The 57,671-nt window shown below is 43.0% G+C and carries 58 protein-coding genes (1 of these 58 only partly in view); 29 read left to right on the forward strand and 29 right to left on the reverse strand.

Features of this window, described 5'->3' with window-relative positions:
• The 3 genes in view from PROVALCAL_RS09660 to PROVALCAL_RS09670 are tightly spaced (at most 14 nt apart) and all read left to right on the forward strand, a layout consistent with a single transcriptional unit that may run on beyond the window.
• On the forward strand, positions 1-724 hold the 3' portion of the coding sequence (locus PROVALCAL_RS09660; protein WP_006659045.1) for an electron transfer flavoprotein subunit beta/FixA family protein. The gene continues 32 nt to the left of window position 1, outside the view; only the last 724 of its 756 coding nucleotides appear in the window; its start codon lies off the left edge, out of view; it ends in the stop codon at positions 722-724.
• 14 nt (positions 725-738) lie between these two features.
• Positions 739-1,689, forward strand: a complete 951-nt coding sequence (locus tag PROVALCAL_RS09665; RefSeq protein ID WP_006659046.1) for an electron transfer flavoprotein subunit alpha/FixB family protein — start codon at positions 739-741, stop codon at positions 1,687-1,689.
• Between the two features lie 11 nt (positions 1,690-1,700).
• Positions 1,701-3,383 carry an electron transfer flavoprotein-ubiquinone oxidoreductase gene (locus PROVALCAL_RS09670; RefSeq protein ID WP_039861841.1) on the forward strand — a complete coding sequence of 561 codons (1,683 nt, stop codon included), beginning with the start codon at positions 1,701-1,703 and terminating at the stop codon, positions 3,381-3,383.
• A gap of 123 nt (positions 3,384-3,506) precedes the next feature.
• On the opposite strand, the gene PROVALCAL_RS09675 is transcribed toward PROVALCAL_RS09670, so the two are convergent.
• Complete coding sequence (locus tag PROVALCAL_RS09675) at positions 3,507-4,220, reverse strand: UTRA domain-containing protein (protein ID WP_006659048.1); 714 nt, start codon at positions 4,218-4,220, stop codon at positions 3,507-3,509.
• Between the two features lie 285 nt (positions 4,221-4,505).
• Between PROVALCAL_RS09675 and PROVALCAL_RS09680 the strand changes: the two genes are divergently transcribed.
• Both PROVALCAL_RS09680 and PROVALCAL_RS09685 read left to right on the forward strand, forming a co-directional pair.
• On the forward strand, positions 4,506-5,756 hold the full coding sequence (locus PROVALCAL_RS09680) for a hypothetical protein (protein ID WP_006659049.1): 1,251 nt from the start codon (positions 4,506-4,508) through the stop codon (positions 5,754-5,756).
• Entirely contained in the window at positions 5,756-6,886 is a 1,131-nt protein-coding gene (locus PROVALCAL_RS09685; RefSeq protein WP_006659050.1) for a hypothetical protein, read from the forward strand. Before PROVALCAL_RS09680 ends, PROVALCAL_RS09685 begins: the two co-directional genes overlap by 1 nt.
• 49 nt (positions 6,887-6,935) lie before the next feature.
• Here the strand turns inward: PROVALCAL_RS09685 and PROVALCAL_RS09690 are convergent, their stop codons facing one another.
• Entirely contained in the window at positions 6,936-8,228 is a 1,293-nt protein-coding gene (locus tag PROVALCAL_RS09690; protein WP_006659052.1) for an MFS transporter, read from the reverse strand.
• Between the two features lie 257 nt (positions 8,229-8,485).
• On the opposite strand from PROVALCAL_RS09690, the gene PROVALCAL_RS09695 reads away from it, so the two are divergent.
• From PROVALCAL_RS09695 to PROVALCAL_RS09705, 4 genes are all read left to right on the forward strand, one after another.
• Positions 8,486-8,842: a YcgJ family protein gene (locus PROVALCAL_RS09695; protein WP_006659053.1), complete on the forward strand. Its 357-nt coding sequence runs from the start codon at positions 8,486-8,488 to the stop codon at positions 8,840-8,842.
• A 537-nt stretch (positions 8,843-9,379) separates the two neighbouring features.
• Positions 9,380-10,783, forward strand: a complete 1,404-nt coding sequence (locus PROVALCAL_RS09700; RefSeq protein ID WP_006659054.1) for a tryptophanase — start codon at positions 9,380-9,382, stop codon at positions 10,781-10,783.
• 133 nt (positions 10,784-10,916) lie between these two features.
• Positions 10,917-11,087, forward strand: a complete 171-nt coding sequence (locus PROVALCAL_RS20215) for an aromatic amino acid transport family protein (RefSeq protein ID WP_311135483.1) — start codon at positions 10,917-10,919, stop codon at positions 11,085-11,087.
• A complete protein-coding gene (locus PROVALCAL_RS09705; RefSeq protein ID WP_006659056.1) occupies positions 11,011-12,099 on the forward strand; it encodes an aromatic amino acid transporter in 1,089 nt (362 codons plus the stop codon). The genes PROVALCAL_RS20215 and PROVALCAL_RS09705 overlap by 77 nt, the downstream gene beginning before the upstream one ends.
• Positions 12,100-12,177: 78 nt before the next feature.
• On the opposite strand, the gene PROVALCAL_RS09710 is transcribed toward PROVALCAL_RS09705, so the two are convergent.
• Complete coding sequence (locus tag PROVALCAL_RS09710) at positions 12,178-12,615, reverse strand: DUF411 domain-containing protein (protein WP_006662889.1); 438 nt, start codon at positions 12,613-12,615, stop codon at positions 12,178-12,180.
• Between the two features lie 447 nt (positions 12,616-13,062).
• Here PROVALCAL_RS09710 and PROVALCAL_RS09715 point away from each other — a divergent pair, with 447 nt between their 5' ends.
• Positions 13,063-14,649, forward strand: coding sequence for a methyl-accepting chemotaxis protein (locus PROVALCAL_RS09715; protein WP_006659058.1), 1,587 nt, complete (start codon positions 13,063-13,065; stop codon positions 14,647-14,649).
• Positions 14,650-14,718: 69 nt separating this feature from the next.
• Here PROVALCAL_RS09715 and PROVALCAL_RS09720 read toward each other — a convergent pair whose 3' ends face one another.
• From PROVALCAL_RS09720 to acuI, 12 genes are all read right to left on the reverse strand, one after another.
• A complete protein-coding gene (locus PROVALCAL_RS09720; RefSeq protein ID WP_006659059.1) occupies positions 14,719-15,927 on the reverse strand; it encodes an ATP-grasp domain-containing protein in 1,209 nt (402 codons plus the stop codon).
• The gene (locus tag PROVALCAL_RS09725) at positions 15,899-17,038 is read right to left on the reverse strand and encodes an MFS transporter (protein WP_311135484.1); all 1,140 of its coding nucleotides are present in this window, start codon (positions 17,036-17,038) and stop codon (positions 15,899-15,901) included. The genes PROVALCAL_RS09720 and PROVALCAL_RS09725 overlap by 29 nt, the downstream gene beginning before the upstream one ends.
• A gap of 38 nt (positions 17,039-17,076) precedes the next feature.
• Positions 17,077-18,087, reverse strand: a complete 1,011-nt coding sequence (locus tag PROVALCAL_RS09730) for a threonine aldolase family protein (RefSeq protein WP_006659062.1) — start codon at positions 18,085-18,087, stop codon at positions 17,077-17,079.
• A gap of 302 nt (positions 18,088-18,389) precedes the next feature.
• Positions 18,390-18,686 (reverse strand): DNA-binding transcriptional regulator Fis, encoded by a 297-nt coding sequence (gene fis, locus PROVALCAL_RS09735; protein WP_004258438.1) that lies wholly within the window; start codon positions 18,684-18,686, stop codon positions 18,390-18,392.
• A 14-nt stretch (positions 18,687-18,700) separates the two neighbouring features.
• The gene (dusB, locus tag PROVALCAL_RS09740; RefSeq protein ID WP_006659064.1) at positions 18,701-19,678 is read right to left on the reverse strand and encodes a tRNA dihydrouridine synthase DusB; all 978 of its coding nucleotides are present in this window, start codon (positions 19,676-19,678) and stop codon (positions 18,701-18,703) included.
• Positions 19,679-20,007: 329 nt separating this feature from the next.
• Positions 20,008-20,892 (reverse strand): 50S ribosomal protein L11 methyltransferase, encoded by an 885-nt coding sequence (gene prmA, locus PROVALCAL_RS09745; protein WP_006662894.1) that lies wholly within the window; start codon positions 20,890-20,892, stop codon positions 20,008-20,010.
• 217 nt (positions 20,893-21,109) lie between these two features.
• The gene (gene panF, locus PROVALCAL_RS09750; protein WP_006659066.1) at positions 21,110-22,570 is read right to left on the reverse strand and encodes a sodium/pantothenate symporter; all 1,461 of its coding nucleotides are present in this window, start codon (positions 22,568-22,570) and stop codon (positions 21,110-21,112) included.
• Positions 22,560-22,802 (reverse strand): YhdT family protein, encoded by a 243-nt coding sequence (locus PROVALCAL_RS09755; protein ID WP_006662895.1) that lies wholly within the window; start codon positions 22,800-22,802, stop codon positions 22,560-22,562. Before PROVALCAL_RS09755 ends, panF begins: the two co-directional genes overlap by 11 nt.
• A gap of 177 nt (positions 22,803-22,979) precedes the next feature.
• On the reverse strand, positions 22,980-24,326 hold the full coding sequence (gene accC, locus PROVALCAL_RS09760) for an acetyl-CoA carboxylase biotin carboxylase subunit (protein WP_006659069.1): 1,347 nt from the start codon (positions 24,324-24,326) through the stop codon (positions 22,980-22,982).
• A gap of 12 nt (positions 24,327-24,338) precedes the next feature.
• A complete protein-coding gene (gene accB, locus PROVALCAL_RS09765; protein WP_006659070.1) occupies positions 24,339-24,809 on the reverse strand; it encodes an acetyl-CoA carboxylase biotin carboxyl carrier protein in 471 nt (156 codons plus the stop codon).
• Between the two features lie 18 nt (positions 24,810-24,827).
• Positions 24,828-25,292, reverse strand: a complete 465-nt coding sequence (gene aroQ / locus PROVALCAL_RS09770) for a type II 3-dehydroquinate dehydratase (RefSeq protein ID WP_006659071.1) — start codon at positions 25,290-25,292, stop codon at positions 24,828-24,830.
• Between the two features lie 234 nt (positions 25,293-25,526).
• Positions 25,527-26,507, reverse strand: coding sequence for an acrylyl-CoA reductase (NADPH) (gene acuI, locus PROVALCAL_RS09775; RefSeq protein ID WP_006659072.1), 981 nt, complete (start codon positions 26,505-26,507; stop codon positions 25,527-25,529).
• Positions 26,508-27,121: 614 nt separating this feature from the next.
• Between acuI and PROVALCAL_RS09780 the strand changes: the two genes are divergently transcribed.
• The 11 genes from PROVALCAL_RS09780 to PROVALCAL_RS09830 all read left to right on the forward strand — a co-directional run bounded on the left by PROVALCAL_RS09780 (position 27,122) and on the right by PROVALCAL_RS09830 (position 39,520).
• Complete coding sequence (locus tag PROVALCAL_RS09780; protein WP_006662897.1) at positions 27,122-28,165, forward strand: rod shape-determining protein; 1,044 nt, start codon at positions 27,122-27,124, stop codon at positions 28,163-28,165.
• A gap of 85 nt (positions 28,166-28,250) precedes the next feature.
• Entirely contained in the window at positions 28,251-29,228 is a 978-nt protein-coding gene (mreC, locus tag PROVALCAL_RS09785) for a rod shape-determining protein MreC (protein WP_006659074.1), read from the forward strand.
• Between the two features lie 45 nt (positions 29,229-29,273).
• A complete protein-coding gene (mreD, locus tag PROVALCAL_RS09790; protein WP_006659075.1) occupies positions 29,274-29,762 on the forward strand; it encodes a rod shape-determining protein MreD in 489 nt (162 codons plus the stop codon).
• A gap of 36 nt (positions 29,763-29,798) precedes the next feature.
• On the forward strand, positions 29,799-30,386 hold the full coding sequence (locus tag PROVALCAL_RS09795; RefSeq protein WP_006659076.1) for a Maf family protein: 588 nt from the start codon (positions 29,799-29,801) through the stop codon (positions 30,384-30,386).
• Complete coding sequence (gene rng, locus PROVALCAL_RS09800; protein WP_006659077.1) at positions 30,383-31,852, forward strand: ribonuclease G; 1,470 nt, start codon at positions 30,383-30,385, stop codon at positions 31,850-31,852. The genes PROVALCAL_RS09795 and rng overlap by 4 nt, the downstream gene beginning before the upstream one ends.
• Positions 31,853-31,875: 23 nt before the next feature.
• The gene (gene yhdP / locus PROVALCAL_RS09805) at positions 31,876-35,670 is read left to right on the forward strand and encodes an AsmA2 domain-containing protein YhdP (protein WP_071586591.1); all 3,795 of its coding nucleotides are present in this window, start codon (positions 31,876-31,878) and stop codon (positions 35,668-35,670) included.
• Positions 35,670-36,518 (forward strand): deaminated glutathione amidase, encoded by an 849-nt coding sequence (nit1, locus tag PROVALCAL_RS09810; RefSeq protein WP_006659079.1) that lies wholly within the window; start codon positions 35,670-35,672, stop codon positions 36,516-36,518. Before yhdP ends, nit1 begins: the two co-directional genes overlap by 1 nt.
• Positions 36,519-36,529: 11 nt before the next feature.
• The gene (tldD, locus tag PROVALCAL_RS09815) at positions 36,530-37,975 is read left to right on the forward strand and encodes a metalloprotease TldD (RefSeq protein ID WP_006659080.1); all 1,446 of its coding nucleotides are present in this window, start codon (positions 36,530-36,532) and stop codon (positions 37,973-37,975) included.
• 91 nt (positions 37,976-38,066) lie between these two features.
• On the forward strand, positions 38,067-38,573 hold the full coding sequence (locus PROVALCAL_RS09820; RefSeq protein WP_006659081.1) for a ribonuclease domain-containing protein: 507 nt from the start codon (positions 38,067-38,069) through the stop codon (positions 38,571-38,573).
• A 12-nt stretch (positions 38,574-38,585) separates the two neighbouring features.
• Positions 38,586-38,894: a barstar family protein gene (locus tag PROVALCAL_RS09825; RefSeq protein WP_006659082.1), complete on the forward strand. Its 309-nt coding sequence runs from the start codon at positions 38,586-38,588 to the stop codon at positions 38,892-38,894.
• Positions 38,895-38,956: 62 nt separating this feature from the next.
• A complete protein-coding gene (locus PROVALCAL_RS09830) occupies positions 38,957-39,520 on the forward strand; it encodes an RBBP9/YdeN family alpha/beta hydrolase (protein ID WP_006659083.1) in 564 nt (187 codons plus the stop codon).
• Between the two features lie 277 nt (positions 39,521-39,797).
• Here the strand turns inward: PROVALCAL_RS09830 and yjgA are convergent, their stop codons facing one another.
• Positions 39,798-40,343: a ribosome biogenesis factor YjgA gene (gene yjgA, locus PROVALCAL_RS09835; protein WP_006659084.1), complete on the reverse strand. Its 546-nt coding sequence runs from the start codon at positions 40,341-40,343 to the stop codon at positions 39,798-39,800.
• 184 nt (positions 40,344-40,527) lie between these two features.
• Between yjgA and pmbA the strand changes: the two genes are divergently transcribed.
• Positions 40,528-41,868, forward strand: a complete 1,341-nt coding sequence (gene pmbA, locus PROVALCAL_RS09840; protein ID WP_006659085.1) for a metalloprotease PmbA — start codon at positions 40,528-40,530, stop codon at positions 41,866-41,868.
• A gap of 117 nt (positions 41,869-41,985) precedes the next feature.
• Here the strand turns inward: pmbA and rnk are convergent, their stop codons facing one another.
• From rnk to kdsD, 11 genes are all read right to left on the reverse strand, one after another.
• On the reverse strand, positions 41,986-42,396 hold the full coding sequence (rnk, locus tag PROVALCAL_RS09845; RefSeq protein ID WP_006659086.1) for a nucleoside diphosphate kinase regulator: 411 nt from the start codon (positions 42,394-42,396) through the stop codon (positions 41,986-41,988).
• Between the two features lie 191 nt (positions 42,397-42,587).
• Positions 42,588-42,860 (reverse strand): PTS phosphocarrier protein NPr, encoded by a 273-nt coding sequence (npr, locus tag PROVALCAL_RS09850; RefSeq protein ID WP_006659087.1) that lies wholly within the window; start codon positions 42,858-42,860, stop codon positions 42,588-42,590.
• The gene (gene rapZ, locus PROVALCAL_RS09855) at positions 42,860-43,711 is read right to left on the reverse strand and encodes an RNase adapter RapZ (RefSeq protein ID WP_006659088.1); all 852 of its coding nucleotides are present in this window, start codon (positions 43,709-43,711) and stop codon (positions 42,860-42,862) included. The genes npr and rapZ overlap by 1 nt, the downstream gene beginning before the upstream one ends.
• Positions 43,712-43,922: 211 nt before the next feature.
• Positions 43,923-44,390 carry a PTS IIA-like nitrogen regulatory protein PtsN gene (gene ptsN, locus PROVALCAL_RS09860; RefSeq protein WP_006659089.1) on the reverse strand — a complete coding sequence of 156 codons (468 nt, stop codon included), beginning with the start codon at positions 44,388-44,390 and terminating at the stop codon, positions 43,923-43,925.
• Positions 44,391-44,478: 88 nt separating this feature from the next.
• Positions 44,479-44,766 (reverse strand): ribosome hibernation promoting factor, encoded by a 288-nt coding sequence (gene hpf / locus PROVALCAL_RS09865; RefSeq protein ID WP_006659090.1) that lies wholly within the window; start codon positions 44,764-44,766, stop codon positions 44,479-44,481.
• Positions 44,767-44,789: 23 nt separating this feature from the next.
• Entirely contained in the window at positions 44,790-46,235 is a 1,446-nt protein-coding gene (gene rpoN / locus PROVALCAL_RS09870) for an RNA polymerase factor sigma-54 (RefSeq protein ID WP_006659093.1), read from the reverse strand.
• A gap of 63 nt (positions 46,236-46,298) precedes the next feature.
• Positions 46,299-47,024, reverse strand: a complete 726-nt coding sequence (gene lptB / locus PROVALCAL_RS09875) for an LPS export ABC transporter ATP-binding protein (RefSeq protein WP_006659094.1) — start codon at positions 47,022-47,024, stop codon at positions 46,299-46,301.
• A 5-nt stretch (positions 47,025-47,029) separates the two neighbouring features.
• Positions 47,030-47,587: a lipopolysaccharide ABC transporter substrate-binding protein LptA gene (lptA, locus tag PROVALCAL_RS09880; protein ID WP_006659095.1), complete on the reverse strand. Its 558-nt coding sequence runs from the start codon at positions 47,585-47,587 to the stop codon at positions 47,030-47,032.
• Positions 47,571-48,164, reverse strand: a complete 594-nt coding sequence (lptC, locus tag PROVALCAL_RS09885) for an LPS export ABC transporter periplasmic protein LptC (RefSeq protein ID WP_006659096.1) — start codon at positions 48,162-48,164, stop codon at positions 47,571-47,573. The genes lptA and lptC overlap by 17 nt, the downstream gene beginning before the upstream one ends.
• 16 nt (positions 48,165-48,180) lie before the next feature.
• Positions 48,181-48,741: a 3-deoxy-manno-octulosonate-8-phosphatase KdsC gene (gene kdsC, locus PROVALCAL_RS09890; protein WP_006662906.1), complete on the reverse strand. Its 561-nt coding sequence runs from the start codon at positions 48,739-48,741 to the stop codon at positions 48,181-48,183.
• A gap of 28 nt (positions 48,742-48,769) precedes the next feature.
• On the reverse strand, positions 48,770-49,738 hold the full coding sequence (gene kdsD, locus PROVALCAL_RS09895; RefSeq protein ID WP_006662907.1) for an arabinose-5-phosphate isomerase KdsD: 969 nt from the start codon (positions 49,736-49,738) through the stop codon (positions 48,770-48,772).
• 383 nt (positions 49,739-50,121) lie between these two features.
• Between kdsD and mlaF the strand changes: the two genes are divergently transcribed.
• From mlaF to murA, 7 genes are all read left to right on the forward strand, one after another.
• On the forward strand, positions 50,122-50,925 hold the full coding sequence (gene mlaF / locus PROVALCAL_RS09900; RefSeq protein WP_006659099.1) for a phospholipid ABC transporter ATP-binding protein MlaF: 804 nt from the start codon (positions 50,122-50,124) through the stop codon (positions 50,923-50,925).
• 6 nt (positions 50,926-50,931) lie between these two features.
• Complete coding sequence (gene mlaE / locus PROVALCAL_RS09905; protein ID WP_006662908.1) at positions 50,932-51,714, forward strand: lipid asymmetry maintenance ABC transporter permease subunit MlaE; 783 nt, start codon at positions 50,932-50,934, stop codon at positions 51,712-51,714.
• 3 nt (positions 51,715-51,717) lie between these two features.
• Entirely contained in the window at positions 51,718-52,281 is a 564-nt protein-coding gene (mlaD, locus tag PROVALCAL_RS09910) for an outer membrane lipid asymmetry maintenance protein MlaD (protein ID WP_006659101.1), read from the forward strand.
• Between the two features lie 35 nt (positions 52,282-52,316).
• Entirely contained in the window at positions 52,317-52,946 is a 630-nt protein-coding gene (mlaC, locus tag PROVALCAL_RS09915; protein WP_006659102.1) for a phospholipid-binding protein MlaC, read from the forward strand.
• A gap of 1 nt (position 52,947) precedes the next feature.
• Positions 52,948-53,238: a lipid asymmetry maintenance protein MlaB gene (gene mlaB, locus PROVALCAL_RS09920; protein WP_006659103.1), complete on the forward strand. Its 291-nt coding sequence runs from the start codon at positions 52,948-52,950 to the stop codon at positions 53,236-53,238.
• A 137-nt stretch (positions 53,239-53,375) separates the two neighbouring features.
• Complete coding sequence (gene ibaG / locus PROVALCAL_RS09925) at positions 53,376-53,630, forward strand: BolA family iron metabolism protein IbaG (protein WP_006659104.1); 255 nt, start codon at positions 53,376-53,378, stop codon at positions 53,628-53,630.
• A gap of 54 nt (positions 53,631-53,684) precedes the next feature.
• On the forward strand, positions 53,685-54,947 hold the full coding sequence (gene murA, locus PROVALCAL_RS09930; RefSeq protein WP_006659105.1) for a UDP-N-acetylglucosamine 1-carboxyvinyltransferase: 1,263 nt from the start codon (positions 53,685-53,687) through the stop codon (positions 54,945-54,947).
• 83 nt (positions 54,948-55,030) lie between these two features.
• On the opposite strand, the gene degS is transcribed toward murA, so the two are convergent.
• Together degS and PROVALCAL_RS09940 are read right to left on the reverse strand one after the other, a co-directional pair.
• The gene (gene degS, locus PROVALCAL_RS09935; protein ID WP_006659106.1) at positions 55,031-56,095 is read right to left on the reverse strand and encodes an outer membrane-stress sensor serine endopeptidase DegS; all 1,065 of its coding nucleotides are present in this window, start codon (positions 56,093-56,095) and stop codon (positions 55,031-55,033) included.
• Between the two features lie 131 nt (positions 56,096-56,226).
• Complete coding sequence (locus tag PROVALCAL_RS09940; protein WP_006662912.1) at positions 56,227-57,621, reverse strand: Do family serine endopeptidase; 1,395 nt, start codon at positions 57,619-57,621, stop codon at positions 56,227-56,229.
• Positions 57,622-57,671: the final 50 nt, after the last annotated feature.

Genomic DNA, 57,671 nt, shown 5'->3' on the forward strand with positions numbered 1-57,671 from the left:
TGACCATAACGTCAAGGTGCGTGTTAAAGCGGATGGCTCAGGAGTTGAGCTGGCGAATGTAAAAATGGCAATGAACCCATTTGATGAAATCGCGGTAGAAGAAGCAGTACGCTTAAAAGAAGCGGGTAAAGCTACTGAAGTTGTCGCGGTATCTATTGGCGAAGCCAGTGCACAGGACACCTTACGTAGTGCAATGGCGATTGGTGCTGACCGCGCTATTTTGATTCAACGGCCCGCAGATCTGGTATTAGAGCCATTGGATATCGCCCGTCTTTTACAGCAGGTTGTTAACCAAGAACAGCCGGATTTAATTTTGCTGGGTAAACAAGCTATCGATGACGATTGCAACCAAACCGGTCAAATGCTTTCAGCCTTATTAGGCTACGCCCAAGCTACGTTTGCTTCACAGGTAGTGGTTGAAGGTGCAAGGCTGCAAGTCACCCGTGAAATTGATGGTGGTTTGGAAACGTTATCCATGGGGTTACCCGCGATTGTGACAACGGATTTACGCTTAAATGAACCTCGCTATGCCACATTACCTAACATCATGAAAGCAAAGAAAAAACAATTAGATATTATTGATGTGGCGACATTGAACTTCAGCCCATTAGGGCAAGTGAAAACCTTAAGTATTACTGAACCAAAAAAACGTTCTGGGCAGTGCACTATGTTGAATGATGCCATTGCATTAGTCACTGAACTGCAAGCTAAAGAAGTGATTTAATAGGGAGCCTGAATATGAGCCAATTATCCGTTTTAGTCGTTGTTGAGCACGATAACCAAACCATTAAATCCTCAACATATAACAGCATAACGGCTGCGCGCGAAATCATTGCACAAGGAGGGGGTTTGCATGTCCTCGTGGCTGGAAGCCAAATAGCTTCTATTGCTCAATCTGCGGCGACGCTGAGTGGCGTAGAAAAAGTTATCACAGTGGATGCCGAGCCATTGAAGCATGCCCTTGCGGAACCAATGACTAACGCAGTCGCTGCGGTCGCACAAGGGTATAGCCACATCATTTTCCCTGCGACCACATTTGGTAAAAATATTGCACCACGAGTGGCTGCAACGTTAGGTGTTTCTCAGATTTCAGATATTACTCAGGTTGTGGATGCTCAAACGTTTGTTCGCCCGATTTATGCCGGAAACGCATTGGCAACGGTACAAAACAATGGTCATCAAGTTGTGATCACCGTAAGAAGTTCTGCTTTTTCTGGTGCCGTCGATACCCAATCCCCCGCAGTGATAGAACCCGTAGTGGTCACAGAATTAAATCAACTCTCAGAACTGACTAGCCAGTCATTAACGCAGATGAGCCGCGCAGAATTGAGCTCTGCCAAAGTGGTGATCTCTGGGGGGCGTGGTTTAAGTTCGGGGGAAAATTTTGCCTTATTGGAAACCATCGCCGATAAATTAGGTGCTGCGGTAGGTGCATCGCGTGCCGCAGTGGATGCGGGGTATGTACCGAATGATTACCAAGTGGGGCAAACGGGCAAAATTGTTGCGCCTGATCTCTACATTGCGGTTGGGATCTCCGGTGCCATTCAACATATTGCGGGCATGAAAGAGAGCAAAGTGATCGTCGCGATTAACAGCGATCCAGAAGCCCCCATTTTCCAAGTGGCAGACTACGGTATCGTCGGTGATCTGTTTGAGATCTTACCTGCATTTGATAAAGCGCTGGCATAAGGAAGGACACCATGACTACCGACAATAGTGCCAATATCACGGCGTCTTCGACGCGAGAATCAATGGAATTTGATGTCCTGATTGTCGGTGGAGGACCCGCAGGATTATCGGCGGCAATTCGTCTTAAGCAACTCGCAAGCGAAACAGGTAAAGACCTTAGTGTCTGCTTAATCGATAAAGGCTCAGAGGTCGGCGCGCATATTTTATCGGGCGCGGTCATCGACCCGCGAGGTCTTAACGAGCTATTACCTGACTGGCAACAAACGGTTTCTGCATCACTTACGCCCGTTGGTGAGGACCGCTTCTTATGGCTCAAGGAGCATAAAGCTAGCAAGCTGCCATTAGCTTTGTTACCTGCCTGCCTGAAAAATCATGGCAACGTGATTGGTAGCCTTGGGCAAGTCAGTGCTGCACTTGCGGCAGAGGCTGAGCAGCTTGGCGTCGATATTTTTCCTGGATTTGCTGCCACAGATGTCCTTTTTGATGATGCAGGACAGGTTATGGGCGTGACCACAGGGGATATGGGGTTAGACAAGCAGGGTAACCCCACTGCTATGTATCAAGCGGGAATGAACCTACTGGCAAAAATGACCTTCTTTGCAGAAGGGTGTCGAGGGCAGCTAGGTAAGCAGTTAATTGCTCATTTCGACTTAGCGGTAAATCGTGGTAAGCAGACTTATGGATTAGGTTTAAAAGAAATTTGGCAGATCCCTCAAGAGCAGCATCAAGCGGGATTAGTGGTGCACTCAGTAGGGTGGCCTCTCGATAATCAAACCTACGGAGGTGGATTTGCGTATCACTACGGGGAAAATTTGGTTGCGGTGGGGCTGGTGGTCGGGCTGAATTATGAAAATCCGTATTTGTCCCCGTTTGAGGAGTTCCAGCGTTTAAAGACCCATCCTGCATTTAGTGAGTTTCTACAAGGTGGTGAGCGAATCAGTTATGGTGCACGTACCATGGTTGCTGGGGGCTTACCTGCTCTGCCTGAATTAAGTTTCCCCGGTGGTGCATTGATAGGGGATGATGCGGGATTCTTGAATGCGGCACGGATTAAAGGCAGTCACTGCGCAGTGAAAAGTGGCATGCTAGCCGCTGAAGCACTATTTGAAGCATTTGCCGACGATCAGGTCGATTACACGCAATTTACCCGCCAGTTTCAACAAAAGTTCGAACAAAGCTGGTTATATGATGAGTTATACCAAACGCGTAATTTCAAGCCTTACATGAAAAAAGGGCTGGTGCTCGGATCATTGCTATTTGGGGCTGAGCAATGGTTATTAAAAGGGCGTACCCCATGGTCGTTAAAGCTTAAAATGGATGACCATCAAGGGCTTAAACCTGCAAGCCAATTTGAGCCAATATCTTATCCGAAGCCGGATGGTAAATTAACGTTTGATAAGCCGTCATCGGTATTTTTATCGAATACTCACCATGCGGAAGAGCAACCTTGCCATCTACGCTTGAAAGATATTGAAATACCTATTCGTGTCAATTTATCCATTTACGCTTCACCGGAAACTCGGTATTGCCCTGCGGGGGTCTATGAAGTTGTGAATATACAGCAGCAGGAAAAACTGCAAATAAATGCGCAAAATTGCCTGCATTGCAAAGCCTGTGACATTAAAGACCCTCTGCAAAATATTACGTGGACAGCACCGCAAGGGGGAGAAGGACCGATTTATCAAGGTATGTAGTTTTGTTGTGATGTTGATGTGTTGATACCACTGTAATTTCTGTGATGTGGAAATTATCGAGGTATATTATTGTGTTATCAGTCGTTTTGGGGCAGAAGAGCCCCATTTTTTATGGCAAAAAAGTTAGTTTTCAATGCGAGAATGTAATTTCAATTTATAGCGAGAACCTGCGCTGATCATATTGACGTAACTGATCAATATGTTGCCTGTCCATGTCCGGCGGCTGAGTTGTAAACAAGGGGCATTTTCTTTGATGGATAGGGCTTGAGCAAGCGTTTTACTTGCTAGGATAGCCTCAATCGTGTGCTCCATTTCACTGACAGGAAAGTGGCGTTGCAAATAGCCGCTAGGGGTTTCAGTATGACCAAACTGCTGCTGAACAAATTCAGGAACAAGTTCATGATTAACAAAGCGTTCTTCCAACATCAGTGGAATATCATTTTCAAAATGCAGCATTTTACAGTAACCAATGTTACTGCCTTCCGTGACACCGAGTTGCAAGGCTATGTCTGCTGTCGCAGGAATGACCTTTAATTGTAATTGGTGACCTGCATATTTATTTCCACTAACCGAAATCTCATCAAAAATATCAAACGCTTTGGTTACAGGAAGTTCATGTTTTTGGGTAGCGACAAACGTACCTTTCCCTGCAATACGATTCAAGATACCTTTCTGACTCAGCTCAGAAATCGCTTTATTCACCGTCATACGGCTAACATTAAATTGGGCGCATAGCTCAAGCTCTGTGGGGATTTGAGTTTCGGGTTTAAAAATCCCTAAATCAATACTCCGCAAAATGTAAGATTGAATTTGCTTGTAGGCCGGTTTTGATGTCATCACATTTATTCAAATTTGTCGTTAACGGTAGGTATAAAATAATCTATTTTTTTGGACTCATGGCATTCAAAATAACGCATAGGCGCCAGTCTAACAGTAATTATTTCCTTTACTAGAGTTGGGTCTCATTTTAAGAGTAAAACAGGTATTTACCCACTTTTTGCTGTTTTGGCTTTTAACCTGTAATTATCCGAATTGTTTTATTATAAGACAACTTTGACTAGGGCAATATACCTTTATTTATTATCATAATATTAAATTAACTATAACAAATAGGCATCATTTATGGGTGTTCAATATTTTCAGGTTAAGCTAATCCAGTGCGACTATAAACATGTTTCACCAATGGGCATGGTAAGGCTAATTACATCGGATAAAGTGTTTTTCTTCAATGTTGAGGATTTTGAAAATAGCCAAATATTTTTGGAACGATTACAAAAAGATGACACATTGATTATCTCTGCTGAACAACTGAATGACGGTAGTTATTGGTTAAATTGGGTTTATCATCCTGAGTATGGACGCTTGGAACCAGACAGAAATCTTAAGTTTGACAAAGGATTAGTGAAACAATACTTGCTGTCTTTAGGGCTTACAGCTCTCTTTATACCTGCCTATTTTTGTCTGTTTACTGATGAAGATAGTGTGTGGTTAATTGTTATTGCATCATTACTCGCGATGGCTGCCTTCACGGGGGCTGTTTTGTTGTATATGTGTATTTCACAGACCTTCACCATTTTTAGTCGAAAACGAAAAACAATTTTGCGCGCCCTAGATTTGGTGATTGATGGTAAGTTTCAGGTATTGTCTGGCGAAAATCTGATCCAGATTGAGGGAATTAAAAATCCAAAATCTAAACCACTTAAAATAAACCCAACTTTGGATAAATTGCCCCATGAACCATCTTTGAGCGTGACAAAGGGCAGTGTTAACCTCAAAAACATCAATATTATTGAATACTATTATCGTGGCAATACGACTATTCGCCATGAAGTCGAGTTGCAGGTGAATAAAAGCCATTTGAATTTAAAATTAGATGGCGCGAAACCTTTCTTTAATAACCATAGTTTTTTTCTGGCTCAGGGTGATGAGGTTGAGGTTTATCACTCTAAATTAGCGGAAAACCAGCCTGATAACGTGGTGTTTGGGGTGTTCAACTATCAAGATAATTTAGCCTATACCTTATCTGCTCGAAACATGGCGCAGGAGCGAGGATTGTATTTAGGATTATGGTGGATTACCGGCATTATTTTGGCATTGTTGCTGGCAGTGTTTGGGGCTATTTCCATTATGGAGATTCAAGACCGAGGTGGTCACTGGGACTCATGGGATTGGCTATATCTACTGGATAATGATTTGATATTTATCGGGTTTGCTAGCTCAATAACACTCGGCATCTGCTTTTTAATCGCTTTGGGGATGGCGGCATATTATCAGTTTTCTAAACGCGGTCGTGCCTACTATCAAACTCAAGCCATTTTGAGCACATTACGTCGCCAACAAGGTAAAGATGGTTACGTTATGGAGGTACGCTAATGAATCCATTTCTGAGTTGGCGATTTCTGGTGACGGGCGCCATTTTTTTTGTGTGCTTAGGGGGGACGCTATTTTTGGTATTCCGTGGGGATGATAGCCCCTGGAGATGGAAAGATAATTACCAAGAGAGCAGTGCCTATATTGCGGATTATGATTATGCCAAAACCTATCCGGCGAAAAATGGCACGCTGATAATTACTCAGAAAAATCGTCGCTCGTCATATTATTACAATCGTCTCGATGCGTATGCGTCTGGCAGAGAAGACCGTTATCAGGTGTTATTTGCTAATCAAGAAGGTGTGCGTTTCATCACCCAAGATGACAACAGCTTTTATAATGTGGTGTGTGATGATACTCAGTGTCTGTTAATGGTGCGGGGTGGGTATCGCACCGTGAATTTATCTGACTATTCAGTGGGACTATTAACCCCTTGGAAAGAAGGTGATGGAGAATATGTTTATTCGGCAATCACTGGGAATATTTACCAAAGTGGTCCGGGTGAGCCTTACGTGCTGATAGATAGTCAAAATATTTTTACCAGTGCAGACAAAGGGTTAACATGGCAATATTTGATGAATCCTCGCGAGTTAGTGAAACGCTTTTATCCTGAAGAGATCGCTGACAACTCCACGTTTTCATATGCTGTGCATCATGGCAATGTAGTGATGTGGTATAGCTACGGTAACGAAATGGGCTCCCTTGAAGTGGTGGTCAATATTGCCCAAAAAACGGTGGTGAGCCATCGGTGGCTACCGATTCGTATTAACGAAGCCGCCCAAAATCTGAAAGGGGACATTTACCTGATTGCGCAGGAGCCTTCGCGCAGATTATTTTCTCTGTATCAGTATCAAAATGGTGATTTTAAGTTGATCAGGGAGGCGGGTTATAACCATTTGCAAGATATGAAAGTTGCCAATGATGGTTTGCTTGTGGCGGAATATGCCAGAGGTGCTCTGCAATATTTAACGCTCGATTTTGCTAGCGGTCAGTTACATCGTCGCTCTGACTTAGAATGGTATAACAAATTATTTATTCCTGAGCTGCAAGGATTTATTGAGCTATCAACCGATTATAGTGATGAATCCGCGTTGGCTGCGGGAACACAACTTCGTTATCGTACAGCGTATTAATTTAAGGCGATGGAATAGGGGCATTGTGCCCCTATTGATGATAGGCAGGCTATGGTCGTTTTTTGGGAAGTAAAATCACTGCGGTGGCGGCAATCACGGCGACGATAGAAAACGCAATAAAGTTCCAACTGGTGGCAATTCCTAAGCTCGCGATATACGCGCCGAACATCGGACCGGTCATGGCACCAATGCGTGAAAAACTTAATGCCCATCCAGTGGCGGATGCGCGCGCTTTTGATGGATAGTAATTGGCAATGTAACCCGTCAAAATCAACGCTGCGGAAATACTACCAACCCCTGCAAATGCCACAAGTAGGTAGTTAATATAAATATTTTGTTTGAAAACCATGCAGCCAATTCCGATTGCCCCTAATAGGAAGAAAAAGGCAACAGACCCTCGAACGCCACGCTTATCGGCGATTTTTCCTAAGAATAACCCGCCTAATGCTGACGCTAAGCTAAATACGACTAAAAAGGTTAAGCTGGAGCCTAAGTTATAACCTTCCTTACGCATGATGGAAGGTAGCCATGTATTTAAGCCATATACCAGCAACATGCCGCAGAACAACGCTACCCAAAAACAGGCTGTTGCGCGCAAATGAGTCCACGCAAAAACCACGGAGACTATCTCTTTTAAGCGTTGAGGCTGCTGTTTTTGTTGTGCGGGCGGTGCTTGATATTCAACATCTAATGTTTGTGCTAGTGATTGTGCTTCAGCATGACGACCTTTATGGGTGAGGAATTCTAAGGATTCAGGTAGTAGGCGAGCCATGGGCCAAACGAGCAAGAGTGGTAAAGCGCCAAAGCCAATAACACTGCGCCAACCAAATTGTTCCAGTAGCCACATTGCTACCAGTGCTGCGCAGAGGATCCCAAGCGAGTAGCCAGAATACATAATCCCGTAGTTAAATGAGCGTTTTTCAGCGGGAGAATATTCGATAGTCAATGCTGCGGCGACAGGGATCACCCCTCCTAAGCCAATACCACCAATAAAGCGCATAAGCCCAAATATCCAAGGCGTAGGTGCAAGAGCCGCAGCGAGCATTGTCAGTGAAAACAAGGTAACACAGGCCAAAAGCATGCGACGACGACCATAGAGTTCACTCAGTGTTCCGATAATAAATGCTCCAAAAAACATACCGACTAAGGCGTAGCTACTGAGAGCACCAAGCTCTAACGGGGTAAGATTCCATTGTTTGTATTCTGCGAGCGTCGGTAGAACGGCGCCCATCACGCCGACATCATAACCTTCAAATAAAATACTCATCCAGCAGATCAATAACACTTTTGAGGTGGTTTTAGTGGAGCCAAAAGATTTAATGGCGACGGTCTCTGTTGTCATGCTTCACTCTCTTATTGGGTGCTTAATTTTGTCGAATGCAGAGTTGCAGGTGTTGTTATTATTTAAATTGCCACCCATACACTCATCTTTTCTGCAAAAAATGACAATTGAAAGTGTTAATAAAAGGTTAAATTGATGCAGTAAATGGATAGGGTTTGCAGTAAATATGAAATACGGGCAGAAACGGGGAATTAAACAGTGAAATGAAGCTCTAATATTACATTGCAGTTATGTTATCGATTAATAAAAGGTGTGGTATGAATTTAAAAGCAGTATGTCTCGTTGGGTTTGCGATTGCGGCATTACCGATGTTGTCGTCAGCAAAATCGACCTCAGCATTAAAATCCCCAGAAAAAAACGTACTATGCGATAAGTATGTCTGCTTTAGCGCCAAAGATGGGGTATCTACGGAGCTGACTAAGAAGTATTTAGGTGATAAACGCGCGAAAGTAATTGAGCAAGGTGGCGATTTTGATAAAACGGCCATGACGTTTGCCAATGGGATTTTCTGCGATATTAATGAGCAGAAGTGCCATATCGACCGTTACTTTGACGCGGATGGAAAGCGCAGTGCGGTATCGAAAGAGTATACTCACAAGCTATTTGAAAAATAATGTTTAGAGAGAAATTATTAAATTGATATCATTAAGTAAAGCCTTTGTATAAGGCTTTACTTAATTCAAATATATTCTCAGTGAAATGACTTTTTAACGTTAATAAATTAATTTTAAAATCACTATTTATTATTTAATTATAAAACAAAATCAAATTATTAACGTTTATTTAATAGTTGTTTATCTAAATAATATTGTGACCATAATCATAGTGCGAGGGGTTATTTAACACATTTTGTGATGAAGATACAAATAACAGACAATTGCTATTAAATTCATCTGAAAATTGTTATATACCATACTCAAGGTTGTACTAATTCCTTACTGATGGGAGTCCTAGTATGTTTCTTTTAAGTGAGTTACTCATGTCGAGGCGCTTCTTCTATCTGAAGAAATGGTTCAATATTGATATTTCTTTAGCTTATTTTTTTCCGCACAAATAACCTTTCTTTTTTCTCTCTCCCAAGATCTATTCGCTTATTTTTATAAGTTCGAATTTCTGTTTTTATTATTTAATGAAAAATTAAAGGTATTATCATGGCTAAAAGAATCGTAGAACCGTTCCGTATTAAAATGGTAGAAAACATCCGTATTCCATCCAGAGAAGAGCGTGAAGCAGCATTAAAAGAGGCGGGTTATAACCCATTCTTGTTACCAAGTAGTGCGGTGTATATTGACCTGTTGACTGACTCGGGTACTAACGCCATGAGTGACCGTCAATGGGCAGCGATGATCACCGGTGATGAAGCGTATGCAGGATCTCGTAACTATTATGATTTAAAAGATAAAGTTAAAGAAATGTTTGACTATGACTACGTGATCCCTGCTCACCAAGGTCGTGGTGCTGAAAATATGTTATTCCCTGTTTTACTGAAAGTAAAACAGGAACAGGGCGGTGCGAAAAAACCGGTATTTATTTCTAACTTCCACTTTGATACAACAGCGGCTCACGTTGAATTAAATGGTTGTAAAGCTATTAATATTGTTACCGAAAAAGCCTATGATTCTGAAACTTATGATGATTGGAAAGGTAATTTCGATATTCAAAAATTAAAAGATAATATTGCAAAACACGGTGCCGAAAACGTGGTTGCCATTGTTTCAACCATCACCTGTAACAGTGCGGGTGGTCAGCCAGTTTCAATGGATAACCTGAAAGAAGTTTATGAAATCGCGAAACAGCATAATATCTTTGTTGTGATGGACTCTGCGCGTTTCTGTGAAAACGCGTATTTCATTAAAGAACGTGATCCGAAATATAAAAATGCCACAATTAAAGAAATTATCCTAGATATGTACAAATATGCTGATGCGCTTACTATGTCAGCGAAAAAAGACCCACTGTTAAATATCGGTGGTCTGGTGTGCATTAAAAATGATGAAAAAATCTTTACGTTGGCAAGACAACGCTGTGTACCAATGGAAGGCTTCGTGACCTACGGTGGTTTAGCGGGTCGTGATATGGCAGCGATGGTACAAGGTTTAGAAGAAGGTGCAGGGGAAGATTATTTGCATTATCGTATTGGTCAGGTGAAATACCTCGGTGACCGTTTACGTGAAGGCGGTATTCCAATTCAGTACCCTACCGGTGGACATGCAGTGTTTGTTGACTGTAAAAAATTGGTTCCACATATCCCTGGAGACCAATTCCCAGCACAAGCGGTAATTAACGCATTGTATTTAGAGTCTGGTGTCCGTGCGGTTGAAATTGGTTCATTCCTATTGGGTCGTGACCCAGAAACAGGTAAGCAAAAACACGCCGATATGGAGTTCATGCGCTTAACTATCGCACGACGTGTTTATACCAACGACCATATGGATTACATTGCAGATGCTCTGATTGGCTTAAAAGATAAATTCGCAACCTTGAAAGGTTTAGATTTCGAATATGAGCCGCCAGTATTAAGACACTTTACTGCAAGATTGAAACCTATCAAATAATAAATAGTAGTTCTGCGGGTTCCCGTGCAATGCGGGAACCTTATCCCTTATTTTTAAGGTGAACAACATGAACAATTCGGCAGCCAAGAAAGAACCCTCCATAATGGTAGGGGGTTTTGTGCTAGGCGGAGCTATGATAGGGGCAGGTATGTTTAGCTTGCCAACTATTATGGCAGGAGCTTGGTTTATTAACTCGATTGTAATATTACTGATTGTTTGTTTTTTTTATGTTTCATTCAGGGATCTATATTTTAGAATGCATATCCAAATACGGAGCAGGCACCAATTATTTTTATATATCTAAAGAATTATTACCAAAATGGGCATGTTATATTGCTAACGCAGCACTCATATTTGTTTTATATATATTGATATATGCTTATATTTCCGCAGCCGGATCTGTTATTAAAGAGGCTGCTGCAATATATGGGTTTGAGATTAATTTAAGATTAATATTTGTTGTTTTCACTATACTATTAGGCGCAAGTATTTGGTGGAGTGGAATTGCAGCAAGTCGATTAACTTCATTATTCTTATTTATCAAAATTATTTTATTTATTCTCGCTTTTTCAGGGTTATTTTTAATTGTAAAAACTGATTTATTATTAAAATCGCCTGTAGGGGATAGTCAGCTATCATTACTGCCATTTGTCTTTATTATTATTCCTTACGCTATCACCTCTTTTGGCTACCACGGTAATGTATGTAGCTTATATAAGCTGTATCATGAAAATGAGCGCAAAGTGGTTAAAAGTTGTGTAATTGGTTGTGTGCTTGCCTTAATACTCTATTTCCTTTGGATATTAGGCACCATGGGGAACTTACCGCGAACAGAGTTTCTGACCATTATTAATAAAGGGGGGAACCTTGATGCATTTATTGAGTCACTGTATGCGGTGCTAAGTAGTCCACATATTGCGACTTTCTTATTATGGTTCTCGATTAGTGCGGTATTTTGTTCATTCTTAGGGGTTGCTATTGGTTTATTCGACTACATTCTTGCGTCATTAAGCTTTAAGGATAACTCCTCCGGTAGAATGAAAGCGGCACTATTATGCTTTATACCACCTCTAGTTTTATGCATGTTATTCCCAAATGGTTTCTTAATTGCTATCGCTTATGCGGGAATGGCTGCGTGTATCTGGGCGATTATTTGTCCAGCCGTTATGGCATTAAAAGTGAGAGAGCGTTTCCCTAATGCGAAATTCAAAGTATGGGGAGGCAAAGGGCTAATTTATGCTGTTATAGCCTTTGGTGTTGTGGGTATTATTTGTCAGTTGTTAGCACAGTTTAATGTATTACCGATATACCGTTAATTTTTCAAATTAAGATGTCATCATCAGTATCAAAGGTACAGCGAGGGTTTGCTGTACCTTTTTTATGGCTTAGCGAAATTAATAACGATTCAATACCGACTGGCTGCCATCTTTTTTAAAGCTAACGACCGAATATGGTTGTGTAAAGCCACTTGGCTGTTCCATGCCTAAGCTGCCCGCTGGCATGCCACCTACCGCAATACCTGCAACATCATCAGGAAGGGTACTTAGTTTGGCTAAGCTATCGAGCGGCACATGCCCAACGACCAATTTGCCATTAATTTTAGCGGTATGGCAGCTACGTAAAGAGAGGGGAAGGTTAGCTTCTTGATTTATTTTATCTATTTCTTGATAGGAGACATCGTGGATTTTTACATCGTAACCTGCAGCTTTGACAGCTTCGCCCCAAAGATGACAGCAGCCACAGCTCTCTTCTTTGTATAGATCGACAACTTGAGTTGCGGCAACAGAAGAGAAAGATGCCGCCAGTAGCGCGGTGAGTAACAATTTTTTCATATCAGTATCACTCCAAAAATAAAGCATTGTTATTTAAATAAAATAAGGGTGCGAACTAAAAAGCAGGTTTTTATTTTTCTTATTTGAGTCCTTGATCGAACCTCAGCACCATAAAGCTTCCTGTAGGGGGAAGCTCAAGTGATAAAACAGATTTTTGCGTATATTTACAGAACCTGATGATGAATGTGGCATACAGAAAACGAGGATGACTATGCGAGTTCAATCACAAACTGGAAGATAAGGTAATTGTACAAAAGTAGAACTACGATGGATAAAAAACAAACATTATGTCTCTAAAATCAAGTAGTAACCCAATTTTCAATCGGATAATTTTGTGTTTTTTGTAATGTCTAAAAGTCGGAAAGCAATTGAAAATAATTAAATTTTTCTCTTTTACCGCCGATAAATTAAACAAAGATCATTTTATTTTATCAAAAGAGAAATTCCATGCAGAAACTTCGAAATTATTCAATACGTGCTGTGATGCTCGTGCTACTTGGCATTTTATGCCTAAACCTAGGCGGAATAAGTCTGTATAGCGGCTGGTCCTTATCTCGTATTTCCGATGGTATTCAGGTTGACCGACAATTGGTTAAGCAGATGACGGTTCTGAGCCAAGGTAATGACCAGTATTTTCGTTTTGTGACTCGTTTAACTCGTGTGATGGAAACGAAAAATGAAGGGAAAGAAGGGGACTATACACTGGTTAAAGAGGCGCTAGTGAATATGGAGCGTTATCTTGAAGAGATGAAATCAATTTCACCAGGACCGATGGATAAAGCGATTTCAGACCAAGTGATTAACAGCTGGCAAGCACTCTTAGATGATGGGGTTAAACCCCAGCTTGCTGTCTCAATGGGGGATGATAAAGCGGCGTATCTGGCTCATGCCCATAATGTCACACCTGCACTAAGCCGTACATTTGGTGCCGCTATTACGCAATTTAACCAAGCGGCGGATGTGATGATTGAGCACACACGAGAAGCCGTTGATGAGCATATGGACATGACGCGGATCGTGATCATTATTGCCACGATTTTTGGCGTGTTGATTTTGATCTTTACTGACCGCTATCTGCTGCACATGATGCAGCGCCCACTGGAAATGATCCGTCAATATTTCGATAAAATTGCGAAAGGTGATTTAAGCCAACCAATAGCGCCATTTGGTCGTAACTGTGTCGGTAAACTTTTCCCGCTATTAGAAGAGATGCAAAACAGCTTACGTGAAGCGGTGTTGACCATTCGTAATGGCAGTGAAAGCATTTATCGCGGCGCGACAGAGATCTCTAATGGTAATAGCGACCTTTCCTCTCGTACCGAAGAGCAAGCGGCAGCGTTGGAGGAGACCGCAGCGAGTATGGAGCAAATTACCGCAGCAGTGCAATTGAATGTGGAAAATACTCACCAAGCAAACCAGCTAGCCGCAGAAGCGTTTGTAGTCGCAAATCAAGGGGATGCAATTGTTGAATCCGTCGTGAGCACAATGGATGAGATTTCTCAGAGCGCCAAGAAAATTTCTGACATTATCAGCATGATGAATGACATTAGCTTCCAGACGAATATTTTGGCATTGAATGCCTCTATTGAGGCAGCGAGAGCGGGTGTGCATGGACGAGGGTTTATGGTGGTTGCCGCTGAAGTGCGTAAGCTGGCAAGTCACAGTGCTGATGCTGCAATGGAAATTGAAAAGCTCATTGCTGAATCGACTTCGTGTGTGGAAAAAGGAACGCATTTGGTTCATGAAATGGGTTCAACGATGAGTAATATTCTGCAAGGGATCAATGACGTGACTGCGATTATGAAGCAGATTACCACCGCATCTGAAGAGCAGAGTAAGGGGATAGAACAAGTGGGTGTCGCGATTACTCAAATGGACAGTGTGACGCAACAAAATGCGTCTTTGGTGGAACAAGTGGCAACAGCCGCAAGTTCGTTAGAGCATCAAACCGAAGAGTTACAAGAATCGGTGAGCAAGTTCCAGCTAACCAGCGATGGAAGTGCATTCACCGACGCCAAGGTTGTTGCCGCCTAATAGCGGCAAACTATCAAGCAACGGTAATCCATTTAGCCCAGTACAAACACAGGTTTGTACTGGGTTTTTTTATTGATAGCTCATGGTTATATTCTTGAGCCAATTTTCTGCCTTTTCTGCGGCTAAGTGTTGTGTGGGCGCTGTTGTAATCACGTAACCAAGCCGGCTATAGCTATCTTTTAGTGTATTGACATGTACAGGAGTAGGAACAAAATTAAACAGTAATGGTAGATCTAAGTGAGAGTTTGCATGGAAATCAAGGATAGTTCCTTGTTTTTCGGAGGTTAAAAATCGAATAGACGCATACTGTTTGTTGAGCGTTAATGTGGGCACATAGGTCATACCTTTTACATGTAACGCAAGATAGCATTCAATTAAATCAAACCCTGTTGATTGATAGCAAAGAGTATCAATCATCCCGCCGGCAACTCTTGGATTAATTTCAATAAGCTTTATTTCGCCATGGTTAAGTTTAAATTCAACATGTGCGACCGTGTGGGATAATCCTACCTGAGTGAGCCACTCAATGATAGTTTTCGTGACGTCATCGATATCAAGGGATTCATCTGGAAAATCATGACCGATTTCTACGGCATATTGCCCAGACGTCGTATATTTTTTTGTGATACCCAGTATTTTCCACTCATCGCATTGCCTATCCCAATAAGCTTCGGCGCTGTATTCATCCCCTTCAATAAATTCTTCGACAAGATATTGTGGGGAGAGCAGATATCCGCGTTGGTTAACTCTAAACTCGGTTAATGCATGGACAGCAGCACGAGCTTCTTTCTCAGAGTAACACACAGTAACTTGGCTACTCCCACTGTCATCACAGGGTTTTATGACAACAGGGTATGGCATATTGTTAAGATCAAATTTGTCATGGATATTGCAAACATTGTAACGACAATTGGCATTCTGTTGGTGCAAATATTGTCTGGTTAGGTGCTTGTAGCGACACATAGTTAGGGCAATTAAATTTGGAGAGGGTAAACCGAGGGCGTGAGATACCGCGGCAGCGTTGACGAGCCGATAGTCATCAAAAGCCACGATACCTTGCGGATTATACTCGAGAGCATGACTGAGTATCGCTGCAATGGAATCGGTATTAAGCTCTATAATTTCATTAACATAGAGTGTTGGGTTGTCAGCTAATTGCGCATAATAATTGGGTTCTTTGGTTAATAAAACGGTGTGATAACCGTGTTCTTTAGCCAGCTTAATGGCTCTGACACCTGTACCAGAGATATTACATTCGAGAAATAGGATGGTTTTCATCTGAGCGCCTTAAAGAGATAGAGTATTCAGCAGCGAATAAAGAAATAAGAAGTAAAAACAAGGTAATAGGGATATAGATGTGTATCTGGACATCGTTCGCAATAATGCCAATATAGGCACCAAGGGATTCAGCCAATCCCCAAAAAAAGAGGCAAATAGACAATGAGAGTTTCTTGCGGGTAAATGGGCACTTCTCTATTGCAAGGCTATTGTTGTAAGGGCTCCAAATCAACTCGCTAAAGGTAAATAGGATGATTAATAAATAGAGCGAGACTAATGCATTGAAGTTTAAAAATAACAGCAAGATAGCAATCAAAATAAGGCTACATTTGTAGATGATAGCCTGGTGTGATTTTTTCTGTTTATCAATGAATTGAGTTACTTTGATTTGCAGAAGAATGATCATAGATGCATTCAAAGCGAACAAATAAGCAACACTGATATAGTTTCGAGCACCTTGGTAATGTAGCTCAAATAAGTAAGCTAAATTGCGAAAGACTAATCCCAACATAAAGAAGGGAATTGAGCTATAACAGAGGAAAAGTCCCCATGCTAAAAAGCGGGTGGTGGCTTCCGTTGGCTGATCTTGCATTGGCGAGGTATGCTTTTTATCCGTTAAGGTTAATGAGTACAGCGCAGCGACACACATAATGGCAGAAGGAAGAAAAATAACGCTCGAATATGAACCATGATAAAACCATTCCCCTGCTGCACCGCCTACAGCTGACGAAATATTAACAATGACATTCAATATTGAAAAATTCTTGACTCTTTGTGAATGATGACTATTTTCTGCAATAAATAAACTTGTACCCACATTGGCAATAGAAAAGCCGGCACCAATAAAGGCTGAGGATAACAGAAGGATATAAAAGCTTGAGGTGAAATAGATAGAAATAATAAATGATGAAGAAATCAAATAACTGAAGAAAAGTGTTTTCTTATAATTAATGAAATCAATAATAAAATGAGTGAAAAGAGAGAATGAACGGCTAATAAAAAGAAATGTAAGAATGATAATAGCGACATCACTCTCTTCGAGATTTTTTTCATTAATCAGGTATAAAGAAAAAAAGGTAGAAAACTGTAAAAAGAGATGCCCGATAAAAATCGAGTCGTCATGATTTTATTTATCATATTAAATATTTTTTATTTTTTAAATAGAGGGTCAAGTTGATTGATCATGGCTTCCGTAATATTACTGCTGGTAACAAAACGCACAATATCGCTTGTCCAAGCGATAGCCAGTATCCCCGCGTTTTTTAATGCTTGGACAACACGCTCGGCATCTGGCGTTTTTATCATGACAATATTGGTTTCAACAGGGTAAGCGAGTTGAAAATACGTTGAAGCAATGGAGGCAAGATGTGCTGCATTTTGGTGATCTGTGCGTAGCTGGGATTCATAATGCTCTAATTTATTTAACGCAATGGCAGCAAGTAGCCCTGATTGATGCAGCGCTCCGCCATACCATTTTCGATACCGTTTAGCGTTTTCTATATGGCGCTTACTGCCCACTAATACCGAGCCAAATGGCGCGCCAATGCCTTTAGATAGACAGATATTAAGCAGGTCGATTTCTTTGACGTATTCTGCTGGGGAAAGTTTTAGAGAAATACAAGTATTGAGTACCCTTGCGCCATCTAAAAATAGAGACATGCCTTTCTCAAGACACAACTTTTTGAGCTTTTTTATTTCTAAGAGGGGGAATACCATTCCTCCGTAAGTGCTAATGCTACTTTCTATCGCAATCACTTGTGGGGTGGCATAAAGATTTGACCAACGAGCTTTACTGTTGATGGCTTGGATAACCTCGTCTTCGGTCAAAATACCATTTTGCGTTTTAATATTATTAATGATTAATCCGCTCAGTGCGGAGGTTTGTGATGATTCGAAAAAACAGATGTGGTAGCCGACTTCGGTAATAACTTCATTACCGAGCGAGGATAAAACTTTTAAACCAATCTGATTACACATGGTACCCGATGGCATAAAGAGCGCACTTTCTTTATTAAACAATTCAGATATATAGGACTCTAATTTTTTGACGTAAATATCTTCATTGTAACAATCATCACTAATATAATTATAATTTATATTATTTAAATCTTCTTTATTTAACCTCGTTAGCGTATCACTTCTTAAATCAATCATTGTCATTTAAATCCTTTTCAATTTTCATGGTTAATTTCGAATGGTGAGAAATAAAAGGATTTTGAATTTATAAAGCTAAATAAAAAATGGCAAGATATAAAAAATAGGATTCTATGAACTGTGATGATGCTCATAAATAAAATCCAAGATTAAAACAAGGTTGATTTATTTATTAAATCAATAATTATTGTATTAAAAAGAGGCGTGATTATTGAAAGGTATAACAAGATGTGCAAATCGATGAAAACAAAAAAGCCCTTTCTAAAATCAGAAAGGGCTTCTAAAAACACTGCATTAACCGACTAGGATTAGTTCATGCCGTATTTTTTCAGTTTCTTACGCAGAGTTCCGCGGTTGATACCCATCATCAGGGCAGCACGGGTCTGATTTCCACGGGTATATTGCATAACCATGTCCAACAAAGGCTGTTCTACCTCAGCCAATACCAGCTCATATAAATCATTAACATCTTGATTATTTAATTGAGCAAAATAGTTCTTCAGTGCTTGCTTAACTGAGTCACGTAACGGTTTTTGAGTTACTTGATCTTGTGAATTTACAGTTGCAACGGTTAGTACGTCAGAATTTACGCGTTGTTCGAACATAGTTCTGTCAGCTCTTATCTTTTATTTACGCAAAAATTTTCAAAAAATGCTTCCAACACCTCCAGCTGTTCGCTGGCATCCTCAATGGCGTTGAAGGAGCGCCGAAACTGGTCATCAGGTGCATGCTCTTGTAAATACCAAGAAACATGTTTGCGCGCTATACGGGCTCCCTTGCCTTGACCATAAAAGTCGTGCAGTTCCCGTACATGCCCTAGCATAATGCTTTTCACTTCTGCCATTGGCATCGGTGGCAATATCTCACCTGTGTCCAGATAATGTTGGATTTCCCGAAAGATCCAAGGTCTTCCCTGAGCTGCTCTGCCTACCATCAAGGCATCCGCCCCTGTGTAGTCTAAAACAGCCCTGGCTTTTAGCGGGTCAGTAATGTCGCCATTGGCAATAACCGGAATGGAAACAGTCTGCTTAACTGCCCGAATGTTGTCATACTCAGCTTCGCCGTTGAACAGACAGGCTCTGGTTCTGCCATGAATGGTCAAGGCTTGAATACCACAATCTTCGGCCAATTGGGCAATCTCTATGCAGTTACGCTCTTCAGGTGACCAGCCTGTGCGGATTTTTAGTGTGACTGGCACATCCACAGCGTTTACAACGGTTTCTAGGATTGATTTCACAATCTCCGGATAACGTAGCAAGGCTGAGCCTGCAAGCTTACGATTCACTTTCTTAGCTGGACAGCCCATATTGATATCAATGATTTGAGCGCCGCTCTCAACGTTAATTTGAGCTGCTGCGGCCATTTCATCGGGATCATTGCCAGCTATTTGAACAGAACGCACCCCGAGTTCATCGCGGTGAACCATCCTGAGTCTCGATTTATCTGTCTTCCAAACTTGTGGGTTGGAAGAAAGCATCTCCGATACTGTCATTCCAGCACCCATTGCATAACACAGAGACCTAAACGGCTTATCTGTGATGCCTGCCATGGGGGCAGCAATAAGACAGTTTCTCAACTGATATTGTCCGATTCGCATAACTAAATGGGGGCCATACTGTGACTGCAAGGGCGCGTATATTACGCATTTTTTACGAGATATGAAAGGACAAACTTTGAGCAAACGGTTATTTATCACTAACTTTTTTATCTTGCTTTTTAAGAAATAATAAAATTAGTGTTATTTAACAGGTTGTTAGGTGTTTTTTAACAACGAGCACTAAAAATAACGATTACAGAGAATATCCGAGACTCATCTCTCGAGCAGAACAGATTATCACCAGCTATTGAGCAATATTTGAGCTGTAAGATAATCCATTCTGCAATTAATTTCAAAGAAATTATTCTTCAATTTTTACCGCAAACCCATTAAAAATGCTTGACACCAGTGATTCGGCACCATTCATCTTTCTCTGCAACTGGATCAATATTGAAGTCTGCACGATACGCGTCAGCCACGCTTTCAGCTTGACTCGCTAACACGCCAGAGAGACCTAAATGACCCCCGACTCGAGGTAATACACTGATCATTGGTGCAAGCTCACGTAATGGACCTGCAAGGATGTTAGCAACGACGACATCTGCTTGAAGGTCTTGGGGTTGGTCTTTCGGTAAATAGAGCGACAAACGCTCTGAGACGCCGTTACGCTCTGCATTATCGCGGCTAGCGAGGATAGCTTGTGGATCGATGTCGATCCCAATAGCGTGTGCGGCACCTAATTTCAATGCAGCAATAGCTAAGATCCCAGATCCGCAACCGAAGTCGATTACTGTTTTACCTTCAAGATCTAATCCGTCTAGCCACTCTAAGCATAAAGAGGTTGTTGGGTGGGTGCCCGTACCGAATGCCAATCCTGGATCTAACATAACATTCACCGCGGTTGGATCGGGCACATCACGCCAGCTTGGGCAGATCCATAAGCGTTGACCGAAACGCATTGGGTGGAAGTTATCCATCCATTCACGTTCCCAATCTTTGTCTTCAATTTGTTCGATTTTATGAACAAAGCCAGGTGCTAACAGTGGGCTATTTTCTAACTGGGCGATCACCAGTTTCATGTCAGTTTCAGCGTCATACAAGCCAATGACGTCAGTATCTCCCCAAAGGCGAGTTTCCCCCGGAAGTGGTTCGAAAACAGGGGTATCATGGCTATCTTGAAATGTGACAGAGACTGATCCCGTTTCCATTAATTCATCGCCAAGCGCTTCTGCATCTTTTGCGTTTGAGTTTAGTCTGATTTGTATCCAAGGCATTGTTTTTTCTCTTCTAGGATGCTCTTCATTCTTCACGCCATAGCGTTGTTGGCTGCGCTCGCTAACCCTAGTCACATACTTGTGTATGCTCCTAGGGATTAGCTCGTTTGCCGCCTAGCTATGACGCGAATTATTTAGAGCACTAAAATGGTTTGCTATGTTTCACATCAATATTGAGAGCATTGCATTTGTTCATTTAAATTAGGTAAAGCCAAAATCAATGAGTGCTAGTTACCTGTTCGTTTGGTGCCGATTGTACTGGATTTTTGCCAAAAAGATTACCGATCAAAAAGGCAATTAAGCTGAGGATCAGCGATGGGACAATCGCGTGAAAGCCCATAATTTCAATCTTAAATGACGCAAAAATAGCGTAACAGACTCCACCCACAATCATTCCACTTAGCGCCCCAGTACCATTGGCTTTTTCCCAATAAAGTCCAAGAACCAGCGGCCACAGGAATACGGCCTCTAACCCACCAAAAGCTAGCAAGTTCAACCAGATAATCATTTGTGGTGGATTCCATGCTGCAATCAGCAGTAACGCGCCTAAAATCAAGGTTGAGAAGCTGGAAATTCGCGCTAACTTTTTCTCATTCTTAATCTGCTGAGGAGCTGCATTGAGGTAGATATCTTTCACGATCGTCGCCGAAGATTGTAGTAATTGGGCGTTAATGGTGGACATAATGGCTGCCATTGGCGCCGCAAGGAAAATTCCCGCAGCGAACGGAGGAAGCACCTGTACCATTAGGGTAGGAATAACTTGGTCTGGGATGGTTAAGTCAGGTAACACCGCCCGCCCTAAGGCGCCAGCAAAGTGCATACCAAACATCAAGATAGCCATCACAATCGTCCCAATAATGATTCCCTTATGGACGGCTTTACTGTCTTTATAAGAGATACAACGTACGGCGGTGTGTGGCAAACCAATCACACCAAAGCACACTAATACCCAAAATGATGCGAGGAAGGGGCCACTGAGAATATCGTCAGCACCTTCTGGTGAAACCAGTTTAGGATCGATGGCATGCATTTTTTCTATGGCAGCCGGTAAACCTCCCGCGTGATAGATAATTGCAACCAGCAGGATGACGGTGCCTAATAGCATGACGAGCCCTTGCAAGGCATCGTTAAGGACGCTCGCCCGAAAACCACCGATAGCAGTATACAGTGCGATAGAGACACCAAAAATGAGTAGTCCGTATGTGTAGGGAATGCCTGCCGCAGTTTCAAGTAATCGAGCACCGCCGATAAATTGCACGGTCATTGCGCCAAAGAACGCGACTAATAAACTGACACTTGCAAACCAAACTAAAAAACGGCTTTGGTAGCGGGCGTACAGCATGTCGTTAAGAGTAACGGCATTATAGCGTCGTGCGAGGATTGCGAATTTTTTGCCAAGTACACCCAAAGATAGCCAAATGGCAGGCAGTTGGATCATGGCAAGGAGTACCCAGCCTAATCCATATTTGTAGGCGGCTCCGGGTCCCCCAATGAAGGAACTGGCGCTGATATAGGTCGCCGTGATCGTCATGGCTAAGACAAAGCCGCCCATAGAGCGATTGCCGAGGAAATACTCGTTAAGAAACTCGCCTTTCGTGCGTTTTTTATAAGCGTAGAGCGAAAGGAGAAAAACGAGGAGCAGATAGCCAACTAGGGGCAGAAGTACTTCAGTCTGCATCTTTCTCCTCCAGAGGGATATCTTTGAATACGAGTTTTACCATCATGATACATAGCACAATAAAGATGATAGGGAGAATCAGACATGACCACTCAAACCACAACGGTAGTCCTGTAACACCAAGAGTATTACTGGGTAGATAGGCGCAGAGTAACCAACCTAGCAAATAGGCAATCGTCAGATATAACGCCCAACGAGCTTCCCTGTTTGATTGAAGAAAACGTTTGTCCATTCGTTTTTCCTCCTCATGTTGACAAAAATAATCGGGGGATTGTACGACAATCTGAGTGGGGAGTGTTAAAAATAGCATAATAAAACCGATAATCTGGTTATTTATAGGCAAAAAAATACCGGAAAAAGGCTTTCCGGTATTTGTTTTGGATGATGAAAATATCGACTATTCAGCTTATTATTCTTGAATACCGAGTTTTTTCTCCAAATAGTGGATGTTGGTTCCACCTTTGGCAAAGTTTTCATCATTCATGATCATCTGTTGTAATTCGATGTTGGTTTTAATTCCATCGATGATTAATTCGTTCAACGCGTTTTTCATACGAGCAATCGCGATGTCACGAGTTTCACCATAAGTAATTAATTTACCAATCATTGAGTCATAGTACGGAGGAACAGAGTAGCCTGCGTAAATATGAGATTCCCAACGAACACCGAAGCCACCCGGAGAGTGGAAACGCGTGATTTTACCTGGGCTAGGCAGGAATGTATGCGGGTCTTCTGCGTTGATACGACACTCAATCGCATGACCGTGAACATTAATTTGATCCTGAGTCACCGATAATGGTAAACCAGATGCCACACGCAGCTGTTCTTTGATTAAGTCAACGCCGGTGATCATTTCTGTCACTGGGTGCTCAACCTGAATACGGGTGTTCATTTCGATGAAATAGAATTCGCCGTTTTCAAATAAGAACTCAAAAGTACCTGCGCCACGATAACCGATTTCAATACACGCATTTGCACAGCGTTCACCGATATGACGGCGAATTTCAGGGGTAATTCCCGGCGCTGGTGCTTCTTCAACCACTTTTTGGTGGCGGCGTTGCATTGAACAGTCACGTTCTGCTAAATAAATAGCATGACCCTGACCATCTGCCATCACTTGGATTTCAACGTGACGAGGGTTTTCAAGGAATTTCTCCATGTAAACCATATCGTTGTTGAATGCAGCTTTTGCTTCTGCTCGGGTCAGGTTAATGGAAGATTCTAAATCTTTTTCATTACGGACCACTCGCATACCACGACCACCACCACCACCAGATGCTTTGATGATAACTGGGAAGCCGATGCGTTTAGCAATTGCTTTGTTCTTTTCAGTATCGTTGCCTAATGGACCATCAGAACCCGGTACACAAGGAACGCCTGCTTTTTTCATCGCGCTAATCGCAGAAACCTTGTCACCCATTAGGCGGATGGTTTCAGCTTTTGGCCCGATAAAAATGAAGCCTGATTGTTCTACTTGCTCTGCAAAGTCAGCGTTTTCAGACAGGAAACCGTAGCCTGGGTGAATCGCTTGTGCGCCTGTGATTTCAGCCGCAGCAATGATCGCAGGGATGTTCAAGTAGCTTTTTGCCGATGCGGCAGGACCAATACAAATAGTTTCGTCTGCCAGCAATACGTGTTTTAAATCTCTATCTGCCGTGGAGTGAACCGCAACAGTTTTGATGCCGAGTTCTTTACATGCACGCAGAATACGCAGTGCAATTTCTCCACGGTTTGCGATAACAATTTTTTCCAGCATGGAAACGCCTCGTTATTCGATGACAACTAATGGCTCGTCAAATTCTATTGCATCACCGTTTTGCAACAAAATAGCTTTAACAACACCAGCTTTATCTGCTTCAATTTGGTTCATCATTTTCATCGCTTCAACGATGCAAAGAGGATCGCCAACTTTGACTGTTTGACCAACTTCAACAAATGGTTTTGCTTCTGGGCTTGGTGAGCGGTAGAAGGTACCAACCATTGGTGAGCGAACTTGGTGACCAGAAACTGCCGCAGGTGCTGCTGGAGCTGCTGCTTCTTGTGCTGGAGCAACCGCGTTAGCTAATGCAGGTTGTTGAGCAACTGGTGCTGAGTAGAACTGTTGAGGTGCAGCCATCATTTGAGATGCTGGTGATACACGACTGATACGTACTGACTCTTCACCTTCAGAAATTTCCAGTTCAGAAATGCCAGACTCTTCAACAAGCTCGATCAGCTTTTTAATTTTACGAATATCCATGGATATGATTCCGTACTCTTATAATTGGATTGAATTAATTAGTTGCACACGGTTTACCGCGGCTTGTAATGCAAAACTGTAACCCTCAGCACCAAGACCACAAATAACTCCACTGGATATATCGGAGAAATAGGAGTGATGGCGAAAGGATTCTCTAGCATAAATATTAGACAAGTGGATCTCAATAAATGGGATACTCACCGCTAATAGCGCATCACGCAGAGCAACACTTGTATGCGTGAATGCGGCCGGGTTGATTAGGATATAATCAACATTACCTTGTGCTGCATGAATTCTATCGATAAGTTCATGCTCTGCATTTGACTGAAAATGGCTCAGTTTCACCCCTAGCTTTTCTGCTTCTTGCATCAGGTTCGATACAATGTCAGAAAGCGACCGCGCTCCATATTTCTCAGGTTCTCTAGAACCTAGCATATTTAAGTTCGGTCCGTTAAGGAGCAAAATATGAGTATCTTCTGTCATTGTGTTGCTAACTCCGACGATATGTCAATAATCCGACAACATAACGCGATGTTGACGGTTTGTCATCTTTTATCATAAAAATAAATAGATTTTTGACTGACAAGGAAGAGCATTATAATTATTTCGTCGCATATAGCAGCAAAATACTGGTCTTATCAGAGAAATTACCCGAATTTATTTTAGAAATTGTGCCGTAATCCACATTGTGGCAGCACAATGATGGATATTGATGATTTAATTTTGAAGGTTTACTAGGGTACGCCCAGTGACTTCATTTTTTAAGAGTTTTTTTGCATATTCCACACACTCTTCTAAGGATATCTCTCTGCTGACTTGTCCATAAAACGTGTCAGGCAAGAGTTGTGCTAATCGTTCCCACACTTTTGAGCGTTTAGCTGCAGGGTAGTAAACCGAATCGACTCCTTGTAGACGAACATTGCGTAAAATGAATGGCATAACGGTTGTTGGTAGAGTGAATCCGCCAGCAAGTCCACATGCTGCTACAGCTCCATTATAGTTCACTTGTGCTAAAATATTGGCGAGCACGTCACCACCAACGGTGTCGATTGCACCCGCCCAACGTTGTTTATCTAATGGCTTCGCGGGATGCGTAAATTCACTGCGTGGAAGCACACTTTTTGCGCCAATCTGCAGCAAATAGTCATGATTTTCTTCTCGCCCCGAAATAGCGACAACGTGGTAGCCTAATAAAGACAGTAGTTGAGTGGCAATACTTCCGACTCCACCACTGGCACCACTGACCAGAATGTCGCCACTTTCAGGGGTAATGCCTGCCTCTTCAAGCGCGTTGACACAGAGCATCGCGGTAAATCCTGCGGTACCAATAACCATGGCGTGTTTCAGTGATAATGATTCAGGAAGAGGCGTTAAATAATCAGCGGGAACTTTTGCTTGGGTGGCAAGTCCCCCCCAATGGGTTTCTCCCACTCCCCAGCCGGTGAGTAAAACATGTTGACCAATATGGAAACGGGGATCTTCACTGTGATGAACAATGCCTGAAAAATCAATACCTGGGACCATGGGATATTGACGGACAACCCCCGCTTTTCCATTAATTGCGAGCGCATCTTTATAGTTAATTGTCGACCAGTGAATATCGATGATGACATCACCCTTAGGTAGTGACTCTGGAGAAACTTGATGAATTTCAGGAACGATTTTATCGTCTTGTTGCTGTAAAACGAGCGCTTTCATGACCCACCCCTAATTTATGATTAAATAAGTGTTTTTTTAATTTACACATAGGTAAAATCGTTTTCATTGACACCAGAATGGTTTTCACACTATTACTTATGTAATTAATTTGTAAAAATGCATTTTTTTCTGGCATAACTAGGCTTTTATCATGCAAAATGTCCTACTCTGACTAATACATCAGCGTGTCGACATCGTTATAGCTTAATTTTAAGTTGATAATAGAATTAGCGACATTTAAGTTCACTTATTTTGTTGTTAAAAAAGCTAGATGTATAGCAATAATTAAAATATAAAAATTTTATTTGAACTTGTAGACGTAATCGCTTGTCACACTGGGAAGAACGCAAAGATGGAGTATATAACAACCAGAAGGTTGTCCATTTTTTGTGCGCAAATGATGAACAGATTCATGTGCGTATGAATTAAGGGTAATTTTCGGGGTTTTTATCTGCTTCGTTTTGTTATAGAAGCATGTACGATTTTAGTATGTGAAAATAGATGAATTAACCATATTTATGAAGTGATTGATTTACGCCTTGAGGCAGCTTCAAGTGGTTGGTAGAGTAGACGGGTTTTTATTCGTCCCCAGCTTGCAGGATAATCCTTTCGTTATGTTTAAAAAATTTCGTGGCATGTTTTCTAATGACCTGTCGATTGACTTGGGTACGGCCAATACCCTCATTTATGTCAAAGGACAAGGCGTCAAATTAAATGAACCCTCTGTAGTTGCAATTCGTCAGGATCGCGCAGGCTCGCCAAAAAGCGTCGCGGCGGTTGGTGGTGAAGCAAAACAGATGCTGGGGCGTACACCGGGTAACATTTCTGCAATTCGACCAATGAAAGATGGTGTTATTGCTGACTTTTTCTTAACTGAAAAAATGTTACAACACTTTATTAAGCAAGTTCACAGTAACAGCTTCTTGCGTCCAAGCCCTCGCGTTTTAGTCTGTGTCCCTGTTGGTGCAACTCAAGTTGAGCGTAAAGCTATCCGTGAATCTGCATTAAGCGCAGGCGCACGTGAAGTATTTTTAATTGAAGAGCCTATGGCTGCGGCAATCGGTGCGGGTTTACCTGTCTCTGAAGCAACGGGTTCGATGGTTGTCGATATCGGTGGTGGCACCACTGAAGTGGCTGTTATCTCCCTGAACGGTGTTGTTTACTCTTCTTCTGTACGTATTGGTGGTGACCGTTTTGACGAGTCAATTATCAACTATGTACGCCGTAATTATGGTTCCTTAATTGGTGAAGCAACGGCTGAGCGCATTAAGCATGGTATCGGCTCTGCTTTCCCAACAGATGAAGTTTATGAAATTGAAGTGCGTGGTCGTAACTTGGCAGAAGGTGTGCCACGCGGATTCAAAATGAACTCCAACGAAATTTTAGAAGCATTACAAGAGCCTTTAACAGGTATTGTTAGCGCGGTAATGTTAGCGTTAGAACAGTGCCCACCAGAATTAGCGTCTGATATTTCAGAGCGCGGTATGGTATTAACAGGCGGTGGTGCTCTCCTGCGTAATTTAGATCGTTTATTAATGGAAGAGACTGGCATTCCGGTCATCGTTGCTGAAGATCCTTTAACCTGCGTTGCTCGTGGTGGCGGTAAAGCGTTAGAGATGATTGACATGCACGGTGGTGACCTGTTTAGCGAAGACTAAATCACGCCATAAGCAACTGGGGTTTTAGCTCCAGTTGCTTTGACTATTTTTTTATTCTCCGACCATTAGCGAAACTTAGCCATACATGAAGCCAATTTTTAGGCGAGGTCCTTCCCTACAGTTACGCATTTTTATTGCAGTGATAATTGCATTGGTGCTGGTGGTGATTGACCATCGTTTCGAGCCTTTCAATAAAATCCGTAATTATTTAGACACGGCGGTTAGCCCATTCTATTTTTTAGCTAACGGACCTCGTCAGTTCCTCGATAATATCTCTGAAACCCTTTCAACGCGGGATCAACTCCAATTTGAGAATAAAGCCCTGCGCCAAGAGATATTGTTAAAAAAAGCAGATAACTTACTGCTTGAGCAGCTGAAACAAGAAAACGCCCGTCTGCGAGAGCTTTTAGGTTCCCCATTACGCCAAGACGAACACATGATGGTAACGCAGGTTATCTCAGGTGCGAACACACCTTATCGTGATCAAGTGGTCATTGATAAAGGAAGTAATGATGGTGTCTATGAAGGTCAGCCTGTCATTAGTGATAAAGGTGTGGTTGGGCAAGTGGTGGGAATCAGCAACTTTAATAGCCGCGTTTTATTAATTTGCGATACCGCTCATGCGTTACCGGTGCAAGTTTTACGTAATGATATTCGCGTTATCGCTGCCGGTTCTGGTTGTGCGGATGATTTACAGTTAGAGCCATTACCCGGAAATACAGATATTCGCGTTGGCGATGTACTAGTGACATCGGGGCTTGGCGGGCGATTCCCTGAAGGGTATCCCGTTGCGGTGGTTTCTGCGGTGAAGCATGATACTCAGCGTGCATATACCATCATTTCAGCTAGACCAAGCGCAGAATTACAGCGTCTACGCTATTTACTCCTATTGTGGGGTAATGAAAATGATCCTAAAACTGCGTTACAGCCATCTGATGTTTACCGAGCGGCGAATGAGCGTTTAATGAAAGTGTTGCCGCAGGTGTTACCAACGCCGAGTGAAATTCAAGGACCGCCATTGCCATCGTCCATGCAACCAGAACAAACTCAGTCACAGCCATAAGATTGGATGAGAGAGACTGTATGATGAAGATGGGAGGGGATCATAATGGATGAGTACCGTGGTAATGGGCGCATCATTATTTGGTTATCTTTTTTTATCGCACTGATTTTACAGGTCATGCCTTGGCCTGAACAATTGGCGTTTTATCGACCAACATGGTTGCTGTTGATTTTGATTTACTGGGTGATGGCATTACCACACCGAGTCAGTGTTGGCACTAGCTTTCTCTTAGGGATTATCGTCGATTCTATTCAAGGCTCGGCACTGGGCGTTCATGCCTTATCATTCAGCATCATTTGTTATCTCGTGGCTTATAAGCACCAACTCCTGCGTAATATGGCACTTTGGCAGCAATCTTTGATTATTGTTGCGCTAACGGTGGTGCAAGATCTTGCTGTTTTCTGGGCTGAATTCCTTTCCTCGCAAGTCTTATTCCACCCTCAAGTATTCTGGAATAGTTTGGTGAATGGTATTCTGTGGCCGTGGCTATTTTTACTGTTACGAAAGATTCGCCGTCAATTTTCAGTATGTTAAGATTGTGGCTGTTAATAATAACGGGAATAACAATTTATGAGCTTAATTTATCTTGCATCAGGTTCACCGAGACGACGTGAATTAGTCCAACTCTTAGGTTATTCCTTTGAAATTTTGCGCCCAGAAGTGGAAGAAAAATGGCAAGAAGGGGAGTCGCCTCAAGCCTATGTGCAGCGCTTGGCGCGAGATAAATCACGAGCAGGTGTGGCTATTGCACCCGCGAATCACCCTGTTCTTGGCGCAGATACGATAGTGGTTCTCGAGGGTAAAATATTGGAAAAACCACGAGACGCTGCCCATGCTCAGCAAATCCTCAGTGACCTTTCAGGTAAAACACATCAGGTAATGACCGCCATTGCGGTGTCGAATACGGATGAGACGTTAACCTCATTGATTACGACAGATGTGACATTCCGCGAGTTATCTTTGCTGGAAATACAGGATTATATACAATCGGGTGAGCCGATGGATAAAGCGGGCGCTTACGGTATCCAAGGTTTGGGTGGGCGTTTTATCCGATGTATCAATGGTAGCTACCATGCGGTAGTGGGCTTACCATTGGTCGAAACAGAAGAATTAATACAACGATTTTTAGCGTTAGGTGATGGTAAGGGGAATTCATGACTACGGAACTATTAGTAAACGTAACACCATCTGAAACGCGCGTCGCTTACATTGATGGTGGGATCTTACAAGAAATACATGTCGAACGAGAGGCGAAAAGAGGACTGGTAGGGAATATTTACAAAGGTCGCGTGAGCCGCGTTTTGCCCGGTATGCAGGCGGCCTTTGTTGATATTGGCCTTGATAAAGCAGCCTTTTTACACGCCTCTGACATTATGCCTCACACTGAATGTATCGCAGGTGATGAGCAAAAAAATTTCCATGTGAGAGACATTGCCGAACTGGTAAAACAAGGGCAAGACCTAATCGTTCAAGTTGTTAAAGACCCGCTAGGCACAAAAGGCGCGCGTCTGACTACGGATATTACTTTACCTTCTCGCTACTTAGTTTTTATGCCGGGAGCTTCTCATGTAGGTGTTTCTCAACGTATTGATAGTGAAGAAGAAAGAGAGCGCTTAAAAGAGTGTGTTGCTCAATATTGTGACGAAAACGGTGGGTTTATCATTCGCACCGCCGCAGAAGGTGTGGCAGAAGAGGATGTTAAACAAGATGCCGCATTTTTAAAGCGTTTATGGGCGAAAGTGATTGAACGTAAAAAGCGTAATGTCACACGCACTAAAATTTACGGCGAGCTTTCACTGGCTTACCGAATTATTCGTGATTTTGCGGGAGCATCATTAGACCGTATTCGTGTCGATTCTCGTTTGACTTACTCTCAGCTTGAAGAGTTTATTGCGGAATACGTGCCAGAAATGACGGCAAAACTTGAACTCTACCAAGGGAATCAGCCCATTTTTGATCTATTCGATGTGGAAAATGAAATCCAGCGGGCGATGGACAGAAAGGTTGAGTTAAAATCAGGGGGGTACCTGATTATCGACCAAACTGAGGCGATGACCACCATTGATATCAATACTGGGGCGTTTGTTGGTCACCGTAATTTAGAAGAAACTATCTTTAATACCAACGTCGAAGCCACTCAAGCCATTGCGCGTCAATTACGATTAAGAAACCTCGGTGGCATTATTATCATCGATTTTATTGATATGTCTGATGCAGAGCATCGCCGTCGCGTGCTTGCGTCGCTTGAGCAAGCACTGAGTAAAGATAAAGTAAAAACCACCATTAATGGCTTCTCTCAGCTAGGATTAGTGGAGATGACACGTAAAAGAACCCGTGAAAGTTTGGAGCATGTCCTGTGTGATACTTGCCCAACTTGCCAAGGTCGTGGCACAGTAAAATCCGTTGAAACGGTGTGCTATGAAATTTTACGTGAAATTGTCAGGGTTCATCGGACAATTGATGCAGATAGATTCTTAGTTTACGCTTCACAAGCCGTGGTAGATGTGCTGACAGGAGATGAATCTCACGCATTAGCGGAAGTTGAAATCTTTGTAGGGAAACAAGTTAAAGTGCAGACTGAGCCGTTATATAGCCAAGAACGCTTTGATGTCGTCATGATGTAGCATTTTGCTTGAAGGAGAAACTGGTGAAACGACTGCCACGCGTAGTTCTCGTGACAACCGCTGCTGTATTGTTGCTGTGTGCGTTGGTACTCACCAGTTTGCGTTTTCTATTACCTAATATTGATAATTATCGCCAAGAAATTATCACTTATGTTGAAAATCACCACGATATCTCACTGAACATCGGTAAAATCGAAGGGGCTTGGCGCTATTATGGTCCAGAGCTCATCATTTCTGATGTCGCCATTGAAAATCCGATAACAGATATTCAAGTCAACAAAGTCACCATTGAGTTAGATATTTGGAATTCCTTATTATCTCTGCGGTGGCGTTTTCGTGATCTGACTTTTTATCAACTCAATGTGAATTATAAAGTTCCGCTCAGCTTTGATGGCTCAGAAGAAACCGCCAGCTATGATGGTGTGGATGATCTCTTCTTACGGCAATTTGACCACTTTATTTTAAAAGACAGTCAGTTGACCTTCTTAACGCCATCAGACCAAACAATGACGTTACTGTTGCCGGAACTCTCTTGGCTAAATCAAGATACCCGCCATCGTGCTCAGGGCTTTGTGAGTCTTGAGACGCTAAATAAACAAAATAGTTATCTACAAGTAAAGTTGGATGTGTCGGATAAAAACGGCGTGCTCAGCGATGGAATTTTCTATGTGCAGGCTGATAACATTGATATGCAGCCTTGGCTCAGTAAATGGTTACGCGATAACACGGGGTTACGCGACGCCAACTTTAGTTTGTCTTCATGGATTTCACTCAAGAATAATCGTATTGATAACGGTCTTATTCAGCTGCGCCAAGGTGAAGCGAACTGGGGGGAAGATACCCTTGCTCAAAACCTACAAGTGAATGATTTGCTAGTTCGTATGAAGCGCCAAGGTAACGGCTGGCTGTTCAATATCCCAGAGCTCGATACATTGAAAACTAATGAGTATATCTGGCCTCAAGGTAGTGTTTCAGTCTTGTATTTACCCTCATCTGCAAAATATCAAAATAAAGATCATTGGCGCATTCGAGCAAAAAATATTGAATTAGAACGCTTGAGTGAAGTGTTACCGACATTCTCATTTGTAACCCCCGAATTGGTTCAAGATTGGCAGCATCGTCAGCCGACGGGGTTAGTCACAGAATTTGCTTTAGACTTTACGCAAGATACGGAAGAACATACGCAGATCAGTATGGATTGGCAGGATGTTAGCTGGAAAAAATGGAAAGAACTGCCATCCGTTAACCATTTTTCGGGCGTGCTAGTTGGGGGTGACCAAGAAGGCGTTCTCTCGTTTATGCTCAAAGATAGCACGGTGGATTACCGTGATGAATTTAAAGCACCCTTTGAAATTGACCGCGCTAACGGTAAATTAAATTGGGTCAACAACAGTAGCGAATTCAAATTGTGGAGCTCAGGCATTGATTTACAAGCCAAAGCGGTCAGGGTAAATGGTGACTTTAGCTATGCGAAAGCGAAGCAGCACGATATTGCCGATTTAGCTATTTTGGCGGGGATCAGTACCGATAATGCAGGAGAAGCTTGGCGCTATTTCCCACAAAAATTGATGGGGCAAGCGCTGGCAGATTACCTCACAAAAGCGATTATTGCTGGGCATGTAGATAATGCAACGTTAGTCTATAAAGGCGACCCAGCCCATTACCCTTACTATAAAAATGATGGGCAATTCCAAGTCTACGTACCGTTACGTGATGGCACATTCGAATACGATGACCAATGGCCAGCCTTACTGGATTTAAACATCGACTTAGACTTTAGCCGAGCCAGTTTGGCGATGCATGCTGATTCGGTGAAGTTAGGGGATGTAACGGCAGAAAATCTCGATGCCGTGATCCACGACTATTTTGATGAAATGTTGTATATCGATGCCGGTGTTAGTGGTACGGGCAAGCAAATTCAACAATATTTTACCCAGACACCGTTAAAGAATTCCCTTGGCGGCACCCTTGATGAGCTACAAATTGATGGCACGGTAACGGGAAAACTGAATCTCGCTATCCCATTATCAGCAGGGAAAGACGTGGTGGCAAAAGGGCAAGTTAATCTCAACAAGAATACTATTTTTGTTCGTCCTATCGACAGTACCCTACATGGACTCACAGGAAGTTTTAAGTTCACCAATGGGGATTTAGTGAGTGATAACATCACAGGTCAATGGTTAGGGCAGCCTGTTTCTTTGGATTTCACGACACTGACGGGACCAAAAGATTATTTGGTGGATATTAATTTAGGCGGAAATTGGGAATTGAATCAAATTCCAATGTTGCCAAATGATATTAAAGGAAAAGTGTCAGGTTTGAGTGATTGGAAAAGCCAAATTCATATCACGTTGCCTGAATCATCGAAGCAAGCAACAGGGCTGCAGATTGATATTACAGCGGGGCTCAATAAGTTAAAAAGCCAATTACCGGCGCTGGATACGGCATTACTGCAACAGCTCAGTAAAATAAATGTTCAAGCGAAAGGCACTACAGCGCAGTTGACCGTCAGTGGTGATATTGGTCAGCGCCTTGGATTTAATTCTCAGTGGTTGCTATCGAGTACGCCCTTACAACTGCAAAAAGCCCATATCGCGCCATGGAGTAATCAGCCGCCAATATTACCAAATGGTTCGTCAATCTTAGTGGACTTGCCTGCGGTAGAGGATGTGAATTGGGAAAAACTGGCAAGTGGATTTTTATCTTCGTCGGCTAGCTCACATGTGGGGGAAATTAGTTACCCTGACACGCTTGAAGTTAAAGTCCCCTCGGTTTATCTGGCAGGACAACACTGGAAAGACTTAAGTTTTTCCTACGACCTGTACCGTGATGAGCAGCAAATCAATGTTGATAGCACCAATTTAAAAGGACAATTACAGATATGGAAGCAGCGACCATGGGCGCTGAATATTGAATATCTGTATTACAACCCTGAAGGTTCATTGACGCCAACTGAAGCGAGTTTAAAATCGGAGACATTTGATTTCAGCCAATGGCCTAGAGTGAATATTCACTGTGCGGAATGCTGGGTGAGTGGGCAAAAATTGGGTGAAATTACGGCAAAAATTACCCCCGAAGGACAGCATACTTTGAAATTAACCGCAGGTTTACTGAAAAACAGTGCCGGTGAGTTAAAGCTGGATGCGCTATGGCACAGTAATAACGGAAATAAAACGGAGATAGCGGGTTCATTAACGGGAGAAGCTTTTGATGAAACCGCCGCTTATTTTGGTGTCTTAGTGCCTATTATTGATTCCCCGTATTCCATTGAATTTGACCTTAACTGGGGGCTCGTGCCTTGGGAACCTGATTTAGCCACGCTCAATGGTAAAATGTCGATGAACCTAGGTAAAGGCGCCATCGCTCATATGGGAGGCGGTCGTGCTGGGCAGCTGTTACGTTTAGTCAGTTTTGATGCATTATTGCGTAAACTTCAATTAGACTTCCGCGATACGTTTAGTAATGACTTTAACTTTGACTCAATCAAAGGCGATGCGGTGATTAATCAAGGTATTCTAACCTCGAAGAACCTCAATATTGACGGACTCGTCGCAGATATTGCCTTGAATGGGGAAATTGACCTCGTTAAACGCCAAATTAATGCCGAAGCGGTTATTACCCCGGAAATATCTGCTACAGTAGGTGTAGCCACCGCATTTGTGATTAACCCATTTGCGGGAGCGGCAGTATTTGCCGCATCGAAAGTCCTTGGTCCGTTGTGGAGTAAAATTTCGGTTATTCGTTATCGCGTGAGCGGCAGTTTAGATGAACCGAAAATTGATGAAGTACTACGTCAGCTTAAGGAGACTCAAGAGTAATGAAAACGGGTAATGTTGCACTTTTGCAGTTATGTAGCGGTAAGAATACTAAACACAACTTGGCACAGATCGAGCAGCAAATTAAACAGTTGCCTGATACCGTGCAGTTAGTACTTACTCCTGAAAATGCATTACTATTTGCTGATGCTGCAACCTATCGTAAACAGGCTGAAGCAGAAGGAACTGGCCCATTACAAGACGCAATCCGCGCAATGGCTATCCGCTACAATGTGTGGATCCTCATTGGATCAATGCCATTGATTAGTCGTGAAGATCCTGAACGTATTACAAGCAGCAGCTTACTGTTTGATGCGAAAGGTAATATTACTGCGCGTTACGATAAAATTCATATGTTCGACGTGAACATTGAAGATGAACAAGGCGAGTATAACGAATCCGTTATTTATCAACGCGGTGAGTATCTTACCGTGGTCGATACCCCTGTTGGTCGCTTAGGGCTGACCATTTGTTATGATTTACGTTTTCCAGGCTTATTCCAAGCCTTGCGTGAACAAGGTGCTGAAATTATTTCGGTACCTGCGGCATTCACTCGTTACACTGGGCAAGCGCACTGGGAGCCACTGTTAAGAGCGCGTGCGATTGAAAACCAGTGCTACGTTTTAGCACCTGCACAAGTTGGTGTACACGGTACTCGCCGAACATGGGGACACACTTTAGCCGTTGATGGCTGGGGTAAAGTCATGAAAAAGAATGTTGATGCCGTTTCCGCGTTGGTGGTGAATGTCCAAACAGACAGCTTAAATGTGATGCGTGAACAGATCCGAGTGGTAAAACATAACCGCTTTAGACCACAACTGACATCATTGATTAAAAAACAAACCAAATAAGAGTAATAAATATGAGTTTAGCTTCTGTCAGCGAACATTTGCTGGCTGCCAACGGTCTTAGTCAAGATAATCTGTATGATATTTTAGGGCTGCTATCTGAGCGCCGTGTTGATTATGGGGATCTCTTCTTTCAGTCTAGCTACCATGAGTCATGGGTTTTAGAAGACCGAATTATTAAAGATGGCTCCTACAATATTGACCAAGGAGTTGGGGTTCGTGCAATTACGGGAGAAAAAACAGGTTTTGCATACGCAGACCAAATTTCTCTGTTAGCGCTGACGCAGAGTGCGACCGCTGCCCGTAGTATCGTGACTGAACAAGGCTCTGGTAAGTCACAAATTTTAACGAACGTTGACTACAAAAAACTCTATTCAGACGCGGACCCTCTGCGTAGTTTACCGCGCGAACAGAAAATTGAATTACTGCATCGCGTTGACCAAGTAGCTCGTGCGGAAGACCCGCGCGTGATTGAAGTCAATGCGAGTCTGACAGGGGTATATGAACAAGTGCTGGTCGCTGCCACTGATGGCACATTAGCGGCGGATATTCGCCCATTAGTGCGTCTTTCGGTGAGTGTTCTCGTAGAACATGATGGTAAACGTGAGCGCGGAGCAAGCGGTGGCGGTGGTCGTTACGGCTATGAATATTTCCTTGAAATTCATCAAGGGCAAGTGCTCGCGGAACAATATGCTCGTGAAGCGGTGCGCATGGCATTGGTTAATTTATCTGCGATTGCAGCGCCAGCGGGTATGATGCCTGTGGTGTTAGGCGCTGGCTGGCCTGGCGTTCTACTTCATGAAGCGGTAGGTCATGGTCTAGAAGGCGACTTTAACCGTCGTGGAACCTCTGTTTTCTCTGGAAAAATGGGCGAGCAAGTTGCCTCTTCACTATGTACCGTGGTGGATGATGGGACGATTGCTGGACGTCGAGGCTCATTGGCGATTGATGATGAAGGTGTTCCGGGTCAATACAATGTGCTCATTGAGAACGGAATCTTGCGTAATTATATTCAAGATAAACATAATGCCCGTTTGATGGGCGTGGCGCCAACCGGTAATGCGCGCCGTGAATCTTACGCGCATTTACCTATGCCACGTATGACAAACACCTATATGTTAGCGGGTGAGTCTACACCAGAAGAGATTATTGCCAGTGTGGAAAAAGGTCTGTATGCACCGAATTTCGGTGGTGGTCAGGTGGATATCACGTCAGGTAAATTTGTCTTTTCAACCTCAGAAGCTTACTTAATTGAAAATGGTAAAATTACATCTCCAGTAAAAGGGGCCACCTTGATTGGCTCTGGAGTAGAGGCGATGCAGCAAATTTCCATGGTAGGTAATGACCTTGCACTGGATAAAGGTGTGGGCGTTTGTGGTAAAGAAGGGCAAAGCGTGCCAGTAGGTGTTGGTCAACCGACGCTGAAACTCGATAAAATGACCGTGGGTGGCACCGCGTAATCACACGCAAGAGAGTCTTTTTTTATTCGCCCTAGTTACGGATGTGACTGGGGCGATTGTTTATCAACACAGCAAAAATAATTGAGGCGTTATGAACAAACGTATTATTTCTTTGGTGTTAATGGCGATTTTGATTGCAATTAGCCTCTATTTTAAAGGCGGTGAGCAGACTGCGACTGAGCCTTCTATCCCTTCAACACCACCAACAACACAATCAATTCCACCTTCTCGAGAAGCGATAACGCCACAGGAAACACCAAAAACCATTGACCAATTAACGGCTCAAAATAATGTGGTGAGTTTTATGGAGAAATACCAGAAACTCCCCGCATTTTATATGACCAAAAAACAGGCAAGAGAAGCCGGGTGGGATGCTAAAAAAGGTAATCTATGTGAAGTATTACCCGGTAGAGCGATTGGCGGCGATCGTTTTTCCAACCGTGAAAAAGGGTTACCGATTGCAGAAGGGCGTCAATGGTTTGAAGCGGACATCAATTACCGTTGTGGGCATCGTGGCGCAGACCGTTTGCTCTATTCCTCTGATGGGATGATTTTCGTGAGCACGGATCACTATAAAACGTTCCAGCAAGTTAAATAATAGGGGACAGCGATGAACAAGACCGTCGTTTTTGATTTTCGTGAAATAGATAGCCTTGAGGCATTTTATCAGCAATTTCAGCAACAGTTCTCGCTTCCGAAATGGTTTGGTCACAATCTCGATGCTTTATGGGATGTGATTACGGGCGAAATTGAGTTACCCGTTACTCTGGTTTTTAGTCACCTTAAACTTCCTCAGCGTACGCAATTCTCAGCGATCATTGATTTAATGAATGAAGCTGAAACTGAGCTTGATGAAGCATTTATTTTTCTCATAGACATCACTAATAATGAGAATGATGCATCCCGAACCACATGCTAAATTTGGCGAATGGTTCTACGTTGAGCCATTTTTTGACGGTTATTTATATTGAGGGTGATTAAGTGGAAGGTAAAAAAGTTATTGTGATTCATGGTTATACCGCATCTCCGGATAATCATTGGTTTAATTGGTTAAAGGATGAATTGGAAGCTCTAGGAGCAACCGTTGATATTCCCGCCATGCCGGAGTCCGATTCACCGGATCCGCAAAAATGGGAGCAATGTTTACTCGATGCGAACATCCAGTTTGATGAAAACACTATCTTAGTCGGACACAGTTTAGGGTGTATCACTGCATTACGTTTTCTAGAGAACCATGCCCCAGAAGGTGCAAAAATTGGAGGGTATGTGCTTGTGTCTGGGTTTGATCGTACTTTGGACACGATGCCTGACTTGGCGGCTCACACTCAGTTTTCATTAGATTATAGTAAGCTGATAGGGATGAGTGACAAACGCGCGTCAATTGTTTCTTCCAATGACTGGGCAGTTGATTCAGCGACGTCAATCGAGCTGGCTAAATCGTTACAAACCTCTATTACGGTGGTTGAAAATGCAGGGCATTTCCTTGATAGAGAAGGTTTTACGCGACTGCCTGCTTTACTGAGTCTGTTAAAGTTTTGGTATTAGAAAATACCCTGTTTTTTGTGTTATAGGGGGATAGCGTCGTGTTTGTAGTGAATTTTTTGGTCGCGTGATTTGTTAATACGACCATTGGCTCGACGCCAAGCTCTATTTCGGGGGTTATCCATATTTGCCTCATTCATTTATCGTGGCTCAGCAGCCGCGATAATGCGGGTTAAAATATGATGTTGATGATGATAGTGTTATTTTGGATGGCGAGCAATAAGGGGATATTTTTTAAGAAAACTCCCCTAAGCCATTGCTAGCTAAGGGGAACAGGTCACTAGTGACTATCAGAAAGCTCTTTCAGATATTGGAAAATCTGACGGAATGCTTTTGGTGGTTTATTTCCATCACGCTCTTTCTTCGCATTACGTACCAATGCACGCAGTTGTTGGCGATCAGTTTGCGGGAATAAAGCGACCACTTCTTCGATGACTTCATCACCATCCGCTAATAAGCGATTACGCAGATCTTCCAGCTTGTGTAAGATCACAACCTGTTGGTTATGGCGGTTTTTCAGCTTATCAAGTGCTTCGGTGATCGGCTCAACTTCACGGGAACGTAATAATTTGCCGATAAGTTGCAATTGACGACGACGACCCTCGCGTTTAATTTTTTGAGCAAGCTCAATCGCATCGAGTAATTGGGAATCTAATGGGATGCGTTCAAGCTCGCTTTTACTTAGATCAACAAGCTCGGCTCCCAGTTTTTTGAGGATCTCAGCATCACGTTTAATCTCGCTTTTGCTGACCCAAATAATCTCATCGTCCTCATCTTCTTGGGGCGCTGGGATATCATCCAGCCAATCTTCAGGCTGTTTGGCCATAGGGATTTTCCTTTTTACTAAACACCGTCGTGTAATTACGAGTAATTAACATGATTTACGGCGTTGTGAGTGTTAACATTTATAGAATTAAGTCTATTGTAACTGGGAAAACCCCCTTATGACTACCTGACATTGACGAGTCTAGGTAGAAAATCACTTTTCCCCTCTTTATTGGATAAAATGCATGAGTGTTACTGAACAAGTTGCCGAACAACGTAAACAATTAGAACAAGCCGTTGCCCACGCATTGGAATTCGCCAAAAGCCGTTGTGATGGCGCTGAAGTTGCCGTTAACAAAAGCACTGGGATTAGTGTGAGTACGCGCCAAGGTGATGTTGAGAATGTGGAGTTTAACAGTGATGGCGCATTAGGGATCACGGTTTACCATAAACAACGTAAAGGTAGTGCCTCTTCGACGGATTTGAGTGCTGAAGCGATTGAACGTACCGTTCAAGCTGCAATTGATATTGCCAATTACACGTCTGAAGATCCGTGCGCAGGACCTGCAGAAGAATCATTATTGGCGTTTGATGCGCCGGATTTGAACTTGTTTCAAGCAACGGAGCTGTCCCCAGAGGAAGCCATTAAATTGGCATCGATTGCAGAAATGACGGCTTTAAATACAGATTCTCGTATTGTGAATACCGAAGGCGGAAGCTTCAACGGGCACTATGGTATCCGTGTCTTTGGTAACTCTCTTGGACTATTAAAGAGCTACAGTTCTAGCCGTTATTCGATGTCGAGCTGCGTAATCGCCGAGCAAAATGGCGAAATGGAGCGCGATTATGCGTATACCATCGCACGCAGCATGCAGGCATTGAAATCCCCTGAGTGGGTAGGGCAAGAGTGTGCTCGTCGTACATTATCTCGCTTATCGCCGCGTAAATTACCAACCATGAAAGCCCCAGTGATTTTTGCCTCAGAAGTGGCGACGGGGTTATTTGGTCATTTAGTCGGTGCTATCAGCGGCAGCAGCATTTATCGTAAATCATCATTCTTAATGGATAGCCTTGGCAAACAAATTTTACCGAACTGGTTAACCATCAATGAGCAGCCACACTTAATGGGTGGTTTGGCATCCTCGCCATTTGATAGTGAGGGTGTACGGACTACAGAGCGTAATATTGTGGAAAATGGTGTTTTACAAACGTGGCTGATGACTAGCTACTCTGCGCGCAAATTAGGTCTACAAAGCACAGGTCATGCTGGTGGAATTCATAACTGGCGCATCGAGGGGCAAGGGTTATCTTTCGATGCATTGCTAAAGCAAATGGGAACGGGCTTAGTCGTCACAGAGCTGATGGGGCAGGGGGTTAGCGGTATTACGGGCGATTATTCCCGTGGGGCATCCGGTTTTTGGGTAGAAAATGGTGAAATTCAATATCCTGTCAGTGAGATTACAATTGCGGGTAATTTGAAAGATATGTGGATGAATATGGTTACTATCGCCGATGATATCGAAACTCGCAGTAATATTCAGTGCGGTTCGGTGTTGATCCCTGAAATGAGTATTGCAGGGCAATAAGTTTTAAGTATCAAAAAGGCACTCAAATGAGTGCCTGAATACCGCCTGAAGACTAACGGGAGTTTCTTGATTGAAACTTTTTTCGGCTAGTCTTTCTCTTTGTATCGAGCATCGTTATTAACGATGAAACTCGCCAGCCGCTTCAGGTTGATAAACAATCTCTAACACACGAACGCGGGTTTCTACGCCATTTGGCAATGCCCAGCTAATTTCGTCGTTAACGTGCAGACCTAACAATGCTGCGCCAATCGGTGCCATGACTGATAATTGTTCTGCACTATCTTTTAGGGATGCAGGATATACCAGTGTACGTGTGCGCTCTTCGTTGCTGATCAAATCTAAGAAACGAACAGTGCTGTTCATCGTGACCACATCCGCAGGGATCTCTTGTGGGGAGACAATGTCTGCGCGGTCTAATTCGTCGTTTAGTGCTTCGGCAACAGGTGTACCGGCATAGGCAGCCTGTTCCATCAGTGCATCTAAGCGTTCTGCATCTAAATCATTGATAATAATTGTTGGCTTTGTCATACCACACTCCAATAGGAACGTACAAAGCAAACACCCCCCACCCAGAAGGTAGGGGGTGTTTGCTAGAAAAATAAATTATATAAAATATTAGGCGCTATAGGCGTTAAAGGGAAGAGATCGAGATCACGAACTCGGTGCCTATGCGTGTAAAACCGTATATATCACTTGGTCCATCGGGATTTACTTTTATGCTACTCTTCGTCAAATCCACTTTCGAACAGGTTAATGATTGCGGATAATGCCGATTCTTCATCGGGTCCGCTAACCTCAATATCAATTTTACTGCCTTGCTCCGAGTCTAACATCAACATCGCAATAACGCTATCCGCCTCAGCCTCAATTTGACTGTCATTTTTTAAAACAACTCTAGAGTTAAATTGTTTAACTAAATCATAGAGAAGCATCGCTGGTCTGGCATGCATACCAAGGCGGTTTTTTAGTGTGATCGTCGCTTTGACGGTCATTACTTACGTTTTTCCAGTGTTCTGTGGCGTGATTGCACGTTTTTTCCACGAGAGCGGAAGTAATCGGCAAGTTGTTCTGCGACGTAAACTGAACGGTGTTTTCCTCCTGTACAGCCGATGGCGACAGTCAGATAACTACGATTATTGGTTTCTAACATCGGTAACCATAACTCTAAATAGCTACGAGTTTGGTAAATAAAGTTATGAACTTCAGTGTGCCTATCTAAGAAGGCGGCCACAGGTCTATCTAAACCCGTCATAGGACGTAATTTGGGGTCCCAGTGTGGGTTTGGTAAGAAACGCACGTCGAAAACGTAGTCTGCATCGATAGGAATACCATGTTTGAAACCAAAGGATTCGAACACCATGGTCAATTCACGTTCACGTTTGCCCATTAAGCGAGTTCTGAGCATTTCCGCTAATTCGTGCACTGACATCTCAGAGGTATCAATCACTAAGTCAGCACGGGAGCGTAGAGGCTCTAGCAGCTCATTTTCTTCATCAATAGCACTTTCTAGGGATAAATTTTTACTCGAAAGTGGGTGTAATCTACGAGTATCGCTGTAACGACGAATTAAAGTGTTACGGTCTGCATCCAGAAATAGCAGTTGTGGTGAGAAGGTTGATGGTAATTTATCAATGGCTTCTTCGAATACTTCTGGATTGTCGGGCATGTTGCGCACATCAATGCTTACAGCCGCAGAAATATTGCGATCGGCGAGTGAATTAGCTAACTCCGGCAGTAAAACTACCGGCAGGTTATCCACACAATAGAAACCCATATCTTCCAGCGCGCGTAAGGCAACGGATTTTCCCGAACCGGAACGGCCGCTGACAATCATCAGCACCATGAGCTAACTCCCTTCTATATCTTAAGGATTTATATCTTAATGATCGATTTCTGACTGATCACCCATTTCTGACTGTTCACCCATTTCTGGCTTATTCGTGGTGATCCTCTAGCTGGTCAGATTATTTTGTCATTCGCCGTGTTTCGCGATGCCGAACATAAGAAATCATAACAATATCATTAGGCTGGCATCAACACATATTCATTATTACTTACTCGATGATGATCTTGTATAACTCTTCATCACTTTGTGCTGAGCGAAGACGCTTACATAATGACTTATCGGCTAACTTTTTAGCGATAAGGGACAGGGTATGTAAGTGAGTTTTACATTGATCCGAGGGAACAAGTAATGCAAAAAGTAGATCAACAGGTTGGTTATCAATTGCATCAAACGCAATTGGCTCTTCCAAATGCAAAAACACACCTGCAGCACGAGCACTTTCGCCTTCATTGAGCTTACCGTGGGGGATTGCAATCCCGCCACCAATACCTGTCGTGCCAACTTTTTCTCTGGTTAGTAACGCTTCAAATACCGTATTTTCCGGTAATCCCAACTCGGCGGCCGCTAACTCACTAATAATTTCTAATGCTCTTTTCTTGCTGGTGCAAACTAAATTATTACGTGTGCAACTGGCGGATAAAACATCGCTTAATTGGATTTCTATATCACTATTCATTTTATTATTCACTTAGGACTACAAAACCAGATGATGTATCCCACCATCTGGTTTAGAACATTAATCAGTCAAGGACTGGCTAAATGTATTAGTGTTGTCTCAGTTTTTCTTTATGTTTGGTTAATTGGCGTGACAGCTTATCAAGGAGTAAATCAAGTGCCGCGTACATGTCGTCATCTTCCGCTGATGCGTGAAGCTCTGCACCGTTGAGTTGCAGGGTGGCTTCAGCAATTTGCTGAACTTTTTCCACTTTCAGGACGACTTGGATACTGTTAATACGATCAAACAATTGCTCTAATTTCTTGAGTTTTTTCTCAACCGTTTCGCGCAATGCCGGTGTAACTTCAATATTGTGTCCAGTAATCTGAAATTCCATACAATCTTCCTTATCTTATTGGGTTAAACCAACTGTTTACGTTGATTTGATGGCGGAATAGATAATGACTCACGATACTTAGCAACAGTTCGACGAGCAACTTGTATACCTTGCTCTGCCAGCATACTCGTCAATTTACTGTCACTCAATGGTTTTGCTGGGTTTTCCGCAGCAATCAGCTTCTTCACCAGTGCACGAATAGCAGTGGAAGAGGCTTCTCCTCCGGTGTCTGTACTGACGTGACTGGAGAAAAAATACTTCAATTCAAAAATGCCTCGCGGGCAGTGGAGGTATTTTTGGGTTGTCACACGAGAGATAGTCGATTCGTGCATATCCACCTGATAAGCAATATCTGCCAAAATCATCGGTTTCATGTACTCTTCACCTAACTCAAAGAATTCTTGTTGTTGCTCAACAATACAGGTCGCCACTTTTAGCAGTGTTTCATGGCGGCTCTCTAAGCTTTTAATCAGCCACTTCGCATCTTGTAAGTGACTACGAATATACTGAGAGTCACTTTCACTGGCTGAATCATTTGCCATTGAAGCATAATGATTGTTAATGCTTAACTTAGGAATGCTATCTGTATTTAACTCAACTTGCCAGTGCCCACCGACTTTTTTCACCAATACATCGGGAATAACATATTCCGATTCACCGGTATTGATGGATTGACCGGGCTTAGGATTCAGCGTGAGAATCAGATCAATTGCCTTTTTTAATGCATCTTCTTTTAAACGTGTCAGTTTGCTCAACTGACGAAAGTCGCGATTTGCTAGTAAATCAATATGATGACTAATAATTAGTTTAGCTTCTTGTAGCCCTGCTGTCTCTTTTGGGTACAAAGAGAGCTGGATTAGCAAACACTCTTTTAAATCCTGAGCTGCTACGCCCAAGGGATCAAAATGTTGAATACGTTTTAAAACAGCGATGACTTCTTCTAAGGTAATATCGGGATTATCGATACCTTCATGGATTTCGCTGATTGGGCTAGTGAGATAGCCTGAATCATCAATAGAGTCAATAATCGAGGTGGCAATTGCACGATCAGTATCGGTAAATGGGGTCAAATCCGCTTGCCAAATCAGATAGTCTTGCAGCGTTTGGGTAGTTTCCCCTTGATATACTGGAAGCTCATCAAAGCTGTAATCGTTGCTGGTTCCTGAAGGCGTTCCCGCGGTATAGATTTCATCCCAATCAGCATCCAATGGTAGCTCATCAGGCATATCTTCTTTTTCTAGCGCATCTTTGGTATCGATTTCGCTGCTGTCCGCTTCGTTGCTCTGATTATCTACACTATCTTGTTCCGAAGATTGTTCTTCTTGCTCGAGTAGCGGATTGGTTTCAAGTGCGAGTTGAATTTCTTGTTGAAGCTCAAGGGTGGATAATTGCAACAAGCGGATTGCCTGCTGCAATTGGGGAGTCATTGCAAGTTGTTGACTGATTCTGAGCTGCAAACTTTGCTTCATGAATGTGCTTTATTCTCCATTACCACTAACACAACCAATATCATGACAACCAACAAGACAAAACTACAGTCTAAAGCCTTCACCTAAATAAACACGTTTAACTTGTTCATTTTCAAGAATCATTTCAGGAGAACCATGTGCAATCAGGTGTCCTTGGCTAACGATATAGGCTCGTTCACAAACATCAAGCGTTTCACGTACGTTATGGTCGGTGATTAAAACACCAAGACCATAGTCACGTAGATGTTGGATGATCTTTTTGATATCCAAAACGGAGATCGGGTCAACCCCTGCAAATGGCTCATCTAACAGAATAAACTTAGGGTTGGCGGCGAGGGCACGTGCAATTTCGACACGGCGGCGTTCACCACCAGAGAGTGATTGACCAACATTGTCGCGCAAATGGGTAATACTGAACTCTTCCATCAGTTCTTCTGCACGTTCTTTACGCTGCTCTGAATTCAAGTCATGACGAATCTCTAAGACCGCCATCAGGTTGTCATAAACGCTTAAACGACGGAAAATAGACGCCTCTTGAGGAAGATAGCCAATGCCACGGCGAGCACGCTCATGCAGAGGTAATAGACTAATATCTTCCCCATCAATTAAAATTTTGCCTGCATCCCGCTGAACAATGCCGACTACCATATAAAAAGTGGTCGTTTTACCCGCACCGTTGGGACCTAAGAGACCAACAATTTCCCCTGATTTGACTTCAAGGCTGACGTCAGTCACTACGCTGCGTTTTTTATAGGATTTCGCCAGATTCTCTGCGGTTAGTGTTGCCATAACAATTATTTACTCTTACTAGTTGATGAACCCTGTGCGGCTGGGCCTTTCTCTTGTAACTGTGCTGGTAATAAGACGGTGGTCACGCGTTTACCTTTATCGCTAAATGCTTCCATTTGCTGGGTCGGAACCACATAGGTGATCTTATCGCCTTTGATATTACTGTCGAGCTGTTCAAGGTAAGCATCACCCGTTAATGTGACCAGTTGCTTATCAACTTCATAACGCGCTTTGGATGCGTGACCTTTGATTGGTTTGCCATCGTCCTGTAACTGATAGAAGGTGACGGGGGTACCAAATGCTTCAATGACAATTTTATCGGAATCGCTGCTTGGACGTGTCACGATAACTTTGTTCGCTCGGATATCAATGGAACCTTGTTTAATCACAACGTCATCTGTAAATGTGGTGACATTTTTTTCTAAATCAAGAGATTGCTTCACCGAGTTAATGGTCATCGGTTGTTGGGTATCTGTTTTCAGTGCCATTGCCGGTAGGCTAAGAGCCAAAATTGCACTTGCAACAGCTCCTTGAATAAAACTTTTCTTAGTTACTTGATTCATTTTGTTGCTCTTTTGGTTGTAACTCATAGTGAGTTTTAACATCTTCAATTAATTCAGCGGTTCTTGTACGAAGGTTTCCCTTCATTTTTAAGCCCGTAGAATTTAGCCCGTGTCCGATAATGGTTACTTTATCGTCAGATGAGACATCTTGTGTGACTAGATTGACCACCGCATTATCTGTTGTAATGCGCTGAATTTGAGGCTCTGGAGTCAAACTATCCACTTGAACATCGCTGTACAGATAGAGCACTCGCTCTTTGGTTAACCTTGCTTTAATGGACTTTACCGTCCAAGTTGGCGTGCCTGCGTCGTTATAGGTTGTTAATACCGGGTTGGTAAACCAAGTGATTTTTCCATCGGTATAATTATCTACTTTAGTTGCAGCAAGTTTATAGGCTAAATCGCCTGCTGGATTATAGACGAAAGTTACCGAATCATCAGTTTGATAATTAGGTTTGCCATCATTGATTTCGGTTGCTAATGGTTTGGAGTCATCGTAAACCGAAAAGTTCCAACCAATCAGCCCCAGTACAATGAGGGATAAAATAATGATTAACCACTTTTTTGCATTGCTCATGAATGATATCTGTTCTTTAAATCGACAAGCCTTTAGCTTCTTCCAGTTTATTTTGGGATAACAGAATCAGGTCGCAAAGTTCACGTACTGCGCCTTTCCCGCCACCAATGTGGGTTACATAGTCTGCTTTTGGTAATAGCAGAGGATGTGCATCAGCCACCGCAACAGATAACCCCACTTTTGCCATGACAGGCCAATCAATAAGGTCATCACCAATGTAAGCTGTTTGCTCTTCTGTTAGCTGTAGTTTATCTAACAGTTCGCGATACGCCAAAAGCTTATCGCTTTGTCCTTGGTAAAGATATGTAATACCTAAAGTCTGGGCTCTATCTTCGAGCAATTTGGCTTTGCGACCCGTGATAATTGCGACTTCAATACCGGAGGTTAATAAGCAGCGAATGCCATATCCATCACGGACATTAAAGGCTTTTAATTCTTCGCCATTATTCCCCATATAAATTAAACCGTCAGACATCACACCGTCGACGTCACAAATCAGTAGTTTAATTTTCGTCGCTTTTTCTATCACAGAATTCTCGACAGACCCATAGCAAGTATTCTGATAATTAGGGTTCATTCTATTTCCTTTATGTATACTTTTCGACTTATACCACACCAGCTTGCAGTAGGTCGTGCATATGTAGAACACCCACTAATTGATCGCCATCGGCCACCAATAACGAGGTAACATGGCGAGATTGCATCAGGTTTAGTGCTTCAACCGCTAACATACCTGGTGCGACTCGAATACCGCCTGGCGTCATTAAATCAGCGATTTTTGCATTGTTCAGATCAATACCCATATCAAAGATGCGACGTAAATCTCCATCAGTAAAGATCCCTTGAATCTTCATATCATCATCACAAATGACCGTCATACCCAGTTTTTTACGGGTAATTTCGACGAGAGCTTCACGTAAAGAGGCACTTTTCGGGATATGGGGAACGTCGTCACCTGTACTCATTAAATCACGAACTAAGAGTAAAAGTTTGCGTCCAAGTGCGCCACCAGGATGCGATAGCGCGAAATCATCAGCGGTAAAGCCGCGAGCGGTGAGTAACGCAATGGCTAAAGCGTCTCCCATGACCAAGGTTGCTGTCGTGCTTGTTGTCGGTGCTAATCCCAATGGGCACGCTTCTTGCGGGACTTTGATACATAAATGAACATCTGCATATTTGCCCATATTACTGTCAGGATTATTAGTCATGCAGATCAGCGGGACTTTTATGCGTTTTAAGACGGGTAACAGGGCTAAAATTTCCCCTGACTCGCCAGAGTTTGAAATCGCTAATACGATGTCTTTATTGGTGATCATCCCTAAATCGCCATGACTGGCTTCTCCAGGATGCACGAAAAATGAAGGCGTTCCTGTGCTAGCAAGCGTGGCCGCAATTTTTCGTCCTATATGCCCTGATTTTCCCATTCCCATAACGACAACCTTGCCTTGGCAAGTAAAAATTTGCTGGCAAGCGCGGTCAAAGTCATGATTGATATATTGTTCTAGGTTTTTCAGACCTTCACGTTCGATATGGAGAACTTCTTTACCTACTTTCTGAAAATCGATGTTTGACATGTCTAATTCCATGGATGTTTTCGGGTGAATCAAAAGTGTCGGTTGGATCCAAAGTTTCGGTTAGATCAAAAAAGCGAAATCGGATTGTATAACGAATACTTAGTATCGGTAAGTATTTTGTACCTAAGCTTTTATGAATGTCATGGTTATGGGGATTTGTTAGCGATTTGAGCTCAAAAGAGTGTTTTACCGTTCAACCGCACCGATGCCCAAAAAAAATTTTTTTAATTCTCTTACCCTTATGGTTGGATATATAAATTTCTAAGAGCTATCTTCTATTAATTAGGTAAAATATTAGTTAATACTATTTGGTTTATGTTTCTGTAAAACCCTGACTTATTTGGGGCAGAATCATAGTTTGACCTATAACGAGCGATTAAACGATGCAAGCACAGACAGAGAACTTAATCGAAGTCAAAAACATGTCATTTACGCGAGGAAATAGGAAAATATTTGAAAATATTAACCTAACTGTGCCTCGTGGTAAAATTACTGCGATTATGGGACCTTCAGGGATTGGTAAAACAACATTACTTAGACTGATTGGCGGACAACTGCGCCCAGAGGAAGGGGAAATCTGGTTTGATGGGGATAATATTCCTGCACTGTCTCGTTCTAAGTTATATCAATCACGTAAAAAAATGAGCATGTTATTCCAATCAGGTGCCTTGTTTACTGATATGGACGTTTTTAATAACGTGGCTTTCCCTCTACGTGAACACACGAATTTACCGGAGTCGTTGATTCATACAACTGTGATGATGAAATTAGAAGCGGTGGGATTACGCGGTGCGGCAAAATTAATGCCTTCAGAGCTTTCTGGGGGAATGGCACGTCGTGCAGCACTTGCACGTGCGATCGCACTGGATCCTGATTTGATTATGTTTGATGAGCCATTTGTGGGGCAAGATCCCATTACAATGGGCGTTTTGGTCAAATTGATTGACGAACTTAACCAAGCACTTGGGGTTACCTGTGTGGTGGTTTCCCATGATGTTCCAGAAGTGCTGAGTATTGCCGATAAAGCCTATATTGTGGCGCAGCAACATGTTATTGCGAAAGGAACAGGGGAAGAGTTACGTGAAAACCAAGACCCTCGTGTTAGACAGTTTATGGATGGTATTGCTGATGGTCCGGTGCCATTCCGCTTTCCTGCCAATGACTATTCGGCTGATTTATTAGGGTAAATGAACATGATAATTAAGGCGATTGCTGCCTTCGGACGTCGATGGATTGAAACATTTGCGGCTTTTGGTCGAGCAGGCTATTTATTATTTGGCGCACTATTTGGCAAACCTGAATTTGGTAAACAGTGGCCGTTATTAGTGAAACAGCTTTATTCAGTTGGGGTTCAATCCTTGCTGATTGTCGCCGTATCCGGTCTGTTTATCGGCATGGTGTTAGGTCTACAAGGTTATTTGGTACTGACGACGTTCAGTGCGGAAGCGAGTCTTGGCATGATGGTGGCGCTCTCATTATTGCGCGAGTTAGGTCCTGTCGTTACGGCATTGCTGTTTGCAGGGCGAGCGGGATCCGCATTAACAGCCGAAATTGGTTTGATGAAAGCCACGGAGCAAATTTCCAGCTTAGAGATGATGGCTGTCGATCCTCTGCGTCGCGTGGTTGCCCCTCGATTTTGGGCTGGGTTTATTAGTATGCCACTGTTATCACTGATTTTTGTTGCTGTTGGAATTATCGGTGGTGCGATTGTTGGCGTTGATTGGAAAGGAATTGACCCCGGTTTCTTCTGGTCATCCATGCAATCATCTGTGGAGTGGCGATTAGATTTAGTCAACTGCTTTATCAAAAGTGTAGTCTTCGCGATCACGGTAACGTGGATTGCACTATTTAATGGTTATGATGCCATTCCAACCTCGGAAGGAATTAGCCGCGCAACAACGAAAACTGTTGTGCATGCATCATTATCGGTTCTAGGGTTGGATTTCGTACTGACAGCACTGATGTTTGGGAACTAAGTCATGCAAAGTAAAAAAAGTGAAATATGGGTAGGTTGTTTTATGTTGCTGGCGATTGCCGCAATTGTGTTTCTCTGCTTAAAAGTCGCCGATTTACAATCGATTGGTAGTCAGTCAACTTACCGAGTTTCTGCCTCTTTCGAAAATGTGGGTGGCTTAAAAGTCGGCTCTCCAATCAAAGTCGGTGGTGTTGTTGTAGGGCGTGTGGCGGGGATTTCTTTAGATAAAAAGAGTTATGTTCCGGACGTTCAAATCGATTTACTCAGCGAATATGACAATATTCCTGATTCTAGCTCGCTTTCAATCCGTACTTCTGGTCTGCTGGGTGAACAGTACATTGCGATGAATATTGGTCCTTATGATGAAGATATGGGGATCTCAATGTTAAAAGAAGGCGGTCGTTTGGAAGATACGAAACCGGCGATGGTACTGGAAGATTTAATTGGTCAATTTTTGTATAAGAGTGGCGACAGCCAAGGTGGGTCTGCACCAGAAGCACCAGCTACAGCACCCGCATCAGCCCCAGCACAACATGTTGCGGCACCTGCGGAGCCCGCTGCTCACTAAGTTGTTATTCCCTGTGAATTTGAAAGGAATGAATTATGTTTAAACGTCTCATAATGATAGCTATGTTAGTGGTTGCACCATTTGCGATGGCGATTGACCAAACTAACCCGTATAAGCTTATGGAAGAAGCCGCAGCGAAAACATTTGATCGCTTAAAAGCGGAACAGCCTCAAATCAAGCAAAACCCAGATTACTTACGGACTATCGTGCGTGAAGAATTATTGCCATATGTGCAAATCAAATATGCTGGCGCATTGGTGTTAGGGACATATTATAAAGACGCGACCCCTGCCCAACGTGATGCCTATTTTAAAGCGTTTGAGTCCTATCTTGAGCAAGTTTACGGTCAAGCGCTGGCGATGTATCACGGTCAAACGTACACTATTGCTCCTGAACAACCCATTGGTGATAAAAATATTGTGGCTATCCGCGTCACCATCAATGATACCAACGGTCGCCCTCCGGTACGTTTAGATTTCCAATGGCGTAAAAATAGCAAAACCGGTTACTGGCAGGCGTATGACATGATTGCTGAGGGTGTCAGCATGATCACCACTAAACAAAACGAGTGGGGCGACATTTTACGCAAACAAGGTATTGATGGATTGACGGCTCAATTACAACGTAGTGCTCAGGTACCGATTACGTTAGAAGAGAGCAACTAGCATGAGAAGCCAGTTATCTTGGACGCAAAATAGTGTCATGCTGGCACTTTCCGGTGTTTTGGACAGAGATTCACTGGTCGAATTTTGGGATAAGCGCCAAACGCTGTTATCTCAAATTGAGCGAATTGATGTCTCTGCGTTAACCCATGTGGATTCTACTGGACTTGCCATGCTGGTGCGTCTAAAAGGGGAATATCAGTCTCAACAGCGCCATCTCAGCATTCTTGGCGTGAGCGATAATCTCAATACCTTGATGGAATTATACGGGGTGAAGCCCCTACTGATGGATTAAGTCAAGTTATGTAAAAAATAGCGCTTCTGAGTGTTTTTATGCATCAGAAGCGTTTTCTTTAGTTTAAGTGTTAAGCTGAATCCTTTAGGATAGATGGCTATATTTATTATCATAATTAATCACAAAATTGAGTCATTATGGATACCAACGAAATTAAACAAGTCTTAATGGAAAAGCTGTCACTGGAAGAAGTGATAGTGAATGGCGATGGCAGTCATTTTCAAGTTATCGCTGTTGGCAGCCTTTTTGACGGCATGAGCCGTGTTAAACAGCAACAAGCAGTGTATGCGCCGTTAATGGAATATATTGCGGACAACAGAATTCATGCGCTTTCAATTAAAGCTTATACCCCAGCGCAGTGGGAGCGTGACCGTAAGCTGAGCGGTCTATAAGTTTGAAAATGTAAGCGAACAGTTTGTAAAAATCTGACACACGAGAATACCAGAATGGATAAATTTTTAGTTAAAGGACCTACCCGCTTAGAAGGGGAAGTCTCTATTTCAGGCGCTAAAAACGCTGCACTGCCAATCCTGTTCGCTGCTTTATTGGCTGAAGAGCCAGTTGAATTACAGAATGTCCCTAAGCTGAAAGATATCGACACAACCATTAAGTTACTTAGCCAACTTGGCGTCAAAATCGAACGTAATGGTTCGATTTTTGTTGATGCTAGCAATGTGACTGAATATTGTGCACCGTATGAACTGGTGAAAACCATGCGCGCATCGATTTGGGCGTTAGCGCCTTTGGTTGCTCGTTTTGGTCACGGTGAAGTTTCTCTTCCGGGCGGTTGTGCAATCGGTGCTCGTCCTGTGGATTTACACATCAGCGGCTTAGAAAAACTCGGCGCTAATATTGTTCTGGAAGATGGTTATGTTAAGGCGACAGTAAATGGTCGTCTGAAAGGCGCTGATATCGTGATGGATAAAGTGAGCGTCGGTGCCACTATCAGTATCATGACAGCCGCTGCATTAGCGGAAGGTACAACGTCTATTGAAAACGCAGCACGTGAGCCTGAAATTGAAGATACCGCTAATTTCCTGAATGCGTTAGGTGCGAAAATCACCGGTGCAGGAACTGACCGTATTGTCATTGACGGTGTGGCTCGTTTAGGTGGTGGTGTTTATCGTGTTCTGCCTGACCGTATTGAAACAGGGACTTTCTTAATTGCTGCGGCAGTTTCTCGCGGTAAAGTGGTTTGTCGTGATGCCTGCCCTGATACCTTAGATGCGGTATTAGCAAAATTACGAGAATCGGGTGCCGATATTCAAACTGGTGAAGATTGGATCAGCTTAGATATGCATGGTAAGCGTCCAAAAGCGGTTACACTGCGTACGGCACCACATCCTGGCTTCCCAACCGATATGCAAGCTCAGTTTAGCCTATTGAACTTAGTCGCTGAAGGTGCAGGCATGATCACCGAAACGATTTTCGAAAACCGTTTTATGCATATCCCTGAGTTAATTCGTATGGGTGCTCACGCGGATATCGAAAGTAATACAGTATTATGTCACGGCGTTGAAAAACTGACTGGCGCACAAGTTATGGCGACGGACTTACGTGCTTCAGCAAGCTTAGTCATTGCTGGCTGTATCGCGGAAGGGACAACAACCGTTGACCGTATTTATCATATCGACCGTGGATATGAAAATATTGAAGCAAAATTAAATGCGCTAGGGGCGAATATTCAACGCGTGAAATCTGACGAGTAATTTCAGATTGGGTTAATCCTATCGTAGAAGTAAGAAGGTTGCTCTTAGCTTGGGCAACCTTTTTTATTGGGTAATGATTGGACTTAGTTAGCTTGCCCTTCAGGAAGCTCTTCAATAACTACATCCATATTTTTCACGTCCCCATCACGTAAAATTTGCACCGGAATTTTAGTTCCAGGGCGAATTTCAGCGACATAGTCCATCGTCTCAGCCGCGGAGATAGCGGGCTTGCCATCTAAGGACAACACAATATCCCCTTGCTCAATGCCTGATTTTGCAGCAGGTCCATTAGGTGATACTTGGAAAATCCGTAATCCTTGCATTTGATTGATATTATTATTGTTTGTGCGAATCTGAGGTAATTCACGAGCGGTAATACCAATGTAACCACGAACAACTCGACCATCACGGATGAGTTTTTCCATAATTTTGGTTGCAAGAGGGGTTGGAATTGCAAAGCTGAGTCCTTCGGAGCTGACGCCTTGGCCCGCACTGAACGAAAGTGTGTTAATGCCAACCAGTTCACCTTCTGTATTAATCAGCGCACCACCAGAGTTACCGGAGTTAATTGAGGCATCGGTCTGGAGGAAATTTTGGCGTCGTGTCGAACTTAGTCCTACGCGTCCTGTGGCGCTAATAATTCCTTGAGTGACGGTTTGCCCGAGGTTATAGGGATTTCCAATAGCCAGAACAACGTCTCCAACATGAGTCACGCGTTTTGTATTAATTGGGATCACGGGGAGATTTTCAGCATCGATTTTTAAAACGGCAAGATCAGTCAGCGGATCTGAGCCCACTAACAGTGCGTCGAAAATCGCACCATCTTGTAAAGCCACAAGAATTTGGTCTGGATTATCCACCACATGTTTATTCGTGAGAATGTAGCCGTTGGCGCTTAAGATTACACCAGAACCGAGGGATTGGAGCTCACGACCTGACTGCGAGAAACTGCCTTTGGAACTACTGTAAACATAGACGACGGCGGGGGCAGCACGGCGTACAGCTTTGTTATAGCTCACAGGTTCACTATTGGTTTTTCCATACAGTAAGTCAGCAAGTCCCTGAGGGCGCAACGAGGGGACAGCCACAATAATAATTGAGGCAGTGACCAATCCTAGCAGGACAGACACAAGCAGCTTTTTGACCATATTAAAGGTTACCAAGTTCGCTATGATGGATATGACAGACAGAAAGATGTTTTGAGCATACCATAAAAAAACAGGTACAGCAGAGTGATACTGTACCTGTTTTATTGATTGATCTATGCTGAATTAATGAATTAGTTTTTCATTAATAAGTAGAGTGTTTCACCGCCACGAAGGACTTTCATTGCCAATACTGGTGGCTTGCTCTCGATAATTTTACGGAACTGATCGATACTTTCAACGCGTGTATCGTTCACGCCAAAGATCAAGTCACCTTTCGCTAAACCGACTGCCGCAGCAGGAGATTTAGGCGCGACGCTGTCTACTTGAACCCCTTTCGTGTTGCTCACAACCGCATTAGAGATAGTTGCACCTAACAAAGATTCAGTCAGTTTTTCAGCGTTAGTGGCAGAACCCTCATCACTTTCTAAAACGACTTTCACTTCCATTGGCTTACCTGAACGGATAAGACCAAGAGTGATTTCTTTGCCTAATTGGCTAGTCCCAATTTTGGCTCTTAATTCAGCGAAACTATTAATACGTTTACCATCAACAGAGACTAAAACGTCACCGGATTTGATGCCCGCTTTTGCTGCTGAAGATTTTGGAATGACTTCACTGACAAAGGCGCCACGTTGTGCATCAATGTTAAAGGCTTTGGCAATGTCAGAGTTCATCTCTGTGCCTTTAATTCCTAAGATACCGCGCTTAACTTCACCGTGTTTGATTAGCTGTTCACTCAGGCTTTTCGCCATATTACTTGGGATAGCAAATCCGATACCGATATTTCCGCCACCCGGCGCTAAAATCGCGGTGTTAATCCCGATTAGCTCACCATTTAAGTTAACCAGGGCGCCACCTGAGTTACCACGGTTGATGGACGCATCTGTTTGGATAAAGTTCTCTAATCCTTCCAGATTTAATCCACTACGACCAAGCGCAGAGATAATTCCCGATGTCGCTGTTTGTCCTAAACCGAATGGGTTACCAACAGCGACCGCAAAATCACCAACGCGCAGTTTGTCTGAGTCAGCAATAGAAACCGCAGTTAAGTTCTTAATATCTTTAGTATTGCTGATTTTTAATAACGCAATGTCAGTTTGTGGATCTTTACCAATCAGCTTGACGTCAATTTCACGACCATCATTCAGCTGAATTTGGATTTTATCCGCGCCATCAATAACGTGATTGTTGGTTAAAACATAACCTTGTGTCGCATCAATGATGACACCAGAACCTAAGCCCTCAAAAGGGCGCACGCTTTGTTGCTGTGATGGCGTATTAGGACCAAAGAAGAATTTCAGTTCTTCTGGAATTTGTTGATTTTGTACTCGAGTGCCTGAAACATGGATATTCACGACCGCAGGCAGCACTTTTTCTAGCATTGGCGCTAAGCTTGGCATGTTTTGGCTTTGCGCTGTCACCGGTAATGTCGCGGGTAGTGCGGCGCTACTAATTGTAGGGATCGTGGATAGTGTTAAACCTAAACTCATTGCAACTGCTGTCAGAAAGAAATTTTTTCTTTTCATCATTCCGTAGATTCTCTCAATAGAAAATATCAACTCATGTGGATGGACTT

The organism is Providencia alcalifaciens DSM 30120 (genome assembly GCF_000173415.1).
Classification (GTDB): domain Bacteria; phylum Pseudomonadota; class Gammaproteobacteria; order Enterobacterales; family Enterobacteriaceae; genus Providencia; species Providencia alcalifaciens.

Coding starts and splice junctions, on each gene's coding strand:
- PROVALCAL_RS09665 (WP_006659046.1), top strand. CDS start 739: ATGAGCCAATTATCCGTTTTAGTCGTTGTTGAGCACGATAACCAAACC.
- PROVALCAL_RS09670 (WP_039861841.1), top strand. CDS start 1,701: ATGACTACCGACAATAGTGCCAATATCACGGCGTCTTCGACGCGAGAA.
- PROVALCAL_RS09675 (WP_006659048.1), bottom strand. CDS start 4,220: ATGACATCAAAACCGGCCTACAAGCAAATTCAATCTTACATTTTGCGG.
- PROVALCAL_RS09680 (WP_006659049.1), top strand. CDS start 4,506: ATGGGTGTTCAATATTTTCAGGTTAAGCTAATCCAGTGCGACTATAAA.
- PROVALCAL_RS09685 (WP_006659050.1), top strand. CDS start 5,756: ATGAATCCATTTCTGAGTTGGCGATTTCTGGTGACGGGCGCCATTTTT.
- PROVALCAL_RS09690 (WP_006659052.1), bottom strand. CDS start 8,228: ATGACAACAGAGACCGTCGCCATTAAATCTTTTGGCTCCACTAAAACC.
- PROVALCAL_RS09695 (WP_006659053.1), top strand. CDS start 8,486: ATGAATTTAAAAGCAGTATGTCTCGTTGGGTTTGCGATTGCGGCATTA.
- PROVALCAL_RS09700 (WP_006659054.1), top strand. CDS start 9,380: ATGGCTAAAAGAATCGTAGAACCGTTCCGTATTAAAATGGTAGAAAAC.
- PROVALCAL_RS20215 (WP_311135483.1), top strand. CDS start 10,917: ATGATAGGGGCAGGTATGTTTAGCTTGCCAACTATTATGGCAGGAGCT.
- PROVALCAL_RS09705 (WP_006659056.1), top strand. CDS start 11,011: ATGTTTCATTCAGGGATCTATATTTTAGAATGCATATCCAAATACGGA.
- PROVALCAL_RS09710 (WP_006662889.1), bottom strand. CDS start 12,615: ATGAAAAAATTGTTACTCACCGCGCTACTGGCGGCATCTTTCTCTTCT.
- PROVALCAL_RS09715 (WP_006659058.1), top strand. CDS start 13,063: ATGCAGAAACTTCGAAATTATTCAATACGTGCTGTGATGCTCGTGCTA.
- PROVALCAL_RS09720 (WP_006659059.1), bottom strand. CDS start 15,927: ATGAAAACCATCCTATTTCTCGAATGTAATATCTCTGGTACAGGTGTC.
- PROVALCAL_RS09730 (WP_006659062.1), bottom strand. CDS start 18,087: ATGACAATGATTGATTTAAGAAGTGATACGCTAACGAGGTTAAATAAA.
- fis (WP_004258438.1), bottom strand. CDS start 18,686: ATGTTCGAACAACGCGTAAATTCTGACGTACTAACCGTTGCAACTGTA.
- dusB (WP_006659064.1), bottom strand. CDS start 19,678: ATGCGAATCGGACAATATCAGTTGAGAAACTGTCTTATTGCTGCCCCC.
- prmA (WP_006662894.1), bottom strand. CDS start 20,892: ATGCCTTGGATACAAATCAGACTAAACTCAAACGCAAAAGATGCAGAA.
- panF (WP_006659066.1), bottom strand. CDS start 22,570: ATGCAGACTGAAGTACTTCTGCCCCTAGTTGGCTATCTGCTCCTCGTT.
- PROVALCAL_RS09755 (WP_006662895.1), bottom strand. CDS start 22,802: ATGGACAAACGTTTTCTTCAATCAAACAGGGAAGCTCGTTGGGCGTTA.
- accC (WP_006659069.1), bottom strand. CDS start 24,326: ATGCTGGAAAAAATTGTTATCGCAAACCGTGGAGAAATTGCACTGCGT.
- accB (WP_006659070.1), bottom strand. CDS start 24,809: ATGGATATTCGTAAAATTAAAAAGCTGATCGAGCTTGTTGAAGAGTCT.
- aroQ (WP_006659071.1), bottom strand. CDS start 25,292: ATGACAGAAGATACTCATATTTTGCTCCTTAACGGACCGAACTTAAAT.
- acuI (WP_006659072.1), bottom strand. CDS start 26,507: ATGAAAGCGCTCGTTTTACAGCAACAAGACGATAAAATCGTTCCTGAA.
- PROVALCAL_RS09780 (WP_006662897.1), top strand. CDS start 27,122: ATGTTTAAAAAATTTCGTGGCATGTTTTCTAATGACCTGTCGATTGAC.
- mreC (WP_006659074.1), top strand. CDS start 28,251: ATGAAGCCAATTTTTAGGCGAGGTCCTTCCCTACAGTTACGCATTTTT.
- mreD (WP_006659075.1), top strand. CDS start 29,274: ATGGATGAGTACCGTGGTAATGGGCGCATCATTATTTGGTTATCTTTT.
- PROVALCAL_RS09795 (WP_006659076.1), top strand. CDS start 29,799: ATGAGCTTAATTTATCTTGCATCAGGTTCACCGAGACGACGTGAATTA.
- rng (WP_006659077.1), top strand. CDS start 30,383: ATGACTACGGAACTATTAGTAAACGTAACACCATCTGAAACGCGCGTC.
- nit1 (WP_006659079.1), top strand. CDS start 35,670: ATGAAAACGGGTAATGTTGCACTTTTGCAGTTATGTAGCGGTAAGAAT.
- tldD (WP_006659080.1), top strand. CDS start 36,530: ATGAGTTTAGCTTCTGTCAGCGAACATTTGCTGGCTGCCAACGGTCTT.
- PROVALCAL_RS09820 (WP_006659081.1), top strand. CDS start 38,067: ATGAACAAACGTATTATTTCTTTGGTGTTAATGGCGATTTTGATTGCA.
- PROVALCAL_RS09825 (WP_006659082.1), top strand. CDS start 38,586: ATGAACAAGACCGTCGTTTTTGATTTTCGTGAAATAGATAGCCTTGAG.
- yjgA (WP_006659084.1), bottom strand. CDS start 40,343: ATGGCCAAACAGCCTGAAGATTGGCTGGATGATATCCCAGCGCCCCAA.
- pmbA (WP_006659085.1), top strand. CDS start 40,528: ATGAGTGTTACTGAACAAGTTGCCGAACAACGTAAACAATTAGAACAA.
- rnk (WP_006659086.1), bottom strand. CDS start 42,396: ATGACAAAGCCAACAATTATTATCAATGATTTAGATGCAGAACGCTTA.
- npr (WP_006659087.1), bottom strand. CDS start 42,860: ATGACCGTCAAAGCGACGATCACACTAAAAAACCGCCTTGGTATGCAT.
- rapZ (WP_006659088.1), bottom strand. CDS start 43,711: ATGGTGCTGATGATTGTCAGCGGCCGTTCCGGTTCGGGAAAATCCGTT.
- ptsN (WP_006659089.1), bottom strand. CDS start 44,390: ATGAATAGTGATATAGAAATCCAATTAAGCGATGTTTTATCCGCCAGT.
- hpf (WP_006659090.1), bottom strand. CDS start 44,766: ATGGAATTTCAGATTACTGGACACAATATTGAAGTTACACCGGCATTG.
- rpoN (WP_006659093.1), bottom strand. CDS start 46,235: ATGAAGCAAAGTTTGCAGCTCAGAATCAGTCAACAACTTGCAATGACT.
- lptB (WP_006659094.1), bottom strand. CDS start 47,024: ATGGCAACACTAACCGCAGAGAATCTGGCGAAATCCTATAAAAAACGC.
- lptA (WP_006659095.1), bottom strand. CDS start 47,587: ATGAATCAAGTAACTAAGAAAAGTTTTATTCAAGGAGCTGTTGCAAGT.
- lptC (WP_006659096.1), bottom strand. CDS start 48,164: ATGAGCAATGCAAAAAAGTGGTTAATCATTATTTTATCCCTCATTGTA.
- kdsC (WP_006662906.1), bottom strand. CDS start 48,741: ATGAACCCTAATTATCAGAATACTTGCTATGGGTCTGTCGAGAATTCT.
- kdsD (WP_006662907.1), bottom strand. CDS start 49,738: ATGTCAAACATCGATTTTCAGAAAGTAGGTAAAGAAGTTCTCCATATC.
- mlaF (WP_006659099.1), top strand. CDS start 50,122: ATGCAAGCACAGACAGAGAACTTAATCGAAGTCAAAAACATGTCATTT.
- mlaE (WP_006662908.1), top strand. CDS start 50,932: ATGATAATTAAGGCGATTGCTGCCTTCGGACGTCGATGGATTGAAACA.
- mlaD (WP_006659101.1), top strand. CDS start 51,718: ATGCAAAGTAAAAAAAGTGAAATATGGGTAGGTTGTTTTATGTTGCTG.
- mlaC (WP_006659102.1), top strand. CDS start 52,317: ATGTTTAAACGTCTCATAATGATAGCTATGTTAGTGGTTGCACCATTT.
- mlaB (WP_006659103.1), top strand. CDS start 52,948: ATGAGAAGCCAGTTATCTTGGACGCAAAATAGTGTCATGCTGGCACTT.
- ibaG (WP_006659104.1), top strand. CDS start 53,376: ATGGATACCAACGAAATTAAACAAGTCTTAATGGAAAAGCTGTCACTG.
- murA (WP_006659105.1), top strand. CDS start 53,685: ATGGATAAATTTTTAGTTAAAGGACCTACCCGCTTAGAAGGGGAAGTC.
- degS (WP_006659106.1), bottom strand. CDS start 56,095: ATGGTCAAAAAGCTGCTTGTGTCTGTCCTGCTAGGATTGGTCACTGCC.
- PROVALCAL_RS09940 (WP_006662912.1), bottom strand. CDS start 57,621: ATGAAAAGAAAAAATTTCTTTCTGACAGCAGTTGCAATGAGTTTAGGT.